The 57,671-nt window shown below is 40.3% G+C and carries 51 protein-coding genes and 2 pseudogenes (1 of these 53 only partly in view); 30 read left to right on the top strand and 23 right to left on the bottom strand.

The window, feature by feature from the left end:
* Positions 1-137 precede the first annotated feature (137 nt).
* Together FTT99_RS01080 and FTT99_RS01075 are read left to right on the top strand one after the other, a co-directional pair.
* A complete protein-coding gene (locus tag FTT99_RS01080; protein ID WP_218949873.1) occupies positions 138-839 on the top strand; it encodes an MFS transporter in 702 nt (233 codons plus the stop codon).
* 3 nt (positions 840-842) lie between these two features.
* Positions 843-1,523 carry a hypothetical protein gene (locus FTT99_RS01075; protein ID WP_078190209.1) on the top strand — a complete coding sequence of 227 codons (681 nt, stop codon included), beginning with the start codon at positions 843-845 and terminating at the stop codon, positions 1,521-1,523.
* A 60-nt stretch (positions 1,524-1,583) separates the two neighbouring features.
* On the opposite strand, the pseudogene FTT99_RS01070 reads toward FTT99_RS01075, so the two are convergent.
* A pseudogene (locus FTT99_RS01070) lies at positions 1,584-2,440 on the bottom strand (SDR family oxidoreductase).
* A 115-nt stretch (positions 2,441-2,555) separates the two neighbouring features.
* On the opposite strand from FTT99_RS01070, the gene FTT99_RS01065 reads away from it, so the two are divergent.
* The 4 genes from FTT99_RS01065 to FTT99_RS01050 all read left to right on the top strand — a co-directional run bounded on the left by FTT99_RS01065 (position 2,556) and on the right by FTT99_RS01050 (position 6,300).
* Positions 2,556-2,930, top strand: a complete 375-nt coding sequence (locus FTT99_RS01065; protein ID WP_180161163.1) for a helix-turn-helix domain-containing protein — start codon at positions 2,556-2,558, stop codon at positions 2,928-2,930.
* A 213-nt stretch (positions 2,931-3,143) separates the two neighbouring features.
* Complete coding sequence (cgtA, locus tag FTT99_RS01060; protein ID WP_078190204.1) at positions 3,144-4,358, top strand: Obg family GTPase CgtA; 1,215 nt, start codon at positions 3,144-3,146, stop codon at positions 4,356-4,358.
* Positions 4,359-4,398: 40 nt separating this feature from the next.
* Positions 4,399-5,532: a glutamate 5-kinase gene (gene proB, locus FTT99_RS01055; RefSeq protein WP_078190202.1), complete on the top strand. Its 1,134-nt coding sequence runs from the start codon at positions 4,399-4,401 to the stop codon at positions 5,530-5,532.
* Positions 5,533-5,622: 90 nt separating this feature from the next.
* Complete coding sequence (locus tag FTT99_RS01050) at positions 5,623-6,300, top strand: GNAT family N-acetyltransferase (RefSeq protein ID WP_180161162.1); 678 nt, start codon at positions 5,623-5,625, stop codon at positions 6,298-6,300.
* Here FTT99_RS01050 and arsH read toward each other — a convergent pair.
* The 6 genes from arsH to FTT99_RS01020 form a co-directional block, all read right to left on the bottom strand.
* Entirely contained in the window at positions 6,199-6,903 is a 705-nt protein-coding gene (arsH, locus tag FTT99_RS01045; RefSeq protein WP_180155934.1) for an arsenical resistance protein ArsH, read from the bottom strand. The genes FTT99_RS01050 and arsH overlap by 102 nt on opposite strands.
* A gap of 1 nt (position 6,904) precedes the next feature.
* Positions 6,905-7,945 (bottom strand): ACR3 family arsenite efflux transporter, encoded by a 1,041-nt coding sequence (gene arsB / locus FTT99_RS01040; protein WP_180161161.1) that lies wholly within the window; start codon positions 7,943-7,945, stop codon positions 6,905-6,907.
* Positions 7,945-8,418 (bottom strand): arsenate reductase ArsC, encoded by a 474-nt coding sequence (locus tag FTT99_RS01035; RefSeq protein WP_078191858.1) that lies wholly within the window; start codon positions 8,416-8,418, stop codon positions 7,945-7,947. Before FTT99_RS01035 ends, arsB begins: the two co-directional genes overlap by 1 nt.
* Complete coding sequence (locus tag FTT99_RS01030) at positions 8,415-8,744, bottom strand: metalloregulator ArsR/SmtB family transcription factor (protein WP_078191857.1); 330 nt, start codon at positions 8,742-8,744, stop codon at positions 8,415-8,417. The genes FTT99_RS01035 and FTT99_RS01030 overlap by 4 nt, the downstream gene beginning before the upstream one ends.
* Before the next feature lie 113 nt (positions 8,745-8,857).
* Positions 8,858-11,053, bottom strand: coding sequence for a TonB-dependent siderophore receptor (locus tag FTT99_RS01025; protein ID WP_180161160.1), 2,196 nt, complete (start codon positions 11,051-11,053; stop codon positions 8,858-8,860).
* A 187-nt stretch (positions 11,054-11,240) separates the two neighbouring features.
* Positions 11,241-11,942, bottom strand: coding sequence for an SIMPL domain-containing protein (locus FTT99_RS01020; RefSeq protein ID WP_078191855.1), 702 nt, complete (start codon positions 11,940-11,942; stop codon positions 11,241-11,243).
* A 485-nt stretch (positions 11,943-12,427) separates the two neighbouring features.
* Here FTT99_RS01020 and FTT99_RS01015 point away from each other — a divergent pair, with 485 nt between their 5' ends.
* Both FTT99_RS01015 and FTT99_RS01010 read left to right on the top strand, forming a co-directional pair.
* Complete coding sequence (locus FTT99_RS01015) at positions 12,428-13,801, top strand: diaminobutyrate--2-oxoglutarate transaminase (RefSeq protein WP_180035339.1); 1,374 nt, start codon at positions 12,428-12,430, stop codon at positions 13,799-13,801.
* A 2-nt stretch (positions 13,802-13,803) separates the two neighbouring features.
* Positions 13,804-15,336 (top strand): aspartate aminotransferase family protein, encoded by a 1,533-nt coding sequence (locus FTT99_RS01010; RefSeq protein WP_180129410.1) that lies wholly within the window; start codon positions 13,804-13,806, stop codon positions 15,334-15,336.
* 356 nt (positions 15,337-15,692) lie between these two features.
* Here the strand turns inward: FTT99_RS01010 and FTT99_RS01005 are convergent.
* Positions 15,693-16,745, bottom strand: a pseudogene (locus tag FTT99_RS01005) (Rieske 2Fe-2S domain-containing protein).
* A 408-nt stretch (positions 16,746-17,153) separates the two neighbouring features.
* Here FTT99_RS01005 and FTT99_RS01000 point away from each other — a divergent pair.
* The 6 genes from FTT99_RS01000 (at position 17,154) to FTT99_RS00975 (ending at position 25,685) form a co-directional block, all read left to right on the top strand.
* Entirely contained in the window at positions 17,154-18,179 is a 1,026-nt protein-coding gene (locus tag FTT99_RS01000; RefSeq protein WP_180107529.1) for a substrate-binding domain-containing protein, read from the top strand.
* 100 nt (positions 18,180-18,279) lie between these two features.
* The gene (pstC, locus tag FTT99_RS00995) at positions 18,280-19,659 is read left to right on the top strand and encodes a phosphate ABC transporter permease subunit PstC (protein WP_180035336.1); all 1,380 of its coding nucleotides are present in this window, start codon (positions 18,280-18,282) and stop codon (positions 19,657-19,659) included.
* A complete protein-coding gene (gene pstA / locus FTT99_RS00990; RefSeq protein ID WP_078191850.1) occupies positions 19,656-21,047 on the top strand; it encodes a phosphate ABC transporter permease PstA in 1,392 nt (463 codons plus the stop codon). The genes pstC and pstA overlap by 4 nt, the downstream gene beginning before the upstream one ends.
* A gap of 13 nt (positions 21,048-21,060) precedes the next feature.
* Positions 21,061-21,984, top strand: coding sequence for a phosphate ABC transporter ATP-binding protein PstB (gene pstB, locus FTT99_RS00985; protein ID WP_218950056.1), 924 nt, complete (start codon positions 21,061-21,063; stop codon positions 21,982-21,984).
* 189 nt (positions 21,985-22,173) lie between these two features.
* Positions 22,174-23,136, top strand: a complete 963-nt coding sequence (sohB, locus tag FTT99_RS00980) for a protease SohB (RefSeq protein WP_180161159.1) — start codon at positions 22,174-22,176, stop codon at positions 23,134-23,136.
* 341 nt (positions 23,137-23,477) lie between these two features.
* On the top strand, positions 23,478-25,685 hold the full coding sequence (locus tag FTT99_RS00975) for an Ig-like domain-containing protein (RefSeq protein ID WP_180129412.1): 2,208 nt from the start codon (positions 23,478-23,480) through the stop codon (positions 25,683-25,685).
* A gap of 56 nt (positions 25,686-25,741) precedes the next feature.
* On the opposite strand, the gene FTT99_RS00970 is transcribed toward FTT99_RS00975, so the two are convergent.
* A complete protein-coding gene (locus FTT99_RS00970; protein ID WP_180129413.1) occupies positions 25,742-26,371 on the bottom strand; it encodes a DUF2238 domain-containing protein in 630 nt (209 codons plus the stop codon).
* Between the two features lie 212 nt (positions 26,372-26,583).
* Between FTT99_RS00970 and FTT99_RS00965 the strand changes: the two genes are divergently transcribed.
* Positions 26,584-26,823, top strand: a complete 240-nt coding sequence (locus FTT99_RS00965; RefSeq protein ID WP_180060146.1) for a hypothetical protein — start codon at positions 26,584-26,586, stop codon at positions 26,821-26,823.
* A gap of 158 nt (positions 26,824-26,981) precedes the next feature.
* Here the strand turns inward: FTT99_RS00965 and purB are convergent, their stop codons facing one another.
* From purB to FTT99_RS00945, 4 genes are read right to left on the bottom strand one after another with little or no spacing between them, the layout of a single operon-like run.
* Complete coding sequence (gene purB / locus FTT99_RS00960) at positions 26,982-28,370, bottom strand: adenylosuccinate lyase (RefSeq protein WP_111884214.1); 1,389 nt, start codon at positions 28,368-28,370, stop codon at positions 26,982-26,984.
* Between the two features lie 56 nt (positions 28,371-28,426).
* Positions 28,427-29,158, bottom strand: a complete 732-nt coding sequence (hflD, locus tag FTT99_RS00955; RefSeq protein WP_218954474.1) for a high frequency lysogenization protein HflD — start codon at positions 29,156-29,158, stop codon at positions 28,427-28,429.
* Positions 29,159-29,170: 12 nt separating this feature from the next.
* The gene (gene mnmA / locus FTT99_RS00950) at positions 29,171-30,307 is read right to left on the bottom strand and encodes a tRNA 2-thiouridine(34) synthase MnmA (protein ID WP_180093502.1); all 1,137 of its coding nucleotides are present in this window, start codon (positions 30,305-30,307) and stop codon (positions 29,171-29,173) included.
* A 4-nt stretch (positions 30,308-30,311) separates the two neighbouring features.
* Positions 30,312-30,797 (bottom strand): NUDIX hydrolase, encoded by a 486-nt coding sequence (locus FTT99_RS00945; RefSeq protein WP_180010414.1) that lies wholly within the window; start codon positions 30,795-30,797, stop codon positions 30,312-30,314.
* A 181-nt stretch (positions 30,798-30,978) separates the two neighbouring features.
* Here FTT99_RS00945 and FTT99_RS00940 point away from each other — a divergent pair, with 181 nt between their 5' ends.
* Positions 30,979-31,365, top strand: a complete 387-nt coding sequence (locus tag FTT99_RS00940) for a hypothetical protein (RefSeq protein WP_078191841.1) — start codon at positions 30,979-30,981, stop codon at positions 31,363-31,365.
* Between the two features lie 132 nt (positions 31,366-31,497).
* Here the strand turns inward: FTT99_RS00940 and FTT99_RS00935 are convergent, their stop codons facing one another.
* From FTT99_RS00935 to FTT99_RS00915, 5 genes are all read right to left on the bottom strand, one after another.
* A complete protein-coding gene (locus FTT99_RS00935) occupies positions 31,498-32,040 on the bottom strand; it encodes a hypothetical protein (RefSeq protein WP_180161158.1) in 543 nt (180 codons plus the stop codon).
* Between the two features lie 88 nt (positions 32,041-32,128).
* A complete protein-coding gene (locus tag FTT99_RS00930; protein ID WP_180035324.1) occupies positions 32,129-32,671 on the bottom strand; it encodes a gamma carbonic anhydrase family protein in 543 nt (180 codons plus the stop codon).
* Between the two features lie 103 nt (positions 32,672-32,774).
* Positions 32,775-33,923, bottom strand: a complete 1,149-nt coding sequence (gene dacC / locus FTT99_RS00925) for a D-alanyl-D-alanine carboxypeptidase PBP5/6 (protein ID WP_180130335.1) — start codon at positions 33,921-33,923, stop codon at positions 32,775-32,777.
* 118 nt (positions 33,924-34,041) lie between these two features.
* Positions 34,042-34,428 carry an MCR_0457 family protein gene (locus FTT99_RS00920; protein ID WP_111884221.1) on the bottom strand — a complete coding sequence of 129 codons (387 nt, stop codon included), beginning with the start codon at positions 34,426-34,428 and terminating at the stop codon, positions 34,042-34,044.
* Between the two features lie 228 nt (positions 34,429-34,656).
* A complete protein-coding gene (locus FTT99_RS00915) occupies positions 34,657-35,031 on the bottom strand; it encodes an MCR_0457 family protein (protein WP_111884222.1) in 375 nt (124 codons plus the stop codon).
* A gap of 116 nt (positions 35,032-35,147) precedes the next feature.
* Between FTT99_RS00915 and surE the strand changes: the two genes are divergently transcribed.
* From surE to FTT99_RS00900, 3 genes are all read left to right on the top strand, one after another.
* Positions 35,148-35,921: a 5'/3'-nucleotidase SurE gene (gene surE, locus FTT99_RS00910; RefSeq protein ID WP_111884223.1), complete on the top strand. Its 774-nt coding sequence runs from the start codon at positions 35,148-35,150 to the stop codon at positions 35,919-35,921.
* Positions 35,922-36,035: 114 nt separating this feature from the next.
* Complete coding sequence (locus FTT99_RS00905) at positions 36,036-36,866, top strand: peptidoglycan DD-metalloendopeptidase family protein (RefSeq protein ID WP_078191836.1); 831 nt, start codon at positions 36,036-36,038, stop codon at positions 36,864-36,866.
* Between the two features lie 92 nt (positions 36,867-36,958).
* Positions 36,959-37,888, top strand: a complete 930-nt coding sequence (locus FTT99_RS00900; RefSeq protein ID WP_111884224.1) for a LysR family transcriptional regulator — start codon at positions 36,959-36,961, stop codon at positions 37,886-37,888.
* Positions 37,889-37,958: 70 nt separating this feature from the next.
* Here FTT99_RS00900 and FTT99_RS00895 read toward each other — a convergent pair whose 3' ends face one another.
* Entirely contained in the window at positions 37,959-39,170 is a 1,212-nt protein-coding gene (locus FTT99_RS00895) for an aspartate aminotransferase family protein (RefSeq protein ID WP_180130337.1), read from the bottom strand.
* A gap of 198 nt (positions 39,171-39,368) precedes the next feature.
* On the opposite strand from FTT99_RS00895, the gene grxD reads away from it, so the two are divergent.
* Positions 39,369-39,710, top strand: a complete 342-nt coding sequence (gene grxD / locus FTT99_RS00890) for a Grx4 family monothiol glutaredoxin (RefSeq protein WP_067762767.1) — start codon at positions 39,369-39,371, stop codon at positions 39,708-39,710.
* A gap of 182 nt (positions 39,711-39,892) precedes the next feature.
* Here grxD and FTT99_RS00885 read toward each other — a convergent pair whose 3' ends face one another.
* A complete protein-coding gene (locus FTT99_RS00885) occupies positions 39,893-42,541 on the bottom strand; it encodes a Lon protease family protein (RefSeq protein ID WP_373684570.1) in 2,649 nt (882 codons plus the stop codon).
* Positions 42,542-42,746: 205 nt separating this feature from the next.
* On the opposite strand from FTT99_RS00885, the gene FTT99_RS00880 reads away from it, so the two are divergent.
* The 5 genes from FTT99_RS00880 to rpmE all read left to right on the top strand — a co-directional run bounded on the left by FTT99_RS00880 (position 42,747) and on the right by rpmE (position 47,657).
* Positions 42,747-44,891, top strand: coding sequence for an MFS transporter (locus FTT99_RS00880; protein WP_180130341.1), 2,145 nt, complete (start codon positions 42,747-42,749; stop codon positions 44,889-44,891).
* A 197-nt stretch (positions 44,892-45,088) separates the two neighbouring features.
* Positions 45,089-45,490, top strand: coding sequence for a lactoylglutathione lyase (gene gloA, locus FTT99_RS00875; protein ID WP_180130343.1), 402 nt, complete (start codon positions 45,089-45,091; stop codon positions 45,488-45,490).
* 223 nt (positions 45,491-45,713) lie between these two features.
* Entirely contained in the window at positions 45,714-46,688 is a 975-nt protein-coding gene (locus FTT99_RS00870; protein ID WP_111884228.1) for a bile acid:sodium symporter family protein, read from the top strand.
* Positions 46,689-46,744: 56 nt separating this feature from the next.
* Positions 46,745-47,215, top strand: a complete 471-nt coding sequence (locus FTT99_RS00865) for a hypothetical protein (protein WP_180130345.1) — start codon at positions 46,745-46,747, stop codon at positions 47,213-47,215.
* A gap of 217 nt (positions 47,216-47,432) precedes the next feature.
* Positions 47,433-47,657 (top strand): 50S ribosomal protein L31, encoded by a 225-nt coding sequence (gene rpmE, locus FTT99_RS00860; protein WP_078190165.1) that lies wholly within the window; start codon positions 47,433-47,435, stop codon positions 47,655-47,657.
* An 83-nt stretch (positions 47,658-47,740) separates the two neighbouring features.
* Here rpmE and FTT99_RS00855 read toward each other — a convergent pair whose 3' ends face one another.
* From FTT99_RS00855 to epmB, 3 genes are read right to left on the bottom strand one after another with little or no spacing between them, the layout of a single operon-like run.
* The gene (locus FTT99_RS00855; protein ID WP_180130347.1) at positions 47,741-49,870 is read right to left on the bottom strand and encodes an EAL domain-containing protein; all 2,130 of its coding nucleotides are present in this window, start codon (positions 49,868-49,870) and stop codon (positions 47,741-47,743) included.
* Complete coding sequence (locus tag FTT99_RS00850) at positions 49,852-51,597, bottom strand: GTPase (protein ID WP_180130348.1); 1,746 nt, start codon at positions 51,595-51,597, stop codon at positions 49,852-49,854. Before FTT99_RS00850 ends, FTT99_RS00855 begins: the two co-directional genes overlap by 19 nt.
* A gap of 14 nt (positions 51,598-51,611) precedes the next feature.
* A complete protein-coding gene (epmB, locus tag FTT99_RS00845; RefSeq protein WP_180130350.1) occupies positions 51,612-52,628 on the bottom strand; it encodes an EF-P beta-lysylation protein EpmB in 1,017 nt (338 codons plus the stop codon).
* 388 nt (positions 52,629-53,016) lie between these two features.
* Here epmB and efp point away from each other — a divergent pair, with 388 nt between their 5' ends.
* The 5 genes from efp to FTT99_RS00820 form a co-directional block, all read left to right on the top strand.
* Positions 53,017-53,586 carry an elongation factor P gene (gene efp, locus FTT99_RS00840; RefSeq protein WP_067762759.1) on the top strand — a complete coding sequence of 190 codons (570 nt, stop codon included), beginning with the start codon at positions 53,017-53,019 and terminating at the stop codon, positions 53,584-53,586.
* 194 nt (positions 53,587-53,780) lie between these two features.
* Entirely contained in the window at positions 53,781-55,883 is a 2,103-nt protein-coding gene (locus FTT99_RS00835; RefSeq protein WP_078191829.1) for a carbon starvation CstA family protein, read from the top strand.
* Between the two features lie 13 nt (positions 55,884-55,896).
* The gene (locus tag FTT99_RS00830; protein ID WP_078190160.1) at positions 55,897-56,199 is read left to right on the top strand and encodes a YbdD/YjiX family protein; all 303 of its coding nucleotides are present in this window, start codon (positions 55,897-55,899) and stop codon (positions 56,197-56,199) included.
* Between the two features lie 229 nt (positions 56,200-56,428).
* On the top strand, positions 56,429-57,385 hold the full coding sequence (locus FTT99_RS00825; RefSeq protein ID WP_180076961.1) for a MoxR family ATPase: 957 nt from the start codon (positions 56,429-56,431) through the stop codon (positions 57,383-57,385).
* A gap of 12 nt (positions 57,386-57,397) precedes the next feature.
* Positions 57,398-57,671, top strand: the 5' portion of a protein-coding gene (locus FTT99_RS00820; protein ID WP_180130352.1) for a DUF58 domain-containing protein. Its footprint extends 632 nt past the window's final position; only the first 274 of its 906 coding nucleotides appear in the window; its start codon is at positions 57,398-57,400; the stop codon falls past the right edge of the window.

Genomic DNA, 57,671 nt, shown 5'->3' with positions numbered 1-57,671 from the left:
AAAATGTTCAAGTTTTAAGTTAATGAAATTATTAAAGAATTAAATACAAAAAAATTGCAAACTGGTTTGTATAATGTGTTCAAAATGAGACTGTAAAAAATAAAAAGCAAAAGGAATTTAGTTTGCAAGCAAAGCACATGCTCAGTGGATTGGCATTTATTGTGTTTGCTGCGCTCTGTGGTGTACTTATCGCCATTTGGGTGTTTAAGCACTTTAATATTTATATCCCGCTAGAAAATCAGAACGTCAATATTGACCTGCAAGAGCCGTTACAAGCCGAAGTCAAAATTCATAATGCCTTGGATGTGGACGTGACAGGGCGGGTGAATGCTGAAATTCCGATACATGAAAATTTAAATATTCCCTTAACTCAAACGCTGACACCACGGGTGTATTTTGATAATCAAGTCCCGATCAAGACCACGATTCCAGTACGTGAAACTTTGAAAGTGAATCAAAACCTTCCTGTGAATACCAAAGTAAAAGTTAAAGTCATGGGGCAAGATGTGACTTTACCACTCAAAGGTGATATCCCAATTCAATTGGATATTCCAGTGAATATGAATGTGCCTTTGGAGCAAAAAGTACATTTAAAGTTTGATGCACCAGTCAAAACAGTGCTGAAAGAAAACCTACATATTCCACTGAATGCAAATTTAAAAACCAACATTCCTATTGAAGGTAATTTAAATGTTCCAATTAAAACGGCATTAAAAGCGACAGTGGATGTGCAAAATACGTTGCCGGTTCAAATTAAAAAAGGCGAATTAGTCATTCCACTAAAAACAATGCGACTCAACAGAGAGCATGCCAAAACTGAAGCGAAAGCTCAGGAGTAAGCCATGTGGATATTTCAATCGGCGAAGCGCATCATTTTGAGTTTTATCGCAGTTGCGTTATTGGTTGCGGTACTATTTTGGTTGTATTTAAATATTTATGCGTCGATGCAAGTACGTGCAAAAAATGCTGATATTCAATTGTCGCATTCACTACCCACCAAAATTTCCGTTGGTAATTATTTGCAAACGCAGTCTATTGGGACTCTGGATACGCAGATTGCTTTAGATCGGAAGCTGCAACTACCATTAAAGGGAAAATATCTGGCAGATTTGCAGTTTAGTGTAGAGGTTCCGATCTCTGTGGATATTGATTATTCCACCAATATTCAAATTAACCAGACGATGCCGCTTGAGGCGACCACGGATTTGGTGATTAAAAATAAACTCGTGCCGAAATTTCCTTTAAAAATGGACATTCCTGTCAAGTTAGATGTGCCTTTTCATTTGAAAAGAACCTATAACATTCCTATTCGAATTAATTTTAATGGCCCTGTGTATTTTGAGTTTAATGAAAAAGTCGATTTGCATGTGGTACATCAGTTTGCACCACAGCTAAAACTTAATGACCCGATGACCATGCGAAAAATCGCAACCTTTAATGCTACGATGTATAACGCAGAGCGTAATACCAAGGCAAATTTAGATATGAATATGGATTTGCCGATAAAAAATGTACATCCCTAAGCGTAATTCAACTCAAAAAAAAGCCCGAATCAATTCGGGCTTTTTTTAATGGATTGGATCTTATTTTAAAGCGGCTTGAACAGCACTATGTAGAGTAGTGGTTGGGTGTCCAAGTAACTGTTCCAAGTCCTTACGATCACTTTGCATCGCACCGTCAATGCTATTGATATCGGCATCGACGATCACATCTACAAGACCAGCGGGCAAGCCAGCTTGTAATAGGCCTTGTGTGTGTAGTCTTCTGCTGTTAGATTTTGATAGTGGACCTTTTGACCTGAAACTTGCTGTAAGGTTTCAGCAAGCTGTGTCAAGGTGAAACTGTCTGAGCTTGCAAGTTCATAAGTTTTATTCTCATGACCAGCGCTTGTAAGCACTTTTGCAGCTGCTTCAGCATAGTCAGCACGGATCGCTGCATTAATTTTTCCATCCTTTGCTGCACCAAATAAGGTACCTGTTTCCACCACATGCCCAGCAGCAGCAAGATAGTTTTCGACATACCAGTTATTTCGTAAGAAGGTATAGGTTAAACCACTAGCTTGAATCAGACTTTCTGTTTCACGATGCTCTTGAGATAAACCCAATGGTGACGTATCTGCACGTAACAGGCTGGTATAAGCAAGATATGGAACTTTCGCTTCTACTGCAGCATCAATTACGGCTTTGTGTTGTGGAGTACGACGACCAATTTCATTGGCAGAAATAAGTAATAATTTATCGACACCTTGTAGTGCAGGAACCAGTGTATCTGGTTGATCATAGTCAAAATGACGCAGTTCGATGCCTTGAGCTTGTAGGGACGCTGCTTTTTCTGGCGAGCGAACTAAAGCGATGATGTTTTCGGCTGCGGTTTCTTTCAATAAAAATTGAAGGACCAATTGGCCTAGTTGACCTGTTGCACCTGTAATTGCGATTTTCATATTTAAACCCTCTGATTGTTGAATAAATGATCTTGATGGTTGAATCTTAATCTGTTAACTTACTAAATGTAAGTACGTACCAAAAAGTAAGTTAGTGACTTTGAGGAAAGATTTAATGAACACATACGCTACAAGTAAATTATTAGGTCAAGTTTTATCCACGGACTGTCCTTCTCGAGAAATATTGGAACATCTCACCAATAAATGGTCAGTATTAGTTTTGCGTTGTTTGACTGAAGGGCTGCACCGTTTTAGTGAACTTAAGCAGCGGATCGAAGGGGTGAGCGAAAAGATGCTGGCTCAAACGCTGAAAATGCTCGAGCAAGATGGTTTTATTTTACGGACAGTCTATCCAGTCGTGCCACCCAAAGTTGAATATCAACTGACTTTAATGGGCTCGCAGGCTGCAGAAAAGTTAATGCATCTGATTGGTTGGGTTGAACGAACCTTGCCTGAAATTATTGAAGCCAAGGAAAATGCACGTAAATAGCTTTCAGAAATGGGGAGTGAAATTCGTTTGCCATTTATCAAAGGTATTTTGATGATGAGCTAAAGATTTTCGAGCTAGGTGCGGATTTTCCTAAAAATTTGCATCAGCACCAAGATGAATGAAATTTATAGTATTGCTGAATAATATTGTTCGAGAAATTCTTTAAAATATGGCAGAATAAGCGGTTTTAAAGTTTTTAGAGGATTGGCAAACATGCGCTTTGTTGATGAAGCAGTCATTACCGTAGAGGCTGGCGACGGTGGCAATGGCGTAGCCAGTTTTCGCCGTGAAAAATTCGTACCATTTGGTGGTCCAGATGGTGGTGATGGTGGTCGTGGCGGTAACGTATACGTTCAAGCCGACAACGACACAAGTACCCTAGTAGATTATCGTTATACACGTAAATTCCGTGCAGAACGTGCTAAAAATGGTCGTGGAGCGAACTGCTCAGGCCGTGGCGGTGAAGATACCGTATTGCTCGTTCCAGTGGGCACAACAATTGTAGATACAGAATCTGGCGATATCATCGGCGACTTAGTGGCTGACGGTCAGCGTGTGTTAGTGGCAGCAGGTGGTGAAGGTGGTTTGGGTAATACTCACTTCAAATCTTCAACCAACCGTTCTCCACGTAAATGTACACACGGCTCAAAAGGCGAATATCGTGAAATTCGTCTTGAATTAAAAGTACTCGCAGACGTTGGTTTGTTGGGTATGCCAAATGCGGGTAAATCAACCTTTATCCGTGCAGTTTCAGCAGCAAAACCAAAAGTTGCAGATTATCCATTTACCACTATGGTGCCAAACCTAGGTGTGGTTGATGCCGATAGTCACCGTTCATTTGTAATGGCGGATATTCCGGGTCTAATCGAAGGGGCTGCAGAAGGTGCAGGTCTAGGTATTCGATTCCTGAAACACTTGGCGCGTACACGTATTTTATTGCACATCGTAGATGTTCAACCGATTGATGGTTCTGACCCTGCGTATAATGCAAAAGCAATTTTGGAAGAGTTGAAAAAATTCTCCCCAACACTTTCAAAATTACCTGTTGTATTGGTACTCAATAAAGTAGACCAATTGGCGGCTGAAACGCGTGATGAATGGTGTGATCACATTCTCGAAGAGTTGCAGTGGAAAGGCCCTGTATTCAAAACTTCAGGTTTAACGTTTGAAGGTACTAAAGACGTTGTGTACTACCTGATGGATCAAATTGAAGAACAGCGCGAACGCGAAACTGAAGATCCTGAATATGCAGCAGAAGTTAAAGCGTTCCGTGATCAGCTTGAAGCTGAAACACGTGAGCAAACGCTTGCTGCGAAAGAAGCATATCGTGAAATGCGTCGTCAACAACGTCTGGCAGGTCAAGGTGAAGACTTTGATGATGAATTTGAAGACGGTGATGATGAGGCAGAATCGTACTACGTACGTTAATTGCTGAATAAGTGTCAAAGCAAACAAGTCTGAGGACAAGATGATAGAAGTGGTAGATGGGCAACGTCAGCTCAAGGGTTGTAAACGTATCGTTGTTAAAATCGGATCATCACTACTCACAGCAAACGGAAAAGGGTTAGATCTGGATGCAATCTCGCATTGGGCGGGACAAATTGCAGAACTACACAATGCAGGACACGAGATCATTCTTGTGTCTTCCGGTGCTGTAGCTGAAGGGATGGTTCGTATGAATTTGGACAACCGACCCACAGATCTACCCAGTCTACAGGCTTGTGCTGCCATTGGTCAGATGGGCTTAATTCATACTTGGTCAAGCGTTTTAGAACAACGTTCTATTCGTACAGCTCAAGTTTTATTAACCCATGATGATTTGGCTGACCGTCGTCGTTATTTAAACTCTTGTGATGCCTTGCAGCATTTGATTGATTGGCGTGTGATTCCTGTGATCAATGAAAATGACACAGTGTCGACTGACGAAATCCGCTTTGGCGATAACGATACTTTAGCTGCGATGGTGGCTGGACAGGTTCATGCAGACCTCTTGGTGATTCTAACTGACCAAGAAGGTATGTTCGACTCTGACCCTCGTTCGAATCCAGATGCAAAACTGTTCCATACAGTACGTGCAATGGATGAATCATTATTCGATATGGCTGGCGGCGGCGGTAAATTCGGTCGTGGCGGTATGTTGACCAAAGTTCGTGCGGCACGTTTGGCAGCCAAGTCAGGTTGTCCAACAGTCATTGCGAGCGGCGATAGCGACAATGTACTTTCACGTGTGATGGCCGGTGAATTACTCGGTACCTTATTCATTACGGATAATGACCGTGTCACAGCCCATCAACAATGGTTAGCTGCACATTTACAAACAGCTGGTCGTTTAGTGATTGATGATGGCGCAGTCAAAGCCATTCGTGATAATCACCGCAGTTTATTACCTGTAGGCGTGAAAGCGGTTGAAGGGCATTTTGAACGTGGTGATGTGGTGGAATGTGTCGATACACAAGGTCATCGTGTTGCCGTAGGTCGTGTAAACTTCAGTTCACGTTCGGCAGAAATCGTTAAAGGTTTGGCCTCAGATAAAGTTCATCAAGTTTTAGGGGAAGCCCGATCACTTGAAATGATCCATCGCAATCATATGTCGATTTACTAAATTGAAAATCAAAATCCTGCTTCCGAGCGGGATTTTTTATGGCATGCCATTTGAATATAACGATAAAAATAGTAATAAGACGAGAAGAATATGAGCGAAATTCAATATTTAAACCTTCAAGATCTAAAAGATGAGCAGGCTCAACTGTGTGAATTATTGGCCCAATGTGTGCAAGATGGTGCATCACTGGATTTTTTAGCAGAAGAATCTAAGTCGCACTATGATGAATATTGGTCTGCTGTGGCAAAAGATATTCAAAAGCATAAAACCTTTTTGTGGGCGGCGCTACAAAGCGGTGAAATTGTGGGCACAGTACAATTGGTTCGTGCCACCAAAGCCAATGCACTGCATCGTGCTGAGATTGAAAAACTTATGGTGCATCCAAAGGTACGTCAGCAAGGCATTGCTCATCAACTATTCACACTTGCAGAAGATCAAGCAAAACATTTGAACTTGAAATTACTTGTACTTGATACGCGTACAGGCGATGTCTCTGAAAAGCTATATGAAAAATTTAACTTTATAAAAGCTGGGATCATTCCGCAATTTGCATTGAGCCATACAGGTACAATAGATTCAACGACATTATTTTATAAATTATTAGTTGAAGTTGAAACGGATGGATATTTTAGACCAAAACTCCTGCACAGATGCAGGAGTTTTTCATTAAAGGTTCTTTTGATTAACTCGTTTAGAGAGTTCTTCCGCACTTTCAACTCGTTCAGAATAGCGATCTGTGAGGTAGGCAGATTGACCACGTGTGAGTAGGGTAAATTTGTATAATTCCTCCATCACATCGACAATGCGAGTGTAATAGGAGGAAGGTTTCATGCGATCATTTTCATCAAACTCTAAAAATGCTTTCGCAACGGAAGATTGATTTGGAATCGTGATCATCCGCATCCAACGCCCAAGGATGCGCATTTGGTTAACAGCATTAAAAGATTGCGAACCACCACTGACTTGCATTAACGCCAGCGTTTTACCTTGAGTAGCACGAATGGCACCTGCAGCTAAAGGAATCCAATCAATTTGTGCTTTCAATATAGAGCTCATCGCACCATGTCGTTCTGGCGAACACCAAACCATGCCTTCAGACCATGCAAGTAATTCATGTAATTCCTGAACTTTAGGATGGGATGTTTCAGCATCTTCAGGCAGAGGAAGACCTTTAGGATGAAAGATTTTGACTTCTGCACCAAAATGTTCAAGGATTCGACCCGCCTCCAATACCGTTAAACGGCTAAATGAGCGTTCACGGTTAGAGCCATATAGCAGCAGAATGCGTGGCGGATGTTCAAGTGCTTTTGCTTGAACATGTTCAAAACTCGGTGTCTCAAGTAAATCTAGTTGAATATTGGGGAGCTTCATTTTAGTTCTCGTTATACCATTTGCGTTTTAACCATAGCGATACACTCACTAATGCAATTAGCACAGGGACTTCAACCAATGGGCCAATAATCGTGGTAAATGCAATCGGAGATGCGATACCAAAGGTGGCGATGGCAACAGCGAGGGCAAGTTCAAAATTATTACCCGCTGCTGTAAAGGATATGGCAGTGGTTTTGGCGTAGTTATTGCCCATCCATTTGCTCATCAAAAAGCTAATGAAAAACATCACCACAAAGTAGATCGTGAGGGGGATGGCAATACGCAGTACATCCATTGGAAGGCTCACAACATCTGCACCTTTGAGGCTAAACATCACCACAATGGTAAAGAGTAATGCGATTAAACTGATGGGGCTGATCTTAGGTATAAATTGATTTTTATACCAAACCAGACCTTTTTGTTTTACCAATATGGCACGCGTCAGGAAACCGAGCAGGAAGGGAATACCTAAATACACCAATACTGCATGTGTGATGGTCCAAAAGCTGACTTGGATCACTTGTGCTTCTATACCAAAATATGGCGGTAAGAAACTCAAAAAGAACCATGCGTAGGTACTAAAAAATGCAATTTGGAAAATACTGTTAAATGCCACTAAAGCCGCAACGTATTGGTTATCTCCACAAGCGAGATCATTCCAAACCAGAACCATAGCAATACAACGTGCTAAACCAATCAGAATCAAACCGGTCATGTATTCAGGGTAGTGTTGTAAAAAAACGATCGCCAAAATAAACATCAGGCAAGGTGCGATTAACCAGTTTTGAAGTAGTGAAAGGTATAAGGTACGTTTATCTTTAAACACTTCAGGCAGGGCTTTGTAATCCACTTTAGCCAAAGGCGGATACATCATCAGGATTAAACCAATGGCAATCGCAATATTGACATCACCGATATTGAGTTGATTTAAAGCCCTTGAAGCACTTGGAATATACACGCCAATCGCAATGCCTAGCCCCATTGCGATAAAAATCCATAGCGTTAGATTGCGGTCTAGAAATGACAGTTTTGCAGCAGCCATTATTGAATCTCTGAAATTTTTTGGATTTCTTTGTTAAGCTCTTCACGACTTAATTGCTTAAAATCGAGTGCAAATAAAGCATCTAAACGGCGGTTAATATGCGCCACGGTATCAAGAAAAGCTGCAAGTTTTACGTCATCTGCAAGCTCTAAATGGGAAGGGTCTTCTAAACCCCAGTGTGCTTTGATGGCAGAGCCTAAGTAAATTGGGCAAGCTTCTTGAGCTGCAGAACCACAGACAGTAATTACCACATCGGGTTGGTATTGTTCACATGCTGTGATGGTTTTACTCGACAAGCCCTCAGTCGGTAGATTGAGGTTATGTAGGGTTTTTAAGGTAAATGGGTGGACTTGTCCTGAAGGTTTACTGCCTGCGCTATAAGCACGGAAACCTTCAGGGGCACGCTGGTTAAAAAGTACTTCGGATAAAATGCTGCGGCAGCTATTGCCAGTACATAGAAATAAAAAATTCATAGCGTTTCACACAATGTGGTAGTGCCTTTCGGGGAGTTTAAATCGAGGTCTTTAAATCGTTCTTGGTGACGCATGACATCGAGTATTTGTGTACACCAAGTAGGCAGTGCAGGGTGAATGGAGTAATAGACCCATTGACCTTTACGTTGATCACTCAGCACACCTGATGAACGCAGTAATGCCAAATGACGCGAAATTTTAGGTTGGCTCAATTCAAGGGACTCAGTGAGTTCGCAGACGCAGAGTTCACCTTTACAAGCCAACAGCATGATGATGTTCAGACGAGTCTCATCTGCAAGTAATTTGAAAAATTCAGTCTGTTCCATGTTTATCTGTATATATGGATTTGCATATATCTTTGCATGTGAACATATGGATGTCCATATGTATTGTTCAATAAAAATCCCACACTTGGTGGGATTTTTATATTTAGATCAGTTTAAAAGTCGAATGAAGTTTGTAAAAAGAAAGTACGTGGCTGACCAATATATTTACCACCGGTTGTATCTGATGAACGGGTGAAATACTGTTTATCAAATACATTCTTGATGCCAGCGGCAACTTTAACCCCTTGCAGCGAACCGCTAAAGTCATAGCCTGTACGTACAGCGAAAGTTGAATAGCCTGGAATATCGCCCAGTTTACCATTTGCCGTTTCTTCAGTTTGGTAGATGCCAGAATCTTGGTTGCCGGGGGCACGTTGTTTAGATTGTGCATACATGTCGGCATTGATTGACCAAGCATCATATTTATAGCCTAAGCCAAAGTTTGCGACATTTTGTGAGTAGAATGGCAAATCTTTACCTTTAAAGTTACCTGCTTCAGCAACCGCTTTGGTATAGGTGTAATTACCATAGGCTTTTAAGCCTTCGAGATTTTCAGCTAAATGTCCAAAGTCATAGCTAAAACCGGTTTCGATCCCTTTATGACTTGTAGCACCGAGGTCAGTCCAAATGCCATTGTTTGCAGCATCACGTTCTAAAATCAGTTCTTTGTCAAAATCTAGATAAAACGCAGTCAATTCAGCACTCAAACCATTGCCTAAATATTTGGTACCAATTTCATAGTTATTAGACTTTTCAGGATGTAAGCCATCTAAGGTGGTGACCGCTGTAGTGCCTTGTGTTTTTGCTAATTGGTTATATTGCTGTGGACCAAAAGATACACCGGCATTGGCAAAGAAATTCCAATGGTCTGTTGCTTTATACAGGATAGCTAAACTTGGCAAAAATTCATCTGATTGGATCGATGGATGAACAGTATTTTGTAATACGCCATTTTTATAGGCACTAAAACTGTTCTGGGTGTCAATCGATTCAAAACGAACGCCGGGTGTAATATTCCATTTACCCAGTTCTATACGGTTATCAATATAAGCTGCGTGTGCTTTGGTGTCACCCGCACTACGGGTACGTGCAATAAACTGACCAGGTTCAGCATCTGCAGCGTATTCAGTACGGCCTGCGAATTCGGCGCTTTCTTCATCCATATAACGGTAGCCTACAGTCACTTCATTCAGCGTGCTACCTAAGCTATAGCTACGAGAATAACGTGGCTCAATGGCAAAGACTTTATAATCACGCGGTGAAGTATCTAAGCGATGATTGCCATTGGTTAAGGTGGATTCAAGATTGCTGGTACGGAATGAATCGATGTAATAACTTAAAAGTTCAAAGTTGTTCGTGTCATCTTTATGTGTATAACGCAGCGATACATCTGAACGACGGCCAGTGAAAAAATCACGATAATGCGACGTTTGATATGGATTTGCTTCGAATTCAGCAGTGCTTAAACCTTCAGGCATTTCACCTGTACCATCGTAGTGATGTAAATTTAACGCGATTTTATCCTGATCAGTTATGTCATAAGCGGTTTTTAACATGACATCATCAATGTCATTTTTATTGTTCGCTTCACGATAACCATTGCCTTTAGTGCCTGAATAAAGCAGGGCTAAGCCTAAACCATTATCTAATGTTCCACCAACGAACAGACTAGGACTTAATTTTACCTGATCTGTACCTGTTGCATATTCAGAGTTTAAAGCTATAGTTCCTTTAAATGATTCAGGAATGCTACGTGTGGCAAAATTGATAATACCACCGACATTTTGTGGCCCAAAACGGACAGAACCTGCTCCACGGACTACATCAACAGATTCTATATTTCCTAAAGAGACCGGTGCCATAGAAAGCTGTGGTTGTCCATAAGGTGCAAATGACATCGGTATGCCATCGATCAACACGGTTGAACGGGGAGAAAGACGAGAGGTTAATCCTCGAACACCGATATTTAATGAAACATCGCTGCCGCCAGTACCATTATTTTCTTGAACCTGAACACCAGGAACTTGGCGTAACGCATCTTTTAGAGATGTTGCTGCGCTTTCGTTTAAGCGTTTACGGTCAATAATGGTCCGCGCACCGGCATGCTTTTGCACCTTTTTTTCATTGGCGTTTTCCAGCCAGTTACCTTGAGTTTCAATGGTGATGGTCGGTAAAACATTAGCTTGCGCGGTATCTGTATTTTCAGCAGCAGAAGCCATAGTGGCAACCATGCTTATACCTACGGCAATACTCAGCGGTAATAAAGGGAAGTTTTGAAGTTTTGAAGATTTTTTGCTTGAACTATACATAAAAGTGTGAGCAATGGAGAGAGTGCGCGTATCATAATCTTGCGTGTGATAAATTTAAATAAGGATGATTATCATTTAAAACTATGAATTTGACTAAGCTAATAGACTTTTTAATTTAAATAAAGAATAGGTGGATTTTATAATTAAAAAAACCGCGCTAAAGCACGGTTTCTTAAAATGAATTTAATTATTTGAACTGGATAGAGCCATTTGCACTGACCGTGATTTTAGATTCACCACCTGCCATTTCTTGTTCAGGAATAGCATCGGCACTTGCAGCTTTCATCATCGCCATACGCGGAACTGGCTGACCACCATAATTGCTGGTATTTAAATTAATATTAACTAAGTTGTAGCCTGATTTATTCCATGCCTGAGCGAGCGCTTGGGCACGTTGTTGAAAGTTTTTGGATGCTTCAACCATCAGTTCATTTTCAACTTTTTTACGCTGTGCATCTGACACACTAAAGCTGATGGATTGAGTTTGGAAATTTTGTTGTAACTCGCTCACCAATTGGCTAGCTGCTTTAAAGTCTGTACTTTCTAAACGCACTTCGGCACGACCACGCCATTCTTTCAATTTACGACTGTCATTGTCATAAATCGGGTAGGTGCTTTGAGATCCCGTTTCGATTTTTACCGCAGGGTATTTACGGGCTGTGTTCACCGCTTGGGTCATCAATTGGTTGATTTGGGTAGCAAGTTCAGCCGGCTGTTTATTTGATTTTTCAATATATAAAACGGCATACATTTGGTCGTTCGACACTTGGCGAGTAGCATCCGCCTGAATATTCACGATGTTGTAATTGAGTGGGTCAGCTGCTTGAGTTGCTGCTGCCAAACCTAGACCGGATGCTAATAAAACAGTGGATAAGATAATTTTACGCATTGTTATGACCTATTCTTCTTTCAGAATGATTAATTTAGCTTATGCTGTTATCTTAAAAGGGGATTGTGATGGATTAAAGGAAAATCTGTGGTGGGATTGTAAATCTTTCAAGAAAAATAAATGTAGTGCTTGATGAATTATTTATTTAAATAATCAGTACTTAGTTGTTTAAATAATTGATGATTACAATAATCATTCATAAGTTGTAAAAAAGCATAAAATAAAAAGGTTTTCTTTGTTTTGTCACACTGTAAGATGATAATTCAAGATATCCATGGAATAGATCTGTTTTTTCTCTAAATTATCTTTTTATTTGATCATAAAAGTGATTTATTTTCTTGAAAAAGTCTGTATCATCCGCCTCCTAGTTAGCCCATACTCAAAGAGCTTTTAAAGCTAACTAGAAACTCATAAAGCACCGAGTCAAAGGACCGCAAGTCACCCGACTTATTTCTTTCAACCCATATCAGAGATGGTAATTCGATATGAGCGTTTCTTCTGTAAACCCTGCCACTAATTCTACTAACGAATACTATTTGACTCGCCAAAGCCAGATGGAATCCAATGTTCGTAGCTATCCGCGTAAACTTCCACTTGCGATAGCAAAAGCTTTAGGTTGTTGGGTTACTGATGTTGAAGGTACAGAGTACCTCGATTGTTTAGCTGGGGCAGGAACATTGGCATTAGGCCATAATCATCCTGCGGTAATTCAAAGTATCCAAGACACACTTGCAAGTGGCCTCCCATTGCATACTTTGGATTTAACAACGCCTTTAAAAGATGCTTTTACTGAAGCACTACTTGAGCAATTACCTGGTGGTAAAGAAGAGTATTGTCTACAGTTCTGTGGCCCGTCTGGTGCAGATGGTACAGAAGCAGCAATTAAATTAGCAAAAACTTACACTGGTCGTAGTTCAGTAATCAGCTTCTCAGGTGGCTACCATGGTATGACTCACGGTTCTTTAGCAATGACAGGTAACTTGTCTGCTAAAAATGCTGTGAACGGCTTAATGCCGGGTGTTCAATTTATGCCGTATCCGCATGAATACCGTTGCCCATTAGGCATAGGTGGTGAAGCGGGTGTAGACGCATTAACGTATTATTTCGAAAACTTCATTGAAGACGTAGAAAGCGGTGTAACGAAACCTGCAGCTGTAATCTTGGAAGCAATCCAAGGCGAAGGCGGTGTAGTGACTGCACCTGTAAAATGGTTAAAGAAAATCCGCGAAGTGACTGAAAAGCACAACATCGTGTTGATTCTTGATGAAGTACAAGCGGGCTTTGCACGTTCAGGTAAAATGTTTGCCTTTGAACATGCAGGTATTGAGCCAGACGTCATTGTAATGTCTAAAGCGGTAGGTGGTAGCTTACCACTTGCAGTATTGGGCATTAAACGTAAGTTTGACGCATGGCAACCAGCGGGTCACACGGGTACATTCCGTGGTAACCAACTTGCTATGGGTACTGGTCTTGCAACAATCAAAACCATCAAAGAGCAAAATCTTGCGCAAAATGCACAAGAGCGTGGTGACTTCTTACAAGCTGAAATTAAAAAATTAGCGGTAGAATTCCCATGTATCGGCAACGTACGTGGCCGTGGTTTGATGATTGGTGTTGAAATCGTTGATGAACGTCAAAAAGCAGATCACATGGGTTCTTTACCAGGTGATTCTCAATTGGCAGCAGCAATTCAAGCAGCATGTTTCAACAACAAATTGTTGTTAGAAAAAGGTGGTCGTAACGGTACAGTCATTCGTTTACTTTGCCCATTGATTATCAATCAAGCTGAATGTGAAGAAGTGATCGTTCGCTTCAAGAAAGCACTTGCTGAAGCACTTGTTGCAACTCGAGGCGCGTAATAATGGTTGATTTTGCAGAACATCGTAAAGCGTTATTCTGCAATGATGCACAATCCATTGCTGACTACCAGTCAGCAATGGGCGAAGCGGTAAAAGCCGTTTCTGCATGGTTGCAAAATGACAAAATGTACACCGGCGGTAGTATTAAAGAGCTTCGTAGTGCAATTGCATTCAATCCTTCTAAAGAAGGTATGGGTGTACAAAAATCACTAAACCGTATGGTTGAGCTGTTCTTAAACAAAAGCTTAAAAGTACATCACCCACATTCTTTAGCGCATTTGCATTGCCCAACAATGGTAACAAGCCAAATCGCTGAAGTGCTCATTAACGCGACAAACCAATCTATGGACTCATGGGATCAAAGCCCTGCAGGTTCATTGATGGAAGTTCAGTTAATTGACTGGCTTCGCCAAAAAGTTGGTTATGGTGCAGGTCAAGCAGGTGTATTCACCTCTGGCGGTACGCAGTCTAACTTAATGGGTGTTTTGCTTGCACGTGATGCATGTATTGCTAAAAACTGGAAAGACGAAAACGGTAACCCGTGGTCTGTTCAGCGTGATGGCGTACCTGCGGAAGCAATGCGTAACGTAAAAGTGATCTGTTCTGAAAATGCACACTTCTCTGTGCAAAAGAACATGGCCATGATGGGTATGGGTTTCCAATCTGTTGTCACTGTTCCTGTAGATGCAAATGCACGCATGGATATAGACGCGCTTGAGAAAACCATGGCGCACCTTCAAGCTGAAGGTAAAATTGTAGCATGTGTGGTTGCAACTGCGGGTACAACCGATGCAGGCGCAATTGACCCATTGAAAGAAGTTCGTGCAATCACCAATAAATATGGCGCGTGGATGCATATCGACGCAGCATGGGGCGGTGCGTTAATTTTATCAAATGATTACCGTGATATGTTGGATGGCATTGAGCTTTCTGACTCGGTAACGCTTGATTTCCATAAGCATTACTTCCAAACGATTTCATGTGGCGCATTCTTGCTTAAAGATGAAGCGAACTATCGTTTCATGCATTATGAAGCTGAGTACTTAAACTCTGCTTATGATGAAGAGCATGGCGTACCTAACCTAGTATCTAAGTCATTACAAACAACTCGCCGTTTTGACGCGTTGAAATTGTGGATGACTGTTGAAGCACTAGGTGAAGAGCTTTATGGTTCAATGATCGATCACGGTGTTGCTTTAACCCGTGATGTTGCAGCATATATTGATGCAACTGATGGTCTAGAAATGTTGGTTGATCCTCAATTTGCATCTGTATTGTTCCGTGTAATCCCTGAAGGTTACCCAGCAGAATTGTTAGATACATTGAACCAAAACGTAGCAGACGAATTGTTTGCACGTGGTGAAGCGAATATTGGTGTTACTAAAGTAGGTCAGGTTCAATCTTTGAAAATGACGACCTTAAGCCCAGTAGCGACTTTAGACAACGTGAAGAACTTGCTTGCTCTGGTGCTTGCAGAAGCGGATCGTATCAAAGGCCCAATCGCTGACGGTACATATACACCTGCAATTGACTAATTGTCATTTTGTAATTGTAGAAGAAGGGGCTCGTAAGAGCTCCTTTTTTTTTAAATGAAAAGGTGCTTAATTTATTACATTACCACAATTTTTCATTGAATAATGATAGTTTACTGCGTAGGCAGATTGTTACTTTGAGGGATCAAAGTATCTAAAATCCTTCTCAGGTAAAAGGTACATCCATGTGACCATTACCTTATAGTGACATCCCTGTCGCCAGTCGCGATATTCATTGATGTTTATCATTTGATGAATGAGATACCACAATATTTATAACCAATATAAGGCTTGTAAAGGAGTTTCCCTCTCCTTGTAGGAGAGGGTTAGGGTGAGGTGAATGCAATACGATATTGATGTTATGCCGCAAATAATGGACTTAAACCTTTTTTACGCAATAATTTGCGGTACATGCTGGAACTGCGGTCCGCTGGAAAATGCGCTTCGATGCTTAAATCTAAGGGTAAATATTCAGGCTTTTGCGATTCAGAGACTAAACGGTCCTCCTCAAATATTTTCAGGTTAAAGTCATAAGCATCTTCGACAGGTAAGTCTTTGTCATAATTGCGGCAAATGGGAGCAAATAGACGGGTAGAACGAGCAGTCATCGGTGAAGCCGCATTCATAATCACTTGCTTGCTGTTATTTGGAAAATGAATCGTCAGCGTTGCAGTAAACGGCAGATGAATTTCAAAATGGCGCAGCCATTGGAAACCCTTTTGTCCGCGCTGTTCTAAACCAATTTGATAGCGCCCAACACTGCTCCAATAGTCTGCATTAAAGCCAGTTTCTGTTTCGATGGTCGTGTAGTCAGGTACTTCTACATTTGCAGGGGCGCCAAACGTATCGGGATGTACCCATGCAAAATGCGCAACATCAATAAAACCTTCAAGCTGCCGGCCTGCAAAACATTGAAAATCTACCGTTGGACAAACCAATTGTTGAAAATCTGCATCTTCCCAATTGGGCATGCTAGGTATATTGGGTTCAGCTTCAGAATGAGCCGTCAGATTGCACTAGATCAAACCATAGCGCTCTACCGCTGCATAGGTGCGTAAATTAAAGCGCGGTGAAATTTTCTGTTCTGGATATGCAGGAATACGGTTGCAATGACCATGTTCATCAAAGCGTAAGCCATGATATCGGCAGACCACGCCTTGACCATCATTCTTGCCTAAACTTAGGGGTACGCAGCGGTGTGGGCAGGCATCTTTAGCTACAATCAGTTCATCTCCCATTTTATAAATGACGAGCGGCATATCTAAAAGCATGGTGCCATAAGGCTGTTCTGTAATGTCTCGAGTGAGTGCAATCGGATACCAATATTTCGTAAGTAAGTGCCAGTCATGTTCTTCAAAAGTCATATGCACAGGCAAGCCTGGATTAAATGTCGCAATGGCTTTACTGGTTATTTTAGGCTCTGTTTTTATGTAAAGTTGCATATTGAGCTAACTAAAAATGTAATGAAATTTTAATTATTGGAATAACATGGAATAAAAAATCGAACATGCAAATGTGCATCATTCAGAAAAAGAGGACAATTTGAAAAAAGAAAATAAGACAAAATATGACAGTGATATGAATTCTTACGAATATCAAAGTAGAAATATATAAGACCAATACTTTGATAAATTTCATTACGTATTGAAAAATAAAGAATTATATTTAAATCAATGAGCAATCATCAATTATCATAAAAGCGTCATAAAGATGTAACCTAACTGTCATACTCTAAAATCAAAATGCGTATATCGAAAAAGTACAAGACTTTATTAGAAAGTGGCGTACTCCAATAAATGCATCAATAAAGAGAGATGAGAATGCGCTTCAATCATATCGCAATTGCGTTGGCACTTTCAGGGGCAGCTGTTGCAACAACTGCAAATGCAGCTCGTGACACGATCCAAATTGCTGGTTCTTCTACAGTTTTGCCTTATGCAAGTATTGTTGCAGAAGAGTTTGGTAATACATTCCCACAATTTAAAGCACCTGTTGTAGGTTCTGGTGGTACTTCTGGTGGTTTGAAACAATTCTGTAATGGCGTTGGTGATAACACTATCGATATTGCTAATGCATCTCGTAAAATTAAAGACACTGAGCTTGCTGCTTGTAAAAAAGCAGGTGTAAACCAAGTTCTTGAGATTAAAGTAGGTTATGACGGTATCGTGTTTGCATCAAACGCTAAAAAAGCGGCATTCAAACTTCGCCCACAGCACGTATTTGCTGCACTTGCTGCTGAATTACCTTCAAAAGGTAAATTGGTTCCAAACCCATACACACGTTGGAATCAAATCGACCCAACTTTACCAAACGAAGCAATCACTTTAGTTATTCCTGCATCAAATCACGGTACTCGTGAAGTATTCCAAGAGAAAATGGTAGATGCTGGCTGTGAAACTTACCAAGCATTTGCGAAGCTAGATAAAGATGCAAAGAAAAAGGCATGTTCTACATTCCGTAAAGATGGCCGTGTAATTGAAATTGCTGGTGACTATACAGAGACATTGGCACGCTTAAAAACTTCACCTAACGCTGTAGGTGTATTCGGTTTAGGTTTCTATGATCAAAACCGTGACAAATTACGTGTAGCGACAGTAAACAATGTTGCGCCATCTGAGAAAACAATTCTGAATGGTTCTTACCCTGTATCACGTCCATTGTTCTTCTACGTGAAAGGTGAGCATCTTAAATCAATCAAAGGCTTGAAAGAATTTACAGAATTCTTTGTAAGCAAAAAAGTATCTGGTAAAGGTTCTAAGCTTGAAAAAGCAGGTCTGATTTCAATGTCTGACAAAGAACGTGCTGCGGTACTTGCAAACTTTAAAGCTGGTAAAGCAGTTAAATAAAAGTATGGAATTAGCCAATGGCAGGGTCGACCTGCCATTGGTTTTTTTGCAAAGAAACAGTTTTTTCAAGAAGGGCTTTTGAAAAAACAGTGGAGATTACATGAATCTGCTACTTATTGGTGTGTTGCTCGCAATTATTGCAATCGCTTATCAAGTTGGACTGACCAAAAGTCGCAAACTTGCAGGTAAAGGCAATAACTCAGCAATGTTGCATTCACGACCGGGCTATTATGGTGTTTTGGTCGCTTTATGGTGTGGGATTCCCGCTTTTTTAATCTTGATTGTTTGGAACTTGGTTGAACCGAGTATTTTTCAACACGTTATTTTAAATAATGTCCCAGAAAATATTCGTTTAGATTTAGATCCTGCAAGCACAAGCGTAATGGTTGACCGCGTCCAAGCGATTGCTTCTGGTTTTGGAGTAAGTGATACGCCAGCTGCATATGAACTTGCAGCAGCAGAACAGTTACAGAAAATTGAAAACATCGGCTCATATGCAAAATTGGCCGTTGTGATTTGTGCGGCATTGATTGGTTTAGTTATGGCTAAACGCCGCATCGCAGAAAAATATCGTGCACGTAATCAAGTCGAAAAAGTTATTAATATCGCATTGGCACTATGTTCCGGTGTGGCAATCCTGACAACAGTTGGCATTGTGATGTCGATGTTCAGTGAAGCCATGCGTTTCTTTAGTTTTGTCAGTCCACTCGATTTCTTCTTGGGCACTGAATGGAACCCAGGTTTTAGTACATCAGGGAATGCCGAAGGTAGTTATGGTTTGCTGCCACTCCTTTGGGGCACACTCATGGTTAGTGGTATTGCACTACTGGTTGCTGTTCCGGTTGGTCTGATGATTGCGATTTATTTGGCTGAATATGCAAAGCCAAGTTTCCGTGCTTGGGCAAAACCTGCCATAGAAGTTCTCGCAGGTATTCCAACCATCGTTTACGGTGTATTTGCCTTAATGATTATTGGACCCTTTGCAAAACAGCTTGGCGCATATATTGGACTCGATATTAATGCAACCAGTGCTCTAACAGCAGGCTTTGTGATGGGGATTATGATTATCCCATTCGTTTCATCATTATCTGATGACATCATTACTCAAGTTCCTCGCGCGCTTCGTGACGGTTCACTCGGTTTGGGTGCAACAAAATCAGAAACTATTCGCCAAGTAGTGATACCTGCAGCTTTGCCGGGCATTATCGGTGCATTCTTATTGGCAGCATCTCGTGCGATTGGTGAAACCATGATTGTGGTACTTGCAGCAGGGAACAGTCCTTTACTACACATTAATCCGCTCGAAGCAGTGTCTACAGTCACCATTACCATCGTAAACCAATTAACAGGTGATACAGACTTTGCGAGTCCTCAAGCATTGGTTGCTTTTGCACTCGGTTTAACACTGTTTGTGATTACCTTAGGGCTGAATATTGTTGCACTGTACATTGTGCGTAAATACCGTGAGCAATACGAATGAGTACGACGAATACATCAAACATGGATCAAAAATTTGATTCACATGCAGCCGCTGAGCTTCGTGAAAAACGTAAGAAAATCATTGAAAACTCTTTGGCGAAAAGACATCGTAAAGAAAAGACCTTCCGTGTCTTGGGCTTTAGTGCAGTAGTGACTGGTTTATTTTTCGTCGTGCTATTGTTTGGTAGTATTTTAGCCAAAGGTTTACCTGCATTTTGGCAAAGCTCAATGACGGTACCTGTGTTTTTTGATCCAAACATTGTCAAAGTTGGTGCGAAACCAATTCAAAAAGAAGGTGAATCACCTGCACAGTTCCAAGAGCGTTACATTGCTTGGCAAACTGAAATGGGCATGGTGGATTGGGATGCGCTCATCGTAAATGGCATCATAGCAAAAGATCCAGCGATTGCCTCACAACGTGATGATCTCAACAGTTTATATACAAGTTCAGAAGCTTATCGCTTACGTGACATGGTAATGGCAGATCCGTCATTGATTGGTCAAAAACAAGATTTTAAAATCCTTGCAGATGCTAATGTCGATGTCTGGTTGGCTGGTAATATTGACCGCAGCTTGCCTGATGAACAGCAACAATTGAGCCCAGAAGTACGCCAACTTGCAGATAAACTTAAAGCTGATGGTGTTATTACTAACTCATTTAATACTGAAATATTTAAGAATCCAGACTCTCGTAGCTCACCTGCAACTTCAGGTTTAGCTGGGGCGTTTATGGGGTCGTTATTTATGATGCTGATCGTGATCATTATTTCGATTCCAATTGGTGTAGCATCTGCAATTTACTTAGAAGAGTTTGCACCTAAAAACTGGATTACCGATGTTGTCGAAGTCAACATTAACAATCTAGCAGCGGTTCCTTCGATTGTCTTTGGTTTGCTTGGTGCAGCGATCTTTATTGGTTGGATGCATATGCCGCTTTCGGCTCCTGTGGTTGGTGGTTTAGTCTTAAGTTTGATGACTTTGCCAACGGTCATTATTACCACACGTGCTTCACTAAAAGCTGTTCCTCCATCGATCCGCCAAGCCGCTTTAGGTTTGGGTGCATCACGTTTACAAACTGTATTTCACCACGTCTTGCCACTGGCATTACCAGGTATCTTAACCGGTGCCATTATTGGTGTAGCGCAAGCCCTAGGTGAAACTGCTCCATTATTATTGATTGGTATGAGTGCCTTTGTAGCAAGTGTACCAGCCACTCCTTTAGATCAATCCACTGCATTACCTGTACAAATTTTCCTTTGGCAAGGTAATGAGCTACGTAACTTCTTTGAAGGACGTACCGCAGCAGCAATCATTGTACTTCTTGCTCTCATGATCGGCTTAAACAGTTTAGCCATCTGGTTACGTAAGAAATTTGAAGTACGCTGGTAATTGAGGGCATTATATGAATAGCGTCGTTACAACTGAAAAGAATTCCTTATATCAGGATAAGTCCGTGAATCCAGAACAAACACAATTTACCTCTGCTCAGGGCAGCCAAAAACAAACCAATACTGCGTTTGTGTCACAATTCGATACGCAATCTAGCGCGAAAAAAGATGCGAAATCGAGCAATGTGAAAATCAGTACCAATGATGTGCATGTGTACTATGGCGAATCTGAAGCGATCAAAGGCATTGATCTGAACATTTATGAAAATGAAGTGATCGCCTTTATTGGACCGTCTGGTTGTGGTAAGTCAACTTTCCTGCGTACGCTCAACCGTATGAATGACACGATTGATTCTTGTCGTGTGACAGGACAAGTGCTCATGGATAATCAAGACATCTATGATCCAAATCTTGATGTGGTATTACTGCGTGCCCAAGTAGGTATGGTTTTCCAAAAGCCGAACCCATTTCCAAAGTCAATCTTTGATAATGTCGCTTATGGTCCAAAACTGCATGGATTGGCGCGTGACAAATACGACATGGAAGAAATTGTTGAAAATAGTCTGCGTAAAGCAGGTCTTTGGGATGAAGTGAAAGACCGTTTGAGCCAACCGGGTACGGGGCTTTCAGGTGGTCAGCAGCAACGTCTTTGTATTGCGCGAACCATTGCAGTCAGTCCTGAAGTTATTTTGATGGATGAACCCTGTTCAGCACTGGATCCGATTGCAACTGCAAAAGTAGAAGAACTCATCACTGAACTTTCAGCGCAATATACCATTGCGATTGTGACGCACTCGATGCAACAAGCAGCACGTGTATCTGACCGTACCGCATATTTCCATTTGGGTGATTTGATTGAAGTGAATTCCACTGAAAAAGTCTTTACTCAACCGGATCATCAATTGACTGAAGCGTATATTACCGGGCGTTTTGGCTAATCTAGTCTGTCTAAAAAAGAGCCGAAAGGCTCTTTTTTTATGAAGTCAATAATTAGGTCAAAAAGTCTTGATAAAAATAAAATGCTCAATTTGGCTCAATGAGAATTATTTTCAAAAAATAGATTGAATTTTTGTGATGCAACCCACATGTTATACAACATAAATATGAATTAAATGAGTTTCAATTTTATGCTATTTCATAATCCCAAGTTGCCTGCGGAAATTCGTGTAAGTCACTTAAATGCACGTATTAATGAACAACGAAAAAAAATTGCGCAAACCACTGCATCTAAACTTGAGCTGCTGCAACTAAGCCAACAATTATCAAAAGAAGCGCGCGCACGTAAAAAGAATAACCAAAAAATTTATGTGATCGATTTTAATGGTGATACCGCTGCATCGGCGGTGACAAGCCTTCGTGAAGAAATTACCCTAATCTTAGCGACAGCAAAAGCTGGGCGCGACCGCGTAGTTTTACGTTTAGAAAGTCCAGGCGGGATGGTGCATGGCTATGGTCTGGCTGCAGCACAATTGGTACGTTTACGTGATGCTGGATTTAACTTAACCATTTGTGTGGACAAAGTTGCTGCAAGCGGTGGCTATATGATGGCCTGCATTGCAAATGAAATTGTTTCAGCACCATTTGCCGTAGTAGGTTCGATTGGTGTGGTTGCACAAGTGCCGAACTTTAACCGTTTATTGAAAGAAAAACATATCGATTTTGAGTTGTATACTGCGGGTCAGTTCAAACGTACCGTAACGATGTTTGGTGAAAATACTGCTGAAGGTAAAGCCAAATTTGAAGAAGAGTTGCAGCAAACCCATAACTTGTTTAAACACTTTGTTGAAAAATACCGTCCTCAGCTTAATGTCGATAAAGTTGCAACAGGTGAGCATTGGTATGGTCAAGATGCCATTGATCTTAATCTAGTCGATAAGCTCCAAACGTCAGATGAATATCTATTAAGTCTCATGCCACAACATGATGTATATATGATTGAAACCCGCAAAAAGCCAACCCTTGGTGAGAAGTTGGGCTTACAAGCAGCACAAATTGCGGACTCATTGGTGCCTGCTGTCATGTCTAAAGTGTTGGAGTCATTGAGCAAAGCCAATTCGAGTCTCGTGCAGTTGCGTGATCCTAAACTCTAAAATTGTTTTTGTTATGATGTCTTTAAAGCTCACTTCGGTGAGCTTTTTTTTATTCTAAATGACGCTACTTTGAAAATTGCAGCAAGCGCGGCTAATAAACAGCAATCCTTTATAAATACTTTGATAATTTTGATTATCCAAACTTGGCTGAATCTAAAATATTAAAATGGATAGAACCATAGAAACCGCTGTTATTGGCGTAGAATTTAAGGTGAATAATTAAATAAAAATAATTCTGATGAATTTACATCCAGAATGGTTTGTCTGTTCAGCACCAATTTGATAAGGTACTTAACTAATTATTTATTAGATGTTTATTACATAATAACACTGAGGGCGAAATGACAAAAATTGTCGTGATATCAAAGAAAGATCAAACGATTTTAAAAGAAACTCAGGCCACAAAAATACAAATATCTCAACCGTCCGTTATTCAGTTAGAACTCAAGCCAGCCGATATTCAGTCGATCCATCGAGTCGGAAATCAATGTGTGATTACCCTGAAAAATGGTCAAAAAATCGTGATTGATCATTTTTATACAGATGACTTTAGCTCTGATAATTCTTTGGTTTTACATAGTGGGCCAGAGCAATTTGAGCTAGTCGAAATGGATGTCGATGGCAAAACGGTGAGTTATCGTTCAGTGAATGAATTTGCGCAGCCTTTATCTGCATCGACACAGTTAAATCAGGCAACAACACCTGCTCAAGCTACGGAAGTTGCAAGTGAGGATGATGGCTCGCCATCACTACTTAAGGCAGGATTGGCGATCTTGGGTGCAGAAGCGGTATATCTGCTGGCTTTTGACAAAGAAGATGAACAATCCTCTAGCAATGACAAAACAGCGCCAAGTACGCCAACTGGAAGTTTTGATAGTGACGGAAAAGTCGTGTCCGGTAAGGCGGAAGTGGGTGCAACGGTTTATATCGTAGATGCGAAAGGCAATACGATTGGTCAATCTAAAGCAGATGCTGATGGCAACTATAAAATTACTTTAGATGACGCGATTACAGACGGCAATCGCGTGATTTTGTACGCTAAAGACAAGGCGGGAAATAGTTCTCAATCGACGATATTGACGGGTAGTAAAGATACAATTTCGCCGGACGCGGCAAATGCACAAGTGGATGAAAGCGGTAAGTTTGTCTCAGGTTCTGCCGAAGCGGGTGCAAAAGTATATGTTTATGCTGCAGATGGCACAACGCTTTTAGGTGGGCCTGTGACTGCGGCAAGTGATGGCAATTTCTCCATTGCATTAAGTGATACTTTACAAGCAGGTGAGACGGCTAAAGTCATTGTAGAAGATAAAGCTGGCAATAAATCTGAAGTGCAGTTGGTTGAAATGGGCAAAGATACGCTTCGACCTGATCAACCTAAAATTGAAGTGAATAAAGCCGGAACTGAACTGGTTGGTACGGCTGAAGCCAACAGCACCATTCAAATCTTAGATGCAAATTCACAAGTCATTGCTACTACTACGGTAGATGCCAATGGTCAATTTAAACTGACATTGTCCCCAGCACTGTCGGATAGTAATAAGACAACTATTATTGTGGTTGATGCAGCAGGCAATCAATCGGTACCTTTAAATGTCACTGCTGGAACGGATAATACGGCACCCGTCGCGCCAACAGCAACAATCAATACTGATGGTACAGAAGTCTCAGGAAGTGCTGAAATTGGTGCCAAAATTACCATTAAAAACAGTGCGGGAAATACGCTTGGTACTGCAACTGTAGGCGACGATGGTCGCTATACGGTGAAATTAAGCAGCGCAATAACAGATAATAATATTGTCCAAGTGACTGCGACAGATGCGGCTGGCAATAGCTCAAAGAGCACGCAAGTTATTGGGACAAAGGATACTATTGCACCATCTGCTCCGACATTGACGACGGTGTATGATGATCGAGAGACTACAAAGCTCACCATTAAACAGGGGGAGAGCACTCAAGATTCCACCCCTAGTTTTGAAGGTAAAAGTGAGGCCAATGCCACGATTACCATTTATAAAAATGGCATCGCAGTGGCAACCGTCAAAGCAGATACCAGTGGAAAATGGTTGTATACACCAGAGTCTGACTTAGCCGCAGGCAAGTACAGTTATAGTTTTACCCAAACGGATGCGGCAGGAAATACCAGTGCGAAAAGCTCAGCATTTGATTTTACCGTTGAAGCGATGACAGTTGCTAAAGCGAGTTTATTCTTGATGCCATTAGAGCAGGCTTCGGATGAATTACATGATCAAGCATCGCTGTTAATAGATGATAATAATGTATTCGATGTACTTGTGCAGCATAGTGTGTCGAGCTTTGGCTTAAACGAAACAAGCTCTTTTATTTCTGATGATCAAATCGATTTGAACGGCATATTGAGTAATCCTGAACCCAACAATGCTCTTGATGTAATATCTGGTGATTCATCTCATTTAAATGTCTCTACTAATCCTGTATTGGATGTCGCAGCAGTTTCAAATACATCGTTACAAACAGCATGGGGTGCTTTAGATCCATTAGATCAAGCCTTAAATGCGCTACCACTGTATTAATACATCCATTCTTGTATATAGCGATAAAAAAGCACTCGGATGAGTGCTTTTTTTATTTAAGATTGTTTCTGATTGAAATATAAAAGGCCACCAGTGATCATCGCACCAAGTGTTGCAAGCAGCATATCTTTATGTGCATCCCAAATATCACCTTGTTGCCCATTATAATTTTCAGCTTCTTCTGGTGATAAGCCAATGGCAATCAGCCATTCGATCCATTCATAAAATAAACTGGTCGCCATGACGAATTGTACGACCAATAAAAAGAGTGTTCCGGCTTTTAACTGCGGTAGCCAGATTTGAAATATGCGATAAAAGAACGGGTAGAGCAGCAAACCATAGGCAAGATGTACAAGCCGATCATACATATTCCGAGTCCATCCCATGCTTTGGTCAAGGTTGAAACCGAGGAGAGCTTGTGTCCATTCAGAATAAGGCACATAAGAATATAAATAATGGGCACCAATGACATGAATCAGTAAAAAGCCAAGATACAGACAAACTGTTGTGAAAGTTAGCCCTATTTTATAGAGGAAAACGAGCAACACGATCAGCATAAACGCTGTGCCTATTTGATGGAGGATATACGCTTCCATTTCTAAAGGTTGGATACTGGCGATCACAATGGCAAGCGTTAATAACGCAAAAGCTAAGATGTGCTTAAGTTTTAATTTGAAATCAATCATGAAAAGGCAAAGCTCAAAATTTTTATCGGTGTGCAGTGGTTATAATTCGCGGCAAGTATAGCCATAATGCGATGAAAAGTGTTAGTTAGACGGCGCTAGAATTTGTGCATTATTTTTTCAAATGTCTTTAGTTTGCGGCTGGGGATAAGTATTTTTAAAAAGATTGTATTAAACTCAGATGAATATCGATGTTTAAGTATTTGGAAGTAACTATGGCCGTTGTTGAGGCATTTATTGCGACTCAAAATTGTTATTTTAACTATGAGTTTGAAGAACTTAATTTAACAGATGATTTTCCAGAAGAGCTCTCTGTATCTTTGCGCGGCATGATGTTTCGCCATGAAATTCAGTATCCCAATGCCACATATTATGTTTATTATTCAGATGTTTTAACAGGCTGTGAATTACAACGGATGAAAGATGATTGGGCGAAATATTGCCCTGCAGAATAAAATTACTTCTAAATTTTCTCTCTCCTTGTATAAGAGGGTTTGGAGGTGGAAATTCTCATCCTCTTGCGGAGCATGCTCCTCATCTCAAAGAGAGAAGGAGTATATAGGTGGAAACAAAAAACGAGGCATGATGCCTCGTTTTTTTGATCTATCTAAAATCAGATTTTAGAAATAAGATCTTTAATGTTTGCTGCTTGAGTCGATGCATTACCTGTATAAGTCGCAGGTGTCATTTCTGCAAGGCGTGCACGGTCAGCAGCAGGAACAGCTTCAAGCTCATTACCATTTACGAAATCAACCATCATTTCGCGAGTCATTGCTTGACCACGAGTGAGGGCTTTAAGTTTTTCGTATGGTTTTTCAACTGCATAACGACGCATAACAGTTTGAATCGGTTCAGCAAGCACTTCTTGAGCATGGTCGAGGTCTTCTAGAATACGTTGAGCATTCAACTCAAGTTTGCCAATACCTTTAGAACAAGCTTCAAATGCAATCAAGCTTTGTGCAAAACCAACACCCATGTTACGAAGCACAGTTGAGTCAGTTAAGTCACGCTGCCAACGAGATACAGGAAGTTTTTCGCCTAAATGCGCAAGTACTGCATTTGCAATACCTAAGTTACCTTCAGAGTTTTCGAAGTCAATTGGGTTTACTTTATGCGGCATCGTTGAAGAACCAACTTCGCCTTCTTTCAAACGTTGTTTGAAGAAACCAAGTGAGATGTATCCCCAAACGTCACGGTTAAAGTCGATCAAAATCGTATTGAAACGACGTAGCGCATCAAAAAGTTCCGCCATGTAGTCATGTGGTTCGATTTGAGTGGTGTACGGGTTAAATTTTAAGCCTAAAGATTCAACAAATGCTTGTGAATGCGCAGGCCAGTTAATTTCAGGGTAAGCAGAGTAGTGCGCGTTGTAGTTACCTACTGCACCGTTAATTTTACCAAGTAATTCAACTTGTTTGAATTGCTTGATTTGACGTGCAAGGCGGTAAGCCACGTTCGCCATTTCTTTACCCAAAGTTGTTGGGCTTGCAGTTTGACCGTGTGTACGAGACAACATTGGTTGTTCAGCGTGTTGTTCAGCCAAAGCAACGATTGAATCGATGATTTGCTGCATTGCTGCAACTAAAACTTCACGGCCATTTTTAAGCATTAAAGCGTGAGACAAGTTGTTGATGTCTTCAGATGTACATGCAAAGTGAATAAATTCGCCTGCATTTTTAAGCTCATCGATATGTGCGATTTGCTCTTTTAAGAAGTACTCAACTGCTTTTACGTCATGGTTTGTTGTACGTTCAATTTCTTTAATGCGGTTTGCATTGTCTTCAGAGAAATTTGCAACGATTGCGTCAAGTGCAGCATTCGTTTCAGCACTGAATGCTGGAACTTCTGTGATTTCAGGACGGTTCGCAAGCGCTTGTAACCAACGCACTTCAACAGTCACACGAGCATGGATTAAACCAAACTCAGAGAGGAAGGGACGTAGAGCATCACATTTGCTTGCGTAACGTCCATCTAATGGAGAAAGTGCGGTTAAAGCGTTCATAGCGATTCCTTAAATTTTGGAATTAAACGTAAAACAAAAAGCCCGTACTGCATCAGTTAAACCACCTGATACTGTAAACGAGCGAGATCTTGAATATCTTGGAGCAGCTTACGCTTGCTGAAAATCATATCCCATGAGCTACCGCCGAGCTGACGCCATAAATGTGCCATTTGTAAGCCGGTAAATAAGGTGGCGCGAATGCGATTGGTATGAGAGGTGTCTTTAAATGCTTCGGCATTACCACGAACCATAATACGTGGATTAATTTGGCCAGCAGTTTCAATATAGGTTTGCGCTAAATTGGCAATGATACTTGGATGTAAATAATTATTATCGAAAAAGGAAAGCTGTCTTAGGATTTTTTGTTGGGATTGTTCAATGGATTCGACAAATTTGGGATTGCTGTAGACTTTCTTTTCTAACTGCAATAACGCCATCGCATACGTCATGGGTAGCTTGGTATTGGCAAGTTTAGGAAGTCTAGATTTGGGAGATGTATTGAAGGGTTGAGTAATGCTACTTTCTAAGGTCTTTAAACCCAGTGAAATATCCGCCAAACCACTAAAAAAATCGAGCGTCTGACTAGACTGATTCGACTTGGGACGGATATTTAAACTGGCTTTAATGAGATGTTCAAAATAAAAGTTACCGCTTTCCCCGATACTCTGTTGCCCAGTCAATGCAGTCATGTGAGTCAGCTGTGTTGCTTGAAATACAGCAGCTAACGCCAATGCACGATTTTGGCGAGTATTCAGAGTCTGAGGCTGTTGAAACGGTAACTCTGTCATCCGAAACAATCCTTATACAATAAAATCCGGTTTAGGCGCATTGGTATGATGAATCACACCGCCACCTAAACAAACTTCACCGGTGTAGAACACCACACTTTGACCCGGTGTAACAGCACGTTGTGGCTCATCGAACTCGACACGCACACCATTTGGCGCTGTAGAGTCTTTAAATAATGTACAGTCTTGGTCAGGCTGACGATAACGAGTTTTCGCTGTGCAGCGGAAACCTGATTCAGGAATCTCTTGTTCACCAGCCACCCAATCAATCGCTTCAGACCATAAAATGGTGCTTTGCATGAGTGGATGTTCATGACCTTGACCAACGACTAGGCGGTTACCCTCAATGTCTTTGTGAAGTACAAACCAAGCGCCTTCTTCAGCACCTTTTAGACCACCAAGACCGATGCCACCACGTTGGCCGAGCGTATAGTACATTAAGCCGTGATGTTCACCAACCTCTTTACCCGTGTCTAAGACGATTTTTCCGGGTTGAGCAGGTAAATATTGCTTTAAGAAGTCATTAAATCGACGTTCGCCAATAAAGCAGATGCCAGTAGAGTCTTTTTTCTTCGCAGTGGCTAAACCAAGTTCTTCAGCGATTTTACGCACTTGTGGTTTTTCAATTTCACCTACAGGGAACAAAGTTTTGTTAATTTCACGACCATGCACTGCATGTAGGAAATAGGTTTGGTCTTTATTGTTGTCTAGGCCACGCAGTAGAGGTGCATACTCTTCACCACGTGAATTTTTTAGCGTTTCACCACGACGGCAATAATGGCCTGTCGCAATAAAGTCAGCACCTAAGTTCACAGCATGGTCAAGAAATGCACGGAATTTAATTTCTTTATTGCAGAGAATATCTGGATTTGGTGTACGACCAGCGGCATATTCTTCTAAAAAATGCTCAAAGACACGGTCCCAATATTCCATCGCAAAGTTTGCGGTATGAAGTTTGATACCAATTTTGTCACAAACAGCTTGAGCATCGGCAAGATCTTCCATTGCCGTACAGTATTCCGTGCCGTCATCTTCTTCCCAGTTTTTCATGAAAAGACCTTCAACTTGATAACCTTGTTGAAGTAAAAGTGCTGCAGATACAGAAGAATCTACACCACCAGACATACCGACGATGACACGTTGTTGCATAGGATTAAGCATCCAAATTTGAAATTAAGGGAGAATTTTGGTGCTCGTAAATGAGCGATAAAGGAAATTTTTGACCTGAAAGAGCATCTTGTACAGCTTTGATGACTAATGGACTGCGCGCACGGGCAGACTCAATGAGTTCATCAAGCGTCATCCATACTGCACCGACAATACCTGTGTCTAACTGTGCATCGGAATGGTACTGAATGTCCTTAGCTAAGAAACAGAAACGGAAATAAGTACGATCAGGGAACATCGGAGGAGTATAAGTATACATGCCTAGGAGGTTCGTGATTTCTACATCATGACCTGTTTCTTCCATGGTTTCTCGAATGGCGGCTTCAATAATGGTTTCGCCAGCTTCAACATGACCTGCAGGTTGATTAAATACAGTATGGGTCACACCTTCTGTATGTTCTTCAACAAATAGGAATTTTCCGTCTTTTTCAACGACTGTAGCAACAGTGACATGAGCAGTCCAAGCGGTCATAGAAAAGCACCATGGGGTAAAAACGCTATTCTACAAAATTTAGGGAGCGGTGGCTATGATTGATTTTTTTCTTAATTTCCTTGAGATGCGTTTCAATATTGAAGTAAGAAGAACGTGGAGGAATCTTGTAAGATAAATCTATTGTACATATCTTCACACTGAAAAATATTTTGAGAATTAGATGAAAATACTAAGTTTATTTATATTTGTTATGTTAATGGTTAGTTGTACGGCAAAAAGCGGTGCTGATGAAAATTTGTTGCTTGTAGATGATGCAATTCTCGACGTTAAACAAACGCTGCCAAAGAAAAATAATGCATATACAGTTTGGAAAGATATATACAGAGATGGTGCAACTATTAAATTAATATATCAGATGGATAATTATACATTTCCAAAAGATAAAATATATTTGTTAGAAGAGTATGCAAAATCAGATTCTGTAAAGAATGTTATTTGCAAATCTTTATTGGAAACATTTGGTTGGGATTATTCTGTAGAGTCAATTACATATGATATGAATGATACAGTTTTATTTTCTTTTGTTTATAGTAAGAAAAATTGTTAAATAAAAGTGTATTGTTTAATTATTTAGTTAAATTATATTTTTGTCCAGTACTGACCGAATTGTTATAGATTTAACATTACAGCTTTTTAAAATACTTGCTTTAAAAAGCAGTAATGTTAAATATTAAAATCTTTATTCAATGAAGGGAGTCTTGTTATCACGAGGAAAATCAGGGAATAGCGTGTAAATCATATCAGGATTCTTTTGAAGACCCGCACCATCAATGTATTTCCACTCCTTACTTTCAATTGGACGTACGGCAAGCATGAAGGAAAGATCACCTGTCATTTTTCGACCATTCATAGAAATCGTGACTTGTTTAGGTACGGCACAAAACTCATTTCTACCAATGATATAACTTTGTTTTGGAGGATGAGTGTCAACTTGAGAGACATATATTTTATTTTGTTTAAAGGAGTTTGCAGCAAGTTCTAATATGGCATTATATTTATCTTTACCACCTGCATAATTGATAATAGATGAATCTGTTTTTTCGGTGATTAATGCATAATTACCCTTATTTAAGGCTGTGCCGATATCTTTAATTTCTTTGGCAATGATTTTTTCATAATCATCTTTACACTGCGTTGAATTCGCAAAAGCAGTTGTAGAGGTTAAAATTACGCCTGCAAAAAATATTCTAGTAATGAATAAAGTATAAGGTTTAATCAACATTAAAGAGTTACTCTGTATTTGAATTTGTCTGTCAATGAAGCATTTAGACATAAGCTGGAACTGTTAAAACTAAAAACGAATGCGTATATTATTTATTTTGATCAAGATAATTATTCGACACCTTCACATAATTCTGCGCTGAATAAGGCAAGAACGCTTTTTCTTTATCGGTCAGTGGGCGAACTTTCTTAACGGGACTGCCCACATATAAATAACCACTTTCTAGAACTTTATTGGGTGGGACAAGTGAACCAGCGCCTATCATCACATCATCTTCAACAATTACATCATCCAAAATAATCGTACCTATACCGACTAAAACACGATTACCAATAGTACAGCCATGCAATTTTACATGATGACCAATTGTGACATCTTCACCAATAATCAGTGGAGAACCCTCAGGCTTATCGGCTTTTTTATGACTCACATGCAACATTGAGTGATCTTGCACATTAGAGTTTTTACCAATACGAATATGGTTTACATCACCACGAATCACAGCAAATGGCCAAACAGAGACATTTTCAGCCAATACAACATCGCCAATCACCACTGACATTTCATCGATATAGCAAGAGTCAGCAATACGTGGAACAGTGTCTAAATAAGGGCGAATGTTTTGGCTCATAGGAAAGTCATCTACAGGTTTTTAGGCAGTATAAAATAAAAAAGCACCTAGACCGAAATCTAGATGCTTTCACTTTAGTCTTAATATCGAGTTTTCATCAAACTTAGAATAAGTTGCTAAAGAATTGTTTGATGTGATCAATCATTTTTGCAAAGAAACCAGCTTCTTCAACATTTTGTAGAGCTACAAGTGGTTTTTCAGCAATGACTTTGCCATTAAGCGTTGCAACGTATTTACCGACCACTTGACCTTGTTTTAAAGGAGCAGTTAATTTTGGTTGAACAACTAATTGAGTTTTAATGGCGTTCGCTTCGCCTTTAGGCATCGTCACGTTAAAGTTTTCAGCTAGACCTACTTGAACTTGATTGTCTTTACCGTACCAAACTTTTGCTTTTGCAAGCACTTGTTTAGCAGGTTGAACTTTTACAGTTTCAAAGTTTGCATAACCCCAAGCTAAAATTTCACGTGTTTGAGATGCACGCTCGTTCATGCTTGGCGCACCAAAGATCACTGAAATTAAACGTAAAGGACCACGTTTAGCTGAAGTCGTTAAGCAATAGCCCGCTTCTTCAGTATGACCAGTTTTTAAACCATCTACACTTGGGTCAGTATAAAGCAGGGCATTACGGTTGCCTTGCTTAATGCCATTGAACGTAAATTCTTTTTCAGAGTAGATCGGATAGTATTTTGAACTGTCATGAATGATATGTTGCGCAAGAGTCGCCATATCTTTGGCAGTCGAGAAATGTCCTTCAGCTGGCATACCTGTCGCATTGATGAATTGAGTATTCACCATGCCAATACGTTTCGCTTCTTGGTTCATCATGTGGGCAAAGGTGCCTTCATTGCCAGCAATATGTTCTGCCATAGCTTTAGAAGCGTCGTTACCCGACTGAATGATAATGCCACGTAACATTTCTAATGCAGTTGCAGTACCGTTGAGCGGAACGTACATACATGACTCAGTGCTGCTGCCGCGACACCAAGCCGACTCATTCATACGTACTTTTTCATTTTCAGTTAGTTCACCGCTTAATAACTTTTGCTCAATGATGTAACTGGTCATCATTTTTGTCATTGAAGCAGGAGCTAATTTTTCGTTTTCATTTTTAGAAGCAAGGATTTGCCCTGTCTCATAGTCCATCAGCACATAAGATTTATTATTTAATTCAGGTGGTGCAGAAAGGACAGTTGCCGCGAATGAAAAACTAGGTACAAGTAGTAATGCGGCAAGGGCGGTTTTTCGGGTCATTCTGGGTGGTTCCAATAACTTAGGTATAAGCACAAAGAGCCTAGCATTTTAGGACAAAGCTAGGCGGACTGCTATGGGGTGCAAGCGCTTATTTTAAAAGTATTGTAACCAATTGGTATTATTTGCTGTAAGCAGTCAATTCTTTGCAAATCGCACCATTTTTCTTATCGCCAGCTTTCTTCGCATCAGACTGCGCTTCTTTTAAAGCGTCTTTAAAACTTTTTTGTTTGCTGAGTTGCTGTAAAGCATTTACTGGGTTCTTTTCATTCGGCATATATTCTTTAGCTAATTTTGCATAACCCGCTTCAAACTTTGGTTGATCTTTGTCATTCACCAATTTTGGGCAGACTTCAGATAGTACATAGATAGCTGCAAGTTCTTGACTGGTCACTTGAGGTGTAGGGGTAACTTCAATTTTTTCATCTGCGGCATGTGCAGACATGGTAGTGAAAGCAAAAGCAGAAAGGCTAAGGGCACAAAGAGATTTTACAAAGGAGTTTTTCATTTAAATAACCTGTTAAATAACCTAAAAGATATCAAATAGCTAAAATTTATTTGCTTAGCTTAATCGTATTTCTGGTAGAGATCAGTAGAAAATTGTATTGAAGCTGTTTAAAAATCAATACATTGTGAAAGAAAAAAGGATGAGGCTATAAGGCTTCATCCTTTTTTTGGCAGGTTTGATGCAATACGGACTAACCTATTTGGAGGACGTCCAAAGCTGAATGATCAATTAACCTTCATAACTTAAAACGTCATCACAAACTGATTTTTGCTCAGCTTTATCAGTTTCTTTAGCAGCTTGACGCGCTTCTTCAAGAACTGATTTATATTCGCTGTCAGACTGTAGTTTTTCTAATGTCATTGATTTATCAGAATAATCAGCAAGATATGTTTTAGTGAGTGCTTGAATGTTGGCATCAAATTTTGCATTTTGACCAATAATCGCAGGGCATACTTCTAACATGACTTGTGCAGATGCAATATCTTCTTTTACGATGGTATTGGCTTCTTCTTGAGTGAAGTCATTGTCTGCGACCACAGTTTGAGTCATGCAAGCTGCTAGAGCAAAGCTCAATAAACCACGAAGTGCTACGGTTTTATTCATTTTGTACACACACATTTATGCTGGATGTTGAAATGTAAATATATATAATTATTCATATATTTCAATAAAATGTTCTTGCGAGTCATTTTTAATTTTTTAGTAATGGAAATTTAGTCGTGAATATATTAATTGCCAATGATGATGGCGTTTTTGCTCCCGGTATCCAAGCTTTAGCACATGCATTGCGTCCTCTCGGTCGTGTGGTGATTGTTGCACCTGAAAGCGAACGCAGCGGTTTTTCAAGTGCACTGACTTTAGATCGACCATTACGACCTGTCGAAATTGCACCGAATATGTGGGCGGTAAATGGTACACCTGCGGACTGTGTGTATTTATCAATGAATGGCTTGTTCGACTTCGAATTTGATCTAGTGGTGAGTGGAATCAATAGTGGCGCAAATCTAGGTGATGATGTGCTGTATTCAGGGACAGTGGGTGCGGCATTTGAAGGCCGTTTAATGAAACAACCTGCGCTAGCCGTGTCTTTGGCTGGGCCAAATGTGCGTAGTTATAATAACCCAGAAGATTATGCAGTCGCCGCGCAATGGGTGCATGATTTTATTGCCAATGGACTACCCGCGCTACCTGCACGACATATTTTTAATATTAATATTCCAGATGTTGCTGAACTTCAAGGCACCAAAGTGACCTATCAAGGAAGACGTTTACAGTCCAAACCGATTACAAGTCATGTAGACCCGCGTGGTCGTCAAGTCTATTGGATTGGATTGGCAGGCGAGGCAGTGGCAGAGCCTAAGAAAGGCTTAACCGATATCGAGTCAGATTTTTTTGCCGTGGCAAATGGTTATGTCAGTGTAACGCCTATACAAATGGATGCTACAAACTATGAGATTTTGAATAACTTACACGCAGAGTTATCTAAAATTTAAGTATTAGTGTTATAACTTTGTGAAAATGGTTATGCCGCAACTTTTTTAGAGTGGATTTTTGCTAATCTTAGCCCATTCATAATGACTATATTTGAATTATTAGTGAGGAAGATGATGTCCCTGGTGTCACAATATCGCGTTATTACCGCTCCTGCAGCATTATTTAAGACCCTTGTTTTATCTGCTGCTGTGGTTACAACTTTGGTCATGACTGGCTGTGCGTCAAAACCACAAATTAATAATGCGACCCGTTATGCGACTGCTCCGGATTATTATACAGTGCGTTCGGGAGATACTTTAAGTGGCATCGCAGCTCGCTATGGCTTGAGCTATGTCAGCATCGCAGAAATGAACGATATTGCCCAGCCTTATCGCATCTATGTTGGACAATCCATTCGCCTTAAAAATAGTGGCTCTCGTCGTACGACGTCTACACAAGCCATGACTCAAGCGGCACCAATTCAACGCCAAACGATTGCAATGCCAACGCAAACAGCGCCCGTGACTCAAGCTTCAACCACTCCATCGACAGTGACGCGAACTACAGTTCCAACGCCAGTGGTCAGTTCTTCAAGTTTACGTTGGGTGAGTCCAGTATCGCGTCCTACGGTATTACAAGGCTATAACTTAGCATCGAATGTGAAAGGAACACGTTACGCAGGTAATACAGGTGATCCTATTTTTGCAGCAGCTGATGGTCAAGTGGTCTATGCCGCCGATGGTCTTAAAGAGTACGGCAATTTAATTTTGGTGAAGCATATTAATGGCTATATCACTGCATATGCACATAACAGTAAAATGAATGTCAAAAGTGGCGATACTGTCAAAGCAGGGCAGCAAATTGGTGAGATGGGTTCATCGGGTACCAACCGCACGATGCTTGAGTTCCAAGTGCGTTTAGATGGTAAACCAATCAATCCAACTTCAGTTTTACCAAATAATTAAATATATAATGCAAAAGCAAAATATCCCCGTATAATACAATGAGTTGCTTTTATCGAAAGATGAAGCTTCTCATAAGTTTATGAGGGAAATTTATGTTAGATCAACTTCGAGCAATGGGTGTCTTTGCTTGCGTTGTGGAAAAAAATTCGTTTAGCGGTGCTGCTCGTGAGTTAGGTATTACCACGAGTGCCGTGAGTCAGCAAATCCGCTCACTAGAGCAGGATATGGAAGTCATTCTTTTACATCGTTCAACACGTAAGTTAAGTTTGACAGAAGCTGGACAAGCTTTTTTTCATAGTTGCCAAGAGATGCTATCTGCCGCAGAGCGCGGCAAAATTCGTATCAATGAACTTCGTGACGACTTAGTTGGTGAATTACGTATTGCATCAACACCAGAACTTTGTGCGAATCATGTGATTCCTGCATTGTCACATTGGATGTCGGCACATCGCGGTTTATCCGTTCATCTAGAAGCAGATAATCAATATATCGACTTAATTGATGGCCGCATTGATATTGCGCTACGAATGAGTTCAAAAATTGATGATCAACAGTTTCATGTGGTGCCATTGGCACATGTTGAACAAGTTCTCGTTGCAGCACCAAGCTATATCAACCAAACCAGTTTAATTACACGACCAGAAGATTTACAAAATCATGATATGGTTCAAATAAATTTGGTTAGAAACTTTCAGCATTTTGCATTTGAAAATGCAGTGACTAAAGAGCAGGTTGCATTGGATGTGCATTCCCGATTTACAACAAATAATGTATTTGCTGCAAAAGCAATGTGCCAACAAGGACATGGCATTGCAAGAATATTATATCTAGATACGCAAAAAGACTTATTAAACGGTTCTCTTGTTGAAGTTTTACCAGAATGGCGCTTACCATCATTCACTCTATATGCTGTGATGTCTAAACGTGATCAACAGCCTACTAAAATTCATCGTTGCCTAGATGCATTAAAATTGTATTTCAGTCAATTACCAGGCGGACGTGTATACCAAGAAGCCTCATAAAAACAATAAAGCTTGAAAAAGTTATAAAAAAAAAGCCGCAATTAGCGGCTTTTTTTTCTTTCGGCATAAATTAGGCTAGAAAGTTTTTCACCATTTTAACAATGCGTTCAATCAAGATATCCGCTTGTTCTTTATTGATGTTTAGCGTAGGTAATAAACGAATCACAGAACCTGCTGTTACGTTAATAATCAAGTGATGCTCATCACGTGCAATATTCACAAGTTCACCACATGCTTTTGGTAATTCAATGCCGACCATTAAACCAAAACCACGAACAGTTACGTTTTGATCGGCAAGTTGCTCTGTGAATTGCTCAACAAGGTACGCACCCATATTTGCAGCATTTTCAACAAGGTTTTCTTTTTGAATGGTATCAATCACGGTATAAACCACACGTGAACCTAATGCTGTACCGCTATAAGTTGAACCGTGGTTACCCGCTGTTAAAACGCCTACACCACGACCTTGAGTCATGACTGCGCCAATAGGGAAACCATTACCTAGACCTTTAGCTGTAGTTAGCACATCAGGAACAATATTGGTGTGTTGATACGCAAAGTATTTACCTGTACGGCCGTTACCTGTTTGCACTTCATCAAGCATCATTAACCAGTTGTGTTGGTTACAGATACGACGAATATCTTCTAAATAGCTAAAACCTTGAGGTGCAGTATTTACACCACCTTCACCTTGGATCGGCTCAACCAAAATCGCTACGATGTCAGGGTGGTGAATCGCCGCTTCTTCAATCGCTTTGATATCACCAAAAGGTACACGAATAAAACCTTCAACCAATGGGCCAAAGCCTTCTTGAACTTTTTTGTTACCTGTCGCAGATAACGTTGCCATGGTACGACCATGGAATGAATGATCAGCAACAATAATTTTAGGGCTTGCAACACCTTGCATATGACCAAATTTACGTGCAATTTTGATTGCACCTTCATTTGATTCTGCACCACTATTTGAGAAGAAAACTTCTTCCATACCCGCAACTTCAGCTAATTTTTGCGCAGCAGCCGTTTGCCAAGGCACTTCAAATAAGTTACTGGTATGAATGAGGGTCGCTGCCTGTTCAGCAATTGCAGCTGTAATTGCAGGATGTGAGTGACCTAAACCACAAACAGCTATCCCTGTCAGTGCGTCTAAGTATTCTGTGCCATCTGCGGTATACAGGTGAGCACCTTGACCTCGGACAAAGCTGATCGGTTGGCGGCCAAATACTGGCATCAAGTGCGATGGTTGATCAGTTTGTACTGGGGCAAGGGTAATGTTATTCATGACTAACTCTAATTTGTCAGGTGATTGAAATAATATAGAGGAGACGCCATATATATATGAGCATCAAGAGGTCTATATAAGCAAAATATGACTCACTTGAAAAGCTGAAATGTAAATAAAACGTGAAATATTGCTTTAGTCATATTGTTTTACTCAGTTTTGGGTATAATGCGAAGCAGATTTATTGAGGATATATCAATGACTGAACAAGCACGCGATACAGAAGCGTTAATTCGTGACCAAATTGCTAAACACGCAGTTCTACTTTACATGAAAGGCACTCCACAGTTTCCACAGTGTGGTTTCTCTGCGCGTGCAGTAGAAGCGCTCAGTCAAATTGGTCGTCCATTTGCTTATGTAAATATTCTTGAAAATCAAGATATTCGCGCAACTCTTCCACAAATTGCAAACTGGCCGACTTTCCCACAATTATGGATCAATGGTGAATTGATCGGTGGTAGTGACATTATGCTTGATATGTTCCAAAAAGGTGAATTACAACCTTTAGTTGAACAATATAGCCCAGCTCCTGAAGCTTAATTGGATGTGTATTTGATGATTTTGATCATTGGATACAGATAAAAATAGCGCCTTTAAGGCGCTTTTTTTATGACTTATTTATCAAAAAAGTCGTGGTTTATGCGTTTTTCCACCATCCCCATACGCATTTAAAGCACAAAGGGTGGTGGAAAAATCAACAAATGAATAAACTCATCGAAGATTTATGACGGAGTGTCTTCAGTCGGACTTTCTTCAACACGTTGCTCGTTTTCAGCAGTCCCATTTTCAGCAGTACTGTCTTGAGCTTCAGACTTCTTTACCTTTTTATCTTTTGCCTTTTTAGACTTCTTCTTTTTTTTCTTTTTCTTTGGCTCTTCTTCCTCAAACTCAGCGCCATCTTCAATCGCTTGCCAGTACTCAAGTTGCTCCATGACAGCAGCATAGATTGAGCCTTTGCTATAACGACCTTTTTTATCAAGAGTACCTACTGGGCGCGCCATCAAAATTTCTAAAGCTTGGTCAATGGTATCAATGGCATGAATATGGAATTGACCTTGTTGCACAGCTTCAATCACATCTTTACGTAACATCAAGTGCTGCATATTTTGGCGTGGAATAATCACACCTTGCTTGCCTGTTAGCCCTTGTAATTTACATGCATCATAGAAGCCTTCAATCTTGGCATTTACACCACCAATCGGTTGAACTTGACCCAATTGGTTCATTGAGCCAGTGATTGCCCATGATTGATCGATCGGTAATTGGCTAATAGCGGAAATAAGAGCTGAAAGCTCTGCAACAGTTGCGCTGTCGCCATCTACTTGGCCATAGCTTTGCTCAAAGGCAAGGGCAGCAGAAAAATGTAAAATTTGTTCACGACCAAAGTGTGCCTTTAAGAAACTCGACATCAGCAGGACGCCTTTGGCATGTAAAGAACCACCAAGTTCTACACTACGCTCGATATCTAAAATATCGCCGCCACCTTGATAAACCGAAGCCGTTAAACGTGACGGTAAACCAAATTCAACATCAGCATATTGAATCACAGAGAGGGCGTTAATCTGCCCGAATCGATGACCTTTGGTTTCGATTAACTGTGTACCGCGAGTGAGATCTTGCCAATATAATTCACGTAAGTAGCCTAGACGGTATTTACGATGATCAAGAGCGGTGTTGATATGTGTTTCTGTCACCATTTTATCGCCAGCAAGTGCTGCATGATGATGTGCTTCACGAATCAAATCACCTAAGGTGAGGGCGTGTAATGACAAAGAGCTTTGATCTTCAGCTTGACGACTTGAATCAGTTAACAGTGCAGCAAGTGCTGTACGGTCAAACGGCAGAAGTTTGTCTGTTTGCACATAATCAGCAATTAGCTGCATATATGCCTGCTCATTAATATCATTACGTTGTAATGTATCGGTAAAATCGGCACGAATTTTAAAGACACTGCCCAGTTCTGGTTCGAGTTCTAAAATATCGTAATAAATATCAGGTTCAGCAAGTAGGATCACTTTGATATTTAAATCAATAGCTTCAGGCTCAATCGAAATACTGCCTGTCAATGTAAGCATATGTTCAAGTGAAGACAGCTTTAAATGTCCTGACTTTAATGCACGTTTTAGACCTTGCCATGCATAAGGCTGCTCTAAAAGTTGTTCAGCTTCCAAGATGAGGAATCCACCATTGGCCTTATGCAATGCACCAGGACGGATTAACGTAAAGTCTGTGGTGATGGTGCCATTTTGGGTCAGTTGTTCGACATGACCTAGCAAATTGTAATGGGTTGGGAAATCTTCAAAAATAACTGGCGCACCAGCATTTGGTTTGTGTGTGGCGATGATGTTAGCTTGGTAGCGAGATGGCACGCGGTTAAATAGGCCAGGTGTAAAGTCATCTTCTTCTTGCTCAAGCACAAACTCAACATTTTGAATGATGTCATCTGCATATTGCTTCAGATAATCTTCCAAGCCTTCAACCATGCTGAATTTATTTTGAATTACATCAATACGCGGCATGACGACTTGTTTAGCAATTTCACGGTTTAAAACCTGAACTTTATCGCGTGCGTCATCTTCAAGATCACCAAGATGTAGACCAAGACGTTCAAGTTTTTTATCCATATAACGGACGTTTGACGCAATTTCAGCACGTTGTTTGCTGCTTAAAGCATTGATGTCTTCTTTCGACATTTCTTGGTATTTGTTATCGACCAAATGCATCGGAACGAAACAATGATCATCATCCTGAGAAATCAGTTTAAGATCGAGCTCTTCACCTTCTCGGGTTAATTCAACTAAAGCAAGATGTTGTTCATCACCAGCATGTTGGCGAATCATTTCAATGCGATTGTGATAGGTTTCTGCGGTGAAGCGACGTTCAAGCTGTTTTAATATAGTTTGCCAACTTTGATGTAATAACGTTTGGAATTTTGTCGCTTGACCAGAAGGAAGTTTCAGCGCAATCGGTTCACGCGGAAACTTGAAATTATTGACATACACCCAGTCTGAAGGCGTTGGCATATTTTTAGCGTGTTGTTGTAATAAGCGCTTAATCATGGTGCGCTTACCTAAGCCTGCGGTACCTACAGCAAAAATGTTATAGCCTGAATAGGGCAATGCAATGCCAGCTTCAACCGAAGCACGGGCACGATCTTGTCCTAAAAAGTCATTGAGTGGTTTGATCCGCTTGGTAGACGTCGGTATTTTTTTAAGCTCAGGCGTATGCGTCAGCTGAAGCGGCTGCAACTGGGTTTTAGTTAAAGTATTCTGTATTTCGGGTTGATCAAAAGCGCTCTTTAGTGTCGTTACTGTTTCTGCTAAGTTTTTTGTGTTGGTTTCATTAATGGTGGTTGATAAAGAAGAGTGAATTTGTTCAAGTCGCTGGGTCACTGTTGAATCCAAAAAACTAAAGAATAGAGATATGTAATTAAGGTATACAGGTTTAATGCCAAAGATCAAGCAACAGCATGCGAAATATCGATAAAATAAAACAATGATTTCATAAATGTTGTTGAAACCGTTGTCATTAAGCGCTTGAATAGCATCATTCGATTTTGACAAAAATAACTGAGTCATGACAACACAAGCTTCAGGATGGAAATCTGCTTTTACTGCATTTTTAGACCGACGTGCGCTGATTATGCTTTTTCTTGGCTTTTCGGCCGGTATTCCAATTTTACTGATCTTTTCCAGTTTATCGCTTTGGTTAGGTGAAGCAGGAATTGATAAAAGTGCAGTGACTTTTTTTAGTTGGGCAGCGCTTGGCTATTCGTTTAAGTTTGTTTGGGCGCCATTAATTGATGAGTTACCTGTGCCATTTTTAACTAAACAACTTGGACGTCGCCGAGCATGGTTATTGATCGCTCAGGTTCTCATTATCTGTGCAATTTGTATCATGGCATTTTCAGATCCTGCTTTAGGACAAAGCTATATTTACCAAATGGCCGCTGGCGCTGTATTGCTAGGTTTTTCTGCCGCAACGCAAGACATTGTGATTGATGCTTATCGTATTGAGTTGGCAGAAACTGAAATGCAGACCGTTTTAGCTTCGACTTATAATGCAGGTTATCGTATCGGCATGATCGTGGCAGGTGCAGGGGCGTTATTTTTGGCGGCATATTTAGGCACGGCCAAAGGTAACTATATTTATGAAGCTTGGAAATATACTTATCTTGCAATGGCTGCTGTTATGGTTATTGGTATTATTACAACTTTATCGATACGTGAGCCGCAGATTGACCGTGTACAAAAGCATTATAAACGGACCGACTATTATCGCTTAGTCGCTGTATTTTTTGCTGCGGTGGTTGCTTTTGTTTTGAGTTATATCTATTCAGGTGTTGCGGTTGAAAGCTTGAAAGAGCAGTGGCAAATTTCAGACTCATTTGCATTGTTCTGTTTAGAGGCTGTACGCTTTATTAGTTCAGCTGTGGTTGCTTTTGGTGTCGGTTCTGTTTTAGTGAAATCAGGTGCTGTAAATAAGCAGATGGCATTTGAAACTTGGGTTAATCCAGTTGCAGATTTCTTTAAGCGCTATGGTCTAAAACTGGCTTTAGTACTGTTGTTACTTATTGGTTTTTACCGTATTTCCGATATTATCGCCGGCGTCATTTCTAATGTGTTTTATCAAGATTTAAACTTCACCAAAGAGCAGATTGCTGAAGCTGTAAAAGTCTATGGTGTGATTTTTAGCTTGGTTGGCGGCTTCCTTGGCGGTTTGCTAGCGCAGCGCATGAACATTATGAAATTGATGTTTGTTGGTGCGATTTTAGCAAGTTCAACAAACTTGATTTTTATCGGTCTGGTCAAATCAGGTCAGCCATTAAGCGATGTCACTGTAAATGTAGCAGGGCAGCAATATACAGCGACGCCGGATGACACGGGTGCTTGGGCAGTTCAAATTCCAAAAGCAGTCTTGGCTGCAGATCAAAATATTAAAGTCAGTGCGGATTATCAGTCTAAGAATCAACATCCAGTACAGGTGAGTTTGCCGTATTTGAATAATGCTTTTTCAAACTCAGCAATGATGTTGCTGCCAGTGACTTCAGATAACACGATTTCAGCTCAAGAGACTGCAAATAGTATCGTGGTGCGTGGACAATACTTGGCTGGTGAGTTAAAAGAAAATCAAAAAATTCAAATTATTTTGGATACTAAACCATTCGACGCGAAGCTTGATAAAACTGGTGTTTTTAGTGCTGCAATTCCAGGGCAAGCGCTCGAAACAGCAAAGCAAAAAACATTAACGGCTCAACTGCTAGAAAATGATGTAGTGAAAAAGAGTGTCGATTTAACATATCAAGTGAATACATCAGCCAATATGGCGGGTGTACTTGGTGTTGATATTCAACCGATTAATTTGGCAAGTGCTGAACAGAATGTGGACATCAAAGGTAAGGTCATTAAGCCTTATAGTTCGTTGTGGCTATATTTCGCGATTATTGTCGATAACTTGGCGTCAGGACTTGCAGGCGCGGCGTTTATCGCATTTTTATCGAGTTTAACCAGTGTTTCTTTCACAGCCGTTCAATATGCTATCTTTAGTTCATTAATGACCTTAACCCCTAAAATTTTAGGCGGTTACTCTGGTACGATTGTGACCAATATCGGTTATCCAAACTTTTTCTTGATGACGACTTTAATTGGTATTCCGATTTTAATTTTAGTAGTTTGGGTCGCTAAACTATTGAAAAAGCATGAACAGAAATCCAGTTCATAATTCAATTTGAATTAAAAAAGCCTATTCAGTTTGAATGGGCTTTTTTATTCTAAGTGTGTAAATAGCTTAAGCAAATCTATAATTTAGGGCGTGGATATTTGAAATGAGTGGGTATATGTGCTCTAGACTTAAATTGAACTTTGCATGTTAAATCCCTATAGTATTCAAACATAATGATAGATTTAGGAAACTCGATTATGCGCATGCTGCATACCATGTTACGTGTAGGCAATTTAGAGCGTTCATTGGCGTTCTATACTGAAGTACTCGGTATGACTTTGCTTCGTAAGCGTGATTATGAAGAAGGTCGTTTTACTTTGGCATTTGTGGGCTATGGTGATGAAGAAAATCATACTGTACTCGAATTAACGCATAACTGGGATATAGATAGTTATGAGTTGGGAAATGCGTATGGCCATATCGCTATTGCTGTAGATGACGCTTACAAGGCTTGTGAAGAAATTAAAGCACGTGGCGGAAACGTGGTACGCGAAGCAGGGCCAATGAAAGGTGGTGTGACCGTCATTGCCTTTGTTGAAGATCCAGATGGCTATAAAATTGAGTTGATCCAACAAGACTCAAATGCACGAAATAATTAATCTGCAATTATTCATTTAAAGTCATATGTAATTCTGAATATTCTTATTTATAAATTTTTTTGCGTTGAGCTCACTATCAACGTTTAAAATAATGAATATATCGGAGAAAAGCTGGCTTTATTTATATGGCCCAGTAAGATGAAATTTACTCAATGGTAAATTTAGCTTATTGGGCATTTTTGTGCCGATCAGCTTTAAAGGGAAATTTGTACAGGATGTTGTTATGCTAAAAATGTTGGCTTTGGATCGTTTTACCATTCTACTTTTTGTAATGGTCATACTTGCGACTTTTTTGCCTGTCAGTGGTCAAGCTGCAGAACTTTTTGGCTATATTACAACGGCTGCAATTGCCATTTTATTTTTTCTACATGGTGCAAAGTTATCTCGTGAGGCTGTGGTTGAAGGCATAATGCACTGGAAGTTACATGCTTTAGTTTTTGGTTTTACCTTTGCATTATTTCCATTATTGGGTTTAATGGCGAAACCAATTCTCGTGCCGATGTTAGGGCAAGAGTTGTATTGGGGCTTTTTGTTTATGTGCTTTTTACCCTCGACAGTACAGTCTTCTATTGCATTTACTTCGGTAGCACAGGGTAATGTTGCTGGCGCAGTCTGTAGTGCATCATTTTCAAATATTATTGGGATGTTTATTACCCCAGTGATGGTGGCCTATTTTATTCTCGGTCAGTCACAACATAACTACGATCCGACGGCATCTATTATCCAAATTACGCTGTTATTACTGATTCCCTTCATTTTAGGGCAGCTCCTCCGTCCTTGGGTGTTTCCTTATATGAAGAAAATGCCAAAAATCGTGAAGGTATTTGATCAGGGCTCAATTTTGATGGTGGTTTATGGTGCATTCAGTAGTGCAGTGGTGGCAGGGCTATGGCATCAAGTGAGTGGTATGACCTTATTCCTATTGATTGTGGCGTGCTCAGTCCTGTTAACGATTATTATGTTATTGGCGTTATATGTGCCACGTTGGTTGGGCTTTAGCCGAGCTGATCAAAAGACGATTTTCTTTTGTGGCTCTAAAAAAACCTTGGCGAGTGGCGTGCCCATGGCACAAATTTTATTTATTGGGCAGCCGATGGGGATGATAGTTTTACCGATTATGATCTTTCACCAAATTCAGTTGATGGTCTGTGGTGTGATTGCCAACCTTTGGGCAAAACAAAGCCGTGGGCAAGAATAAGGGCGAGATGAATAGGTCCTTTTAAAATACCTTATATAGATGAAAAGAAAAAAATCATGAAAATTAAACAAGGTGTCTTTATTTTACTCTTGGGTCTGAACACAGCCGCTCATGCCCAAGAGGATTTATCCCTAAATAGTAACCGTGATGTCATTGAAAAAATGCCGCTCATCAGCCTGCAGCCCATGTTGGATTTTTGTCGTGATCGACAACCACAGATGAATACGGAATTAGATCAGGCTTATCAAGCTGCAAAGCTTAAATTAATTGCTGCGGTTCAGGCTATCCGTTTTAATGGTGTAGAGCCATTAAAAGCAAAAGATGTTGATCAGCCCGTCGATGCACAATTTAAACAGCAGCTTCAAGGTATGTTAGAGGGCATGAGCAGATCATTGCAGTCAGTAAATGCAGCGACGTTTTGTCCTGCATTTATTGAAAAATTAAAGCATTTTGATCAAGCCCAATTTCAGCGTACAGTCGAATTACAATATCAGAAATATTTAGAGCAAGCTCAACCTAAAGAGTAGAGCGATTCAGCCTTGAATATCTATTTATTAACATTAAAAAATCAGCTATAATTTGCCTCAACTTGTTGTGCTTAGCTCTGACGGTATCCGTCTCGGTGGGCCAAAAGAATGGTCTGTTATGGTGTTGGTCTGCTTTTTTAAGCCTTCCTTGTAGTGATGCAAGAGTGATCAATTGCGATGACAGCTAAACCTTCTTAAATCTTAGGAGTAATCGACGATGCGCGCCGATATTCACCCAAAATATGAAACTTTAGTTGCTACATGTTCATGCGGTAACGTAATTGAAACTCGTTCAGCTCTTGGTAAAGAAACTATTTACCTAGACGTATGTTCTGCTTGCCACCCATTCTACACTGGTAAACAGAAAAGCGTTGACACTGGCGGTCGTATCGACAAATTCAAACAACGTTTTGCTGGTATGTCACGTTCTATCAAACGTTAATATCCAAAACGAAAAAACGGGCTTTATGCCCGTTTTTTTGTGCCGATAAAAAGATAAACCTTAAATCGGCAATGTTCAGAACCTTATTGGTCCAGAACATCAATGAGATGGTCGAGTTTCTTCTGGAAATAATCGCCTTGAATAAAGCGAGCCTCAACATTCCAAGCATTGGCAAACAGGGTCATGTCATTTAATTCACGTAGCATGATTTCAACAGTTTTGATTTCATGATAAGTGGTAATTTTTTCTTGCAGCTCTTGGCATGACTTATCGTTTGCAAGCATTTTGGTCAAACTTGAATCTAATGTTAAGCAGTGAACATCCATTTGACGTAATAATGATTCGCTAAACATCGAATGACCAAAATTACGTAAAGCCAGTTCGGCACCATTTTTACGAAGTTCAATAAATGCTTTTTGAGCGGCATCGATATTGAGCTGAATGTCTTCTTCTGCAAATTGTAAAATCAGTGGATTTTTCAATTTACTACGAATAATCGTAATGAGTTTTGAAATAAACTCAGGGAAGGTGCGGTCGTTATATAGCACTTCCTTGTTCAGGTTAACGATTAATTTAGCTTCAGGGAACTGAGTAATAAAGTTGTGTAGCTGTTTACACGATTCAACCAAGATCCAACGATCCAATTTAATGGATAGCTCTGAGTCTTCAGCCAATTCACGTAGTTGGGCGATATCTTTCCATTTATTTTCAAAAATAAAGCCGCTGGTTACTTCATAAGTATAAAGATATGAATCTTCTTTATCATACAGTTGCTGATATTTAAGATGAATTTCACCGCGTTCTAAGCAGTTGCGAAGGGCCTTAGTAACAGGAGCTTCATCACTAACGACAATCGGCGCAATTTGTGCTTCTGGTGTACCGAAATCCAAACTTGGTATGTCAATTTCTAATGGAATAGTTAAATCGATTTCAGGTGCTTGTTGGTTGATTGGTAGCGCAGTATTAAAGGCTTTCGCAATAAAGGTATCAAAATGTGCTTCATCACGAATATCGCTGTCTAAAACACTGTATCCTATGCGTAAATTTAATGGATAAGTTTCATTGTTTACACTGAGTAATTGAGGTTTGCTCAGGGTGTTAAGACCAATCAACTTAGACTCAAGTTTGAGCTGATTATCCGCTTGGAATAAGGCAACGATTGCACCATTATCTAAACTAAATAATGGAGCATGAGTCTGGTCTTTCAAGAAGTCTTTAATATTGGTGAAATAGCTCTTATAGGTATTCCAATCTTTTTGAAAAATCGCATCTGAGCAAGAAGCCAATGTAAATAGAACTAATGCATTTACATTAGCAGGTTGCTGAGCAATGGTACGGTTGAGTTGTTGAAATGCTTTTGGTTTTTGTGGGCTAGCTTCAACTTGAGCATTGCTTACAGCATTGATGCTTTGACTGCCAATTTCAATTGCGAGCTGTAAAGCATCTTCTTCAGCCGCGGCAATAAATTCGAGTTTTAGTGGGTTTTGCCCAGCCACTGCGATATTTTGTGAAACGAGATCAAAACGTCCTAAATCGAGCTGTCCTTGGCTGATTTTTTTAAAGCGTTGCTTAAAGTCGTTGAGGTCAGTAGGTTGTAATAGATCGAGTAAAGGCAGACCAATTACATCATCTTCATTTTTTAGACCAAACAAAGTGAGATATTCAGCATTGGCTTGAATGTGAATGCCTTCTTGAATCACGGCAACCGCTTTACGACTATCTTCAACTAAAGACTGAGTTTGGATTTGAGCTGTTTCGAGCTCTTCCATTAAATGTTGCTGCGATTGTTGTAGGCGACTAAAAGACAATGCACGAATTAAACCAAAATAGAAACTTTCAGGTTCAGCAATATCGACGATGTCATAAATCCCTTTTTTGACTAAACTTGCATATTGTTCAGCTTGATAGTCTTCGGGTTTAAGTAAAATAATCGGTAAATTCGGTTGGCTCGATAGTTGAACTAAACTTAAAGCTTGTTCATATTTTAAATCATAAGCACGTCCAAAAATGATCAAGTCCCAATTGAGATTCAGCTGTTTTTCGAAATTTTGTAAATCATCAAGTAATATGGTATGAACTTGATGTTCGCTGTCTGTCAATAAATCACGTATCTGGTTAAAACGTATTTGATTATCATCAATAATGAGTAATCGAGTTTCCGTACGTTTTAGCTTTTTGGATAGTAATGGATTTCTCACTTTAATGCTTCCCATAAGTCGTTATTTTTGATGTCATTGCTCTGTTTCGCAATATAGTCTTTAACGACATTTTCTTGCTCTTCATTCAATAATTCATATTCAAAGCGAATAAAGCTTTGTGTCACCAACTGCGCTTTGGTGAGATAGACTTTGATGTCTTCTTTGCCTAAGCGAAGGTGGATCGTTTGTTTCTCTCGGAAGAGATTTGCCCCAGGTAAAATTAAGGTCGTAGACACTTGATCAAGTTGTGTGGTCTGTACCAATAAAGCAGGTTGATGATTTGTTGTATTGCGGTCGGTACGGATATGGGCTGAACATGGATACAAATCTTGAGCCAGTACTTCGAGACCCAATTCCAAACTTTTTTCAGTCGATTGTTTGATCCAACGAACAACACCGCCACGCCATTGGCTTTGAGCATTTTCTTGGATCAAAATAAATTCGCCGGTTTTTAAATTAGCAGGGGTAGGGCCAGTCCATTTAATGCGATAACCATTCACACTAATATCTAATACGTCAGCGGTATGAATCTGTTTTGCTTCACGATCTAGCGCTTTCGCATTAGTCATGCCTGTTGGCATATTTGAATCATGCGAATTGACAAAAGAGGCTTCATTGTGGAATTGATAATTGCCTTCCAAATCTAAAGTTTCGTGGAAGTTTTTACCTTTAGAGAGATAGAAATGCGCCACCATTAAGCTAAAGCAAATATTAATTTGCGCAGAATATTCATAACGTTCATGACGACGTTCAGTGTTGTTGGTCAAAATATTATGAATATGGAAATATAGCGCTGGAGTTAAAAATAACTTTTCATTTTTAGATAAATAATTGGCATTTCTAGTTTGCGTTTCGGTCAAATGATCGAGCAAGTTTTGCGTTGAAATGTATACATTGGCTTGATAAGACCGATCTTGTTTTGAGTTATAAATCGGTGGGTGATCTTTTTTCGTGTCTACAACATAGCGTGAAAGCGTGGTTTCTTTCGGTAGGATTTGAACCAATTTTGCCCAGTCAAAGCTACATAAATACAAACCTTGGATTTCAGCAGGGCGAATCTGATGATTATTGAAAATATCTAATAAGATTAATTGTGCATAAGCTTGAGCAATATTTGCAATTTGATGTTGAGTACCCAGTAACTGATTGACATTACTTTGATAGAAATTGTGTTCAATGGCACATTCAATCAGTTGATGTGCCGCAATCCATTGACCTGCAGTCGGTGTGGCATACAACATATGTTGTTGATACAACAACAGTGTCAGTTGTTGCAACGCATAGTAGATTGATGCAATTCGAGCAGTTTGTAAGCTTTTTTTATGGCCGAATGAAAAAATCGAAAACTTTTGTTGATTGAGCTGCTGATTACATCGTTTGGCAATATCAATATAGATTTTGGCAAAGTGACTACGTAAAAGCATCGCCAATTCAATGATTTGGTCATTACGATCCGTGGTAATGAGGCTTTGATTGGTAAAGTGTTTTTCTAAGCTTGTGAGCACACTTTCCATAGTCGGATGTAAAATTTGAACCAAATCAAAACGTAACATCTCTTGGCATTTCAGCTCGGAGATTTCAAGTAAGGCATTGAATAAAGCTTTAGATGAGGTACCTAATTGTAAAATTGAAATACCGTTTAACCACTCTTGCAGACCTTTAGCATTGGTCGGACAAAAGCTTAATTTATCCAGCTTTAATTCAGTCGGATTGTAAAACGTATCTGAAGTATGCGTGGTCATCTTTATTATTTAACTCAAAAAGTTGAAGCCCCAAAAAGCGGTGTCTTGTTTTTTTCGCCCGCTATTTCCCGTACAAGTTTAGGAACCAAATAACCTGGTAGGTTCTCTAAAACTTTTTTATAAATTAAATCAATATCCTGAGCTGGTGTATCAAAATGATGAGCACCTTTTACTTTATCCAGAACATGTAAATAATATGGCATTACACCTGCGTCGAATAAGCGGTAACTTAAATCGACCAATACATCTGCAGAATCATTAACCCCTTTTAATAAGACTGCTTGGTTCAGCACGGTGATCCCTTGTTTGACAAGCTGTTGAAGCTGGCTGCACGTGAAGTCATCTAGCTCTGATGGATGATTTGAGTGTACCACTAGAATAATGCGTAGCCTACTGTTTTTTAAAATAGAAACCAGCTCTTCGTCGACACGGTTGGGGATTACGATAGGAACTCGTGAATGAATTCTCAAAAATTTAATTTGTGGCAAAGTCGATAAACGTTCAATCCACACTTGAAGTTTACGATTTGATAGTGTGAGCGGGTCTCCACCACTTAAAATCACTTCATTAATATCGGGTTGTTGTTCAATATATTGTTTAATGTTTGGCCAATCGTCATTTTTAGGCAGGTTTTCTTGGTATGGAAAATGACGGCGGAAACAATAACGGCAATGGACCGCGCAGGCACCGGTTAAAGTCAGTAAAAAACGAGACTTGTACTTATGTAATACCCCTGGCTGTTGGTTAGCCTGCTCTTCACCTAAAGGGTCGGTGACAAAACCGGCGTGTTCTTCAAGTTCCAAATGATGCGGTAGAACTTGGAGTAAAAGCGGATCAAGCGGATTACCTTTTTGCATTTTTTCGACAAAAGCGCGCGGCACACGTAGGCGAAACTCATCTGCTGCGAACTGAGCACCCGATAATAACTGATCATGCGAAAGTTCTAATACATCGAGTAATTCTTGAGGATTTGTTATCAAATCACTCAATTGAGTTTGCCAGTTTTGCTCTTGAAATAAATAGTTTATCATGCCGATTGTTTAAAAAATGCAGAAAGGTGAGTAGGGAATATTGCTGAAATTAATGCGTCGAACTTTGATGTTTAAGCTGAAAAAATTCCGATAAAGCTCACAACGGATGAAGCCTACGAAACATTTATTAAGTTTCAGTAAACAGCAATTTTACCTGTTTGTGGGCATTGTATAAACAAAGTTCTTTAATGTCTGAGTGTAAGTTAAGCAGCTTGACCCCTTTAATGGGGATTTTTTCGTTGCGACATGGTGCATTGGTCATTTAGAATACGCAATATCACATTAATGTGCATGTGGCAGCCAATGTTACAGTCAGTACTTGCTAAATGACATGTTACAGCCCATAGCATCTATAGATTAAAGTTAGTAAGTTTGGAGTGAGCCAGTCATGGCCTATTATTCTACGAATGATTTCAAGTCAGGCCTTAAGGTCATGCTTGACGGTAACCCATGTTCAATCATGGAAAACGAATACGTAAAACCAGGTAAAGGCCAAGCTTTTAACCGCGTAAAATTACGTAACCTTAAAACTGGTAAAGTTTTAGAAAAAACTTTCAAATCTGGTGATTCACTAGAAGCTGCTGACATCCAAGAAGTTGAAATGAACTACTTGTATAACGACGGTGAAATGTGGAATTTCATGGACCCAGAATCTTTCGAACAAATCGCTGCTGATAAAGTTGCTATGGGCGACGCGGCTAAATGGTTGAAAGATGACTCAAATGAACTTTGCACAATCATGCTTTGGAACGGTGTTCCTTTAACTGTGAGCGCGCCAAACTTCGTTGTATTAAAAATCGTTGAAACTGATCCAGGTGTACGTGGTGATACTTCAGGCGGTGGCGGTAAACCGGCTAAGCTTGAAACTGGTGCAGTTGTACGTGTTCCATTATTCGTACAGCAAGAAGAAAGCGTTCGTGTAGACACCCGTACTGGTGACTATTTAGAACGTGCATAATGGTTTAAAAATAGACTATTATCGAAAGGGATGAAGTGATTCATCCCTTTTTTTATACCTATTGGTTTAAATTTTTATTCCAAAGTATTAGATGAAAAAACCTATAACAGGAGTAGAGTTTCAAGGGAAGAAACAGCAGTACCTCGAACAAGAAAAATCAAGCTGATTTATTTCAACATTTATGAGGGATTGAGATGGAAAACATTCAACCGAAGTCAGGAATGGCTTCAAAGATTATCTGGCTGTTTGTAGCCATTCTAGGTGCCGTTTCATTCGGCATACTAGCACTCAGTCGAGGCGAGCATGTCAATGCAGTTTGGCTGATCCTTGCAGCAATCTGTGTGTATAGCATTGCATATCGTTTTTATAGTTTATTTATTGCCAATAAAGTCTTTGAACTGAATGAGCGACGTTTAACGCCTGCCCATCGCTTAGCTGACGGTTTGGATTATGTGCCGACCAATAAAAGCGTTCTATTTGGTCACCACTTTGCTGCGATTGCAGGTGCAGGTCCTTTAGTCGGACCGATCCTTGCTGCGCAAATGGGTTATTTGCCGGGAACAATTTGGCTCTTGGTGGGTGTTGTTCTCGCCGGTGCGGTTCAAGACTTTTTAGTCTTATTCATCTCAACGCGTCGTGATGGTCGTTCACTCGGTGAAATGGCAAAACAAGAACTGGGTTCTTTTGCCGGAATCATCGTGATGCTTGGCGCACTTGGTGTGATGATCATCATTCTTGCGGTACTTGCATTGGTTGTTGTAAAAGCGTTGACCAACAGTCCGTGGGGTGTTTTCAGTATCGCTGCAACGGTGCCGATTGCGATTTTCATGGGTATCTATATGCGATTTATCCGTCCGGGTAAAATTGCAGAAGTGTCGATCATTGGTTTTGTGCTGATGATGGCAGGGATTATCTATGGTGGCGACATTGCACAGCATCCTTATTGGGGGCCATTCTTTACACTTTCAGGTACTGAACTGACTTGGTGGCTGATCGGTTATGGTTTCGTGGCATCAGTATTACCTGTTTGGTTACTGCTTGCACCACGTGATTACCTATCTACCTTCTTGAAAATTGGTGTTATTGCAGGTTTGGCAATCGGGATCATGTTTGCATTGCCTGAAATGAAAATGCCAGCAGTAACGCATTTTATTGATGGTACAGGTCCTGTATTTGCAGGCTCAATGTTCCCATTCTTGTTTATTACCATTGCCTGTGGTGCAATTTCAGGTTTCCATGCGCTCGTTTCTTCAGGAACGACACCGAAGCTTGTGAATAATGAAAAAGATATTCGCATGATCGGTTATGGCGGCATGTTGATGGAATCTTTTGTTGCGATCATGGCTTTGGTCTGTGCAACGATTCTTGAGCCTGGTGTGTATTTTGCGATTAATGCGCCAGCAGCTGTGATTGGTACAACGGTTGAGTCCGCTGCAGAAGCAGTTCGTACATTAGGCTTCGTGGTAACACCTGAAGCATTGACCTTACTTGCACAAGAAGTGGGTGAAAATTCGATTCTGTCTCGTACAGGTGGTGCACCAACATTTGCGATTGGTATGGCGCATATCATTACGGAAATTTTTAATAACCGTTCAATGATGGCGTTCTGGTATCACTTTGCGATTTTATTCGAAGCACTTTTCATTTTAACGGCAGTTGATGCGGGTACACGTGCATGTCGTTTCATGGTGCAAGATACTGTGGGTATCGTGATTCCTGCGGTAAAAAACTCACATAACTTCTTCGGAAATCTGTTAGGTACAGCGGTGGCTGTTGCAGGTTGGGGCTTCTTCGTTTACCAAGGCGTGGTTGATCCACTCGGCGGTATTAATAGCTTATGGCCGCTATTTGGTATTGGTAACCAAATTCTTGCTGCGATGGCATTGATCTTGGGTACAGTGATTTTATTCAAGATGAAAAAACAAAAGTATGTTTGGGTGACAATTATCCCAACATTATTCTTGTTTATTACTTCCATGACCGCTGGTTGGCAGAAGATTTTCCACGAAAATCCAAAGATTGGTTTCTTGGCTCAAGCAGATCGTTTTAATGCAGCCATTGCGAAAAATGAATTGTTGGCACCTGCGAAAACCATGGCTGAAATGCATACAGTTGCACTGTCGAATCAAATCAATGCCGGTCTTTGTGCATTCTTTATGATCGTGGCATTTGTGATGTTATTTGCAGCAATTGGTGTGGTGCGTCGTGCCTTGGCAAATCCAAATCCATCGGTGAATGAAGCAGAAGCGATTTACCGTGACCCAGCTGAAATTAATCCGTCAAATTCAGCACATTAATAGGGGAATATGAATGAACCTGAAGTTTGCAAAAAGTGGAAAAACGGTGATTTATAAAATCATTAAAATGACCATTATGTCGCAGAAGGATTTAATTCTGAACCCGAAAAATTGGTCACGTATTGCGACGTTGTGGCAACGTTTACAGCAAAGTTTCCGCCTGATGGTGGGTGTGCCAGATTACCAAAACTATTTGGAACATATGGCAAAACATCATCCTGATTTGGAAGCGATGGATGCAAAAACATTTTATCGTCACTGTGTAGATGCACGTTATCCATCAGCTGGTGGTGACATGAAGAAGTGTCCTTGCTAATGCAGTGACTCGAGCTAAAAATCTAAGAAAAAAGCGTTCTTCGGGACGCTTTTTTTATTGCTGATTTGTGAGCAGTCGAAGCGAAAACAACCCTTTTGTATACTCAATAAATATCAAGCGTATGTATTAAAAGTAATGAACTGGGTATAGCTTGGAGATAAACACTGTATTTTTAAATAAAACACTGTATTTTAGTCATTCATTTAACTTTTTTATTGGGGAATAAAAAGTGTTTTGGGGATCAGAGAAAAGCCAACAAAATAATACATCAACGCTTTTAAGTGAACAGAGCCTTGCCCCTTTTTACCCGAAAATAAATACTTTCCTCGAACAAATTAACCAAATTATTTTGGATAAAAATCAGCAAACCAAATTGGCTTTAGCTTGTCTATTGGCAGGCGGGCATGTGCTATTTGAAGACTTACCTGGTTTAGGCAAAACGACATTATCTAGCGCCTTGTCACATTTGGCGGGATTAAAGTTTCAACGGATTCAATTTACCAATGACATGCTGGCCAGCGATGTGATTGGGGTAAATATGTTTAATCAAAAAGAACATCATTTTGAGTTTAAATCTGGGCCGATTTTTACCCAAATTTTATTGGCAGATGAAATCAACCGTTGTAGTCCTAAGACCCAAAGTGCTTTATTGGAAGCCATGGAAGAGGGGTATGTGACGGTTGATGGTGTGCGCTATGCTTTGCCTCAACCATTTTGGGTGATTGCGACACAAAACCCTTTATTTCAAAGTGGTACTTATGCCTTACCTGAGTCCCAGTTGGACCGGTTTTTAATGCGTTTGTCTTTAGGTTATCCATCGCGTCAGGCAGAGAAATTATTGCTCCAACAAACTTCACGCCATGATCTGATTGCGGCATTAGCACATATCTTTAATGAAGCAGAAATTTTACAACTACAAGGCTTTGTCGAGCAGATACATCTGAGTGATCGTTTGATGGATTACATTTTGGATCTTGCTGCTGAAACACGTAAAGGGAGACATGGTCTTTCTACTCGTGGTGTTTTAGCCTTAAAGAAAGCTGCGCAAGCCTATGCGCTGATTGAGCAGCGAAATTATGTGAATCCTGACGATGTGCAAGCGGTTTTTGCAGCTGTGGTATCTCATCGAATTGGGTTGTCAGATCTTGAAGCCTTTAAGCTTTTAGAACAAGTTTCGATTCAATAAAGGAGTTGAACCTTGGCTTCGATGTGGCAGCAATGGATTGAACGTCGATTTAAAATTGATCAGCACAAGCAGCTGACTCAAAAAGACGTCTTGATCTTTATCTATCAGCAAGGCTACTTGTATTTGGTGTTAATTTTCATCACCTTTATTGCAGGTGTGAATTATGCCAATAACTTGATTTTAGGATTTTGCTTTTTAATTAGCGCCGTATTGTGTATTAGTTTCTATATTACTTTTAAACAGCTTCATGCGTTGCAGATTCAAATAAATGTTGTTGATACACCGC

This window comes from Acinetobacter sp. YH12040 (assembly GCF_013420005.1).
Lineage (GTDB): Bacteria > Pseudomonadota > Gammaproteobacteria > Pseudomonadales > Moraxellaceae > Acinetobacter > Acinetobacter amyesii.
This window is presented reverse-complemented; position numbering and strand designations above follow the sequence as displayed.

Coding starts and splice junctions, on each gene's coding strand:
- FTT99_RS01080 (WP_218949873.1), top strand. CDS start 138: ATGCTCAGTGGATTGGCATTTATTGTGTTTGCTGCGCTCTGTGGTGTA.
- FTT99_RS01075 (WP_078190209.1), top strand. CDS start 843: ATGTGGATATTTCAATCGGCGAAGCGCATCATTTTGAGTTTTATCGCA.
- FTT99_RS01065 (WP_180161163.1), top strand. CDS start 2,556: ATGAACACATACGCTACAAGTAAATTATTAGGTCAAGTTTTATCCACG.
- cgtA (WP_078190204.1), top strand. CDS start 3,144: ATGCGCTTTGTTGATGAAGCAGTCATTACCGTAGAGGCTGGCGACGGT.
- proB (WP_078190202.1), top strand. CDS start 4,399: ATGATAGAAGTGGTAGATGGGCAACGTCAGCTCAAGGGTTGTAAACGT.
- FTT99_RS01050 (WP_180161162.1), top strand. CDS start 5,623: ATGAGCGAAATTCAATATTTAAACCTTCAAGATCTAAAAGATGAGCAG.
- arsH (WP_180155934.1), bottom strand. CDS start 6,903: ATGAAGCTCCCCAATATTCAACTAGATTTACTTGAGACACCGAGTTTT.
- arsB (WP_180161161.1), bottom strand. CDS start 7,945: ATGGCTGCTGCAAAACTGTCATTTCTAGACCGCAATCTAACGCTATGG.
- FTT99_RS01035 (WP_078191858.1), bottom strand. CDS start 8,418: ATGAATTTTTTATTTCTATGTACTGGCAATAGCTGCCGCAGCATTTTA.
- FTT99_RS01030 (WP_078191857.1), bottom strand. CDS start 8,744: ATGGAACAGACTGAATTTTTCAAATTACTTGCAGATGAGACTCGTCTG.
- FTT99_RS01025 (WP_180161160.1), bottom strand. CDS start 11,053: ATGTATAGTTCAAGCAAAAAATCTTCAAAACTTCAAAACTTCCCTTTA.
- FTT99_RS01020 (WP_078191855.1), bottom strand. CDS start 11,942: ATGCGTAAAATTATCTTATCCACTGTTTTATTAGCATCCGGTCTAGGT.
- FTT99_RS01015 (WP_180035339.1), top strand. CDS start 12,428: ATGAGCGTTTCTTCTGTAAACCCTGCCACTAATTCTACTAACGAATAC.
- FTT99_RS01010 (WP_180129410.1), top strand. CDS start 13,804: ATGGTTGATTTTGCAGAACATCGTAAAGCGTTATTCTGCAATGATGCA.
- FTT99_RS01000 (WP_180107529.1), top strand. CDS start 17,154: ATGCGCTTCAATCATATCGCAATTGCGTTGGCACTTTCAGGGGCAGCT.
- pstC (WP_180035336.1), top strand. CDS start 18,280: ATGAATCTGCTACTTATTGGTGTGTTGCTCGCAATTATTGCAATCGCT.
- pstA (WP_078191850.1), top strand. CDS start 19,656: ATGAGTACGACGAATACATCAAACATGGATCAAAAATTTGATTCACAT.
- pstB (WP_218950056.1), top strand. CDS start 21,061: ATGAATAGCGTCGTTACAACTGAAAAGAATTCCTTATATCAGGATAAG.
- sohB (WP_180161159.1), top strand. CDS start 22,174: ATGCTATTTCATAATCCCAAGTTGCCTGCGGAAATTCGTGTAAGTCAC.
- FTT99_RS00975 (WP_180129412.1), top strand. CDS start 23,478: ATGACAAAAATTGTCGTGATATCAAAGAAAGATCAAACGATTTTAAAA.
- FTT99_RS00970 (WP_180129413.1), bottom strand. CDS start 26,371: ATGATTGATTTCAAATTAAAACTTAAGCACATCTTAGCTTTTGCGTTA.
- FTT99_RS00965 (WP_180060146.1), top strand. CDS start 26,584: ATGGCCGTTGTTGAGGCATTTATTGCGACTCAAAATTGTTATTTTAAC.
- purB (WP_111884214.1), bottom strand. CDS start 28,370: ATGAACGCTTTAACCGCACTTTCTCCATTAGATGGACGTTACGCAAGC.
- hflD (WP_218954474.1), bottom strand. CDS start 29,158: ATGACAGAGTTACCGTTTCAACAGCCTCAGACTCTGAATACTCGCCAA.
- mnmA (WP_180093502.1), bottom strand. CDS start 30,307: ATGCAACAACGTGTCATCGTCGGTATGTCTGGTGGTGTAGATTCTTCT.
- FTT99_RS00945 (WP_180010414.1), bottom strand. CDS start 30,797: ATGACCGCTTGGACTGCTCATGTCACTGTTGCTACAGTCGTTGAAAAA.
- FTT99_RS00940 (WP_078191841.1), top strand. CDS start 30,979: ATGAAAATACTAAGTTTATTTATATTTGTTATGTTAATGGTTAGTTGT.
- FTT99_RS00935 (WP_180161158.1), bottom strand. CDS start 32,040: ATGTTGATTAAACCTTATACTTTATTCATTACTAGAATATTTTTTGCA.
- FTT99_RS00930 (WP_180035324.1), bottom strand. CDS start 32,671: ATGAGCCAAAACATTCGCCCTTATTTAGACACTGTTCCACGTATTGCT.
- dacC (WP_180130335.1), bottom strand. CDS start 33,923: ATGACCCGAAAAACCGCCCTTGCCGCATTACTACTTGTACCTAGTTTT.
- FTT99_RS00920 (WP_111884221.1), bottom strand. CDS start 34,428: ATGAAAAACTCCTTTGTAAAATCTCTTTGTGCCCTTAGCCTTTCTGCT.
- FTT99_RS00915 (WP_111884222.1), bottom strand. CDS start 35,031: ATGAATAAAACCGTAGCACTTCGTGGTTTATTGAGCTTTGCTCTAGCA.
- FTT99_RS00905 (WP_078191836.1), top strand. CDS start 36,036: ATGTCCCTGGTGTCACAATATCGCGTTATTACCGCTCCTGCAGCATTA.
- FTT99_RS00900 (WP_111884224.1), top strand. CDS start 36,959: ATGTTAGATCAACTTCGAGCAATGGGTGTCTTTGCTTGCGTTGTGGAA.
- FTT99_RS00895 (WP_180130337.1), bottom strand. CDS start 39,170: ATGAATAACATTACCCTTGCCCCAGTACAAACTGATCAACCATCGCAC.
- grxD (WP_067762767.1), top strand. CDS start 39,369: ATGACTGAACAAGCACGCGATACAGAAGCGTTAATTCGTGACCAAATT.
- FTT99_RS00880 (WP_180130341.1), top strand. CDS start 42,747: ATGACAACACAAGCTTCAGGATGGAAATCTGCTTTTACTGCATTTTTA.
- gloA (WP_180130343.1), top strand. CDS start 45,089: ATGCGCATGCTGCATACCATGTTACGTGTAGGCAATTTAGAGCGTTCA.
- FTT99_RS00870 (WP_111884228.1), top strand. CDS start 45,714: ATGCTAAAAATGTTGGCTTTGGATCGTTTTACCATTCTACTTTTTGTA.
- FTT99_RS00865 (WP_180130345.1), top strand. CDS start 46,745: ATGAAAATTAAACAAGGTGTCTTTATTTTACTCTTGGGTCTGAACACA.
- rpmE (WP_078190165.1), top strand. CDS start 47,433: ATGCGCGCCGATATTCACCCAAAATATGAAACTTTAGTTGCTACATGT.
- FTT99_RS00855 (WP_180130347.1), bottom strand. CDS start 49,870: ATGGGAAGCATTAAAGTGAGAAATCCATTACTATCCAAAAAGCTAAAA.
- FTT99_RS00850 (WP_180130348.1), bottom strand. CDS start 51,597: ATGACCACGCATACTTCAGATACGTTTTACAATCCGACTGAATTAAAG.
- epmB (WP_180130350.1), bottom strand. CDS start 52,628: ATGATAAACTATTTATTTCAAGAGCAAAACTGGCAAACTCAATTGAGT.
- efp (WP_067762759.1), top strand. CDS start 53,017: ATGGCCTATTATTCTACGAATGATTTCAAGTCAGGCCTTAAGGTCATG.
- FTT99_RS00835 (WP_078191829.1), top strand. CDS start 53,781: ATGGAAAACATTCAACCGAAGTCAGGAATGGCTTCAAAGATTATCTGG.
- FTT99_RS00830 (WP_078190160.1), top strand. CDS start 55,897: ATGAACCTGAAGTTTGCAAAAAGTGGAAAAACGGTGATTTATAAAATC.